The sequence below is a fragment of the Tsukamurella sp. DT100 genome, from assembly GCF_049844855.1.
Classification (GTDB): domain Bacteria; phylum Actinomycetota; class Actinomycetes; order Mycobacteriales; family Mycobacteriaceae; genus Tsukamurella.
On sequence record NZ_JBNCLV010000006.1, the window covers coordinates 216,386 to 270,060 of the forward strand.

65 protein-coding genes and 1 tRNA gene (2 of these 66 running past the window's edge) are annotated in these 53,675 nt (G+C 69.8%); 31 read left to right on the top strand and 35 right to left on the bottom strand.

Going from position 1 to position 53,675, the window contains the following annotated elements; all coding sequences use genetic code 11:
• The 3 genes from ACLQ3K_RS16420 to ACLQ3K_RS16430 all read right to left on the bottom strand — a co-directional run.
• A protein-coding gene (locus ACLQ3K_RS16420; protein ID WP_224645660.1) for a hypothetical protein crosses the window boundary here: on the bottom strand, positions 1-250 show its start. It extends 311 nt beyond the left edge of the window; 250 of the gene's 561 nt are visible here — the first part of the coding sequence; the start codon lies at positions 248-250; its stop codon lies off the left edge, out of view.
• A gap of 227 nt (positions 251-477) precedes the next feature.
• Complete coding sequence (locus ACLQ3K_RS16425) at positions 478-774, bottom strand: hypothetical protein (protein ID WP_224645659.1); 297 nt, start codon at positions 772-774, stop codon at positions 478-480.
• Entirely contained in the window at positions 771-1,331 is a 561-nt protein-coding gene (locus ACLQ3K_RS16430) for a hypothetical protein (RefSeq protein WP_224645658.1), read from the bottom strand. The genes ACLQ3K_RS16425 and ACLQ3K_RS16430 overlap by 4 nt, the downstream gene beginning before the upstream one ends.
• Before the next feature lie 100 nt (positions 1,332-1,431).
• Here ACLQ3K_RS16430 and ACLQ3K_RS16435 point away from each other — a divergent pair, with 100 nt between their 5' ends.
• Genes ACLQ3K_RS16435 through ACLQ3K_RS16455 form a run of 5 tightly spaced genes read left to right on the top strand, consistent with a single transcriptional unit; the run spans position 1,432 to position 3,276 of the window.
• Entirely contained in the window at positions 1,432-1,719 is a 288-nt protein-coding gene (locus ACLQ3K_RS16435) for a hypothetical protein (RefSeq protein WP_224645657.1), read from the top strand.
• On the top strand, positions 1,709-2,110 hold the full coding sequence (locus ACLQ3K_RS16440) for a VOC family protein (RefSeq protein ID WP_224645656.1): 402 nt from the start codon (positions 1,709-1,711) through the stop codon (positions 2,108-2,110). The genes ACLQ3K_RS16435 and ACLQ3K_RS16440 overlap by 11 nt, the downstream gene beginning before the upstream one ends.
• On the top strand, positions 2,103-2,576 hold the full coding sequence (locus ACLQ3K_RS16445) for a hypothetical protein (RefSeq protein WP_426000795.1): 474 nt from the start codon (positions 2,103-2,105) through the stop codon (positions 2,574-2,576). Before ACLQ3K_RS16440 ends, ACLQ3K_RS16445 begins: the two co-directional genes overlap by 8 nt.
• Positions 2,573-2,779, top strand: coding sequence for a hypothetical protein (locus ACLQ3K_RS16450; RefSeq protein ID WP_224645654.1), 207 nt, complete (start codon positions 2,573-2,575; stop codon positions 2,777-2,779). Before ACLQ3K_RS16445 ends, ACLQ3K_RS16450 begins: the two co-directional genes overlap by 4 nt.
• The gene (locus ACLQ3K_RS16455) at positions 2,776-3,276 is read left to right on the top strand and encodes a hypothetical protein (protein WP_426000797.1); all 501 of its coding nucleotides are present in this window, start codon (positions 2,776-2,778) and stop codon (positions 3,274-3,276) included. The genes ACLQ3K_RS16450 and ACLQ3K_RS16455 overlap by 4 nt, the downstream gene beginning before the upstream one ends.
• Here ACLQ3K_RS16455 and ACLQ3K_RS16460 read toward each other — a convergent pair.
• Positions 3,273-3,560, bottom strand: coding sequence for a hypothetical protein (locus ACLQ3K_RS16460; RefSeq protein ID WP_224645652.1), 288 nt, complete (start codon positions 3,558-3,560; stop codon positions 3,273-3,275). The genes ACLQ3K_RS16455 and ACLQ3K_RS16460 overlap by 4 nt on opposite strands.
• Before the next feature lie 421 nt (positions 3,561-3,981).
• On the opposite strand from ACLQ3K_RS16460, the gene ACLQ3K_RS16465 reads away from it, so the two are divergent.
• Positions 3,982-4,359 (top strand): hypothetical protein, encoded by a 378-nt coding sequence (locus ACLQ3K_RS16465; protein ID WP_224645651.1) that lies wholly within the window; start codon positions 3,982-3,984, stop codon positions 4,357-4,359.
• Between the two features lie 308 nt (positions 4,360-4,667).
• On the opposite strand, the gene ACLQ3K_RS16470 is transcribed toward ACLQ3K_RS16465, so the two are convergent.
• From ACLQ3K_RS16470 to ACLQ3K_RS16485, 4 genes are all read right to left on the bottom strand, one after another.
• Positions 4,668-5,786, bottom strand: coding sequence for a N(5)-(carboxyethyl)ornithine synthase (locus ACLQ3K_RS16470; RefSeq protein ID WP_224645650.1), 1,119 nt, complete (start codon positions 5,784-5,786; stop codon positions 4,668-4,670).
• Between the two features lie 23 nt (positions 5,787-5,809).
• Positions 5,810-5,938, bottom strand: a complete 129-nt coding sequence (locus ACLQ3K_RS16475; protein WP_269451157.1) for a hypothetical protein — start codon at positions 5,936-5,938, stop codon at positions 5,810-5,812.
• Complete coding sequence (locus ACLQ3K_RS16480) at positions 5,931-7,049, bottom strand: fatty acid desaturase family protein (protein WP_308011423.1); 1,119 nt, start codon at positions 7,047-7,049, stop codon at positions 5,931-5,933. Before ACLQ3K_RS16480 ends, ACLQ3K_RS16475 begins: the two co-directional genes overlap by 8 nt.
• A gap of 387 nt (positions 7,050-7,436) precedes the next feature.
• Positions 7,437-7,883, bottom strand: coding sequence for a hypothetical protein (locus tag ACLQ3K_RS16485; RefSeq protein WP_426000886.1), 447 nt, complete (start codon positions 7,881-7,883; stop codon positions 7,437-7,439).
• Positions 7,884-8,076: 193 nt separating this feature from the next.
• On the opposite strand from ACLQ3K_RS16485, the gene ACLQ3K_RS16490 reads away from it, so the two are divergent.
• The 5 genes from ACLQ3K_RS16490 to ACLQ3K_RS16510 all read left to right on the top strand — a co-directional run bounded on the left by ACLQ3K_RS16490 (position 8,077) and on the right by ACLQ3K_RS16510 (position 10,496).
• Complete coding sequence (locus ACLQ3K_RS16490) at positions 8,077-8,610, top strand: DUF309 domain-containing protein (protein ID WP_224645649.1); 534 nt, start codon at positions 8,077-8,079, stop codon at positions 8,608-8,610.
• Between the two features lie 148 nt (positions 8,611-8,758).
• Positions 8,759-9,295, top strand: a complete 537-nt coding sequence (locus tag ACLQ3K_RS16495; protein WP_224645648.1) for a DUF5994 family protein — start codon at positions 8,759-8,761, stop codon at positions 9,293-9,295.
• Positions 9,292-9,600 (top strand): hypothetical protein, encoded by a 309-nt coding sequence (locus ACLQ3K_RS16500; RefSeq protein WP_224645647.1) that lies wholly within the window; start codon positions 9,292-9,294, stop codon positions 9,598-9,600. Before ACLQ3K_RS16495 ends, ACLQ3K_RS16500 begins: the two co-directional genes overlap by 4 nt.
• A gap of 92 nt (positions 9,601-9,692) precedes the next feature.
• Positions 9,693-10,028, top strand: a complete 336-nt coding sequence (locus tag ACLQ3K_RS16505; RefSeq protein ID WP_426000802.1) for a DUF5994 family protein — start codon at positions 9,693-9,695, stop codon at positions 10,026-10,028.
• Between the two features lie 48 nt (positions 10,029-10,076).
• Positions 10,077-10,496 carry a DUF5994 family protein gene (locus ACLQ3K_RS16510; protein WP_224645645.1) on the top strand — a complete coding sequence of 140 codons (420 nt, stop codon included), beginning with the start codon at positions 10,077-10,079 and terminating at the stop codon, positions 10,494-10,496.
• A gap of 201 nt (positions 10,497-10,697) precedes the next feature.
• Here ACLQ3K_RS16510 and ACLQ3K_RS16515 read toward each other — a convergent pair whose 3' ends face one another.
• The 7 genes from ACLQ3K_RS16515 to ACLQ3K_RS16545 all read right to left on the bottom strand — a co-directional run bounded on the left by ACLQ3K_RS16515 (position 10,698) and on the right by ACLQ3K_RS16545 (position 15,642).
• Entirely contained in the window at positions 10,698-10,907 is a 210-nt protein-coding gene (locus tag ACLQ3K_RS16515; protein ID WP_224645644.1) for a cold-shock protein, read from the bottom strand.
• A gap of 209 nt (positions 10,908-11,116) precedes the next feature.
• Entirely contained in the window at positions 11,117-11,239 is a 123-nt protein-coding gene (locus ACLQ3K_RS16520; RefSeq protein ID WP_336672177.1) for a hypothetical protein, read from the bottom strand.
• A gap of 394 nt (positions 11,240-11,633) precedes the next feature.
• Positions 11,634-11,840, bottom strand: a complete 207-nt coding sequence (locus ACLQ3K_RS16525; protein ID WP_224645643.1) for a hypothetical protein — start codon at positions 11,838-11,840, stop codon at positions 11,634-11,636.
• A 376-nt stretch (positions 11,841-12,216) separates the two neighbouring features.
• On the bottom strand, positions 12,217-13,104 hold the full coding sequence (locus tag ACLQ3K_RS16530) for a tyrosine-type recombinase/integrase (protein WP_426000887.1): 888 nt from the start codon (positions 13,102-13,104) through the stop codon (positions 12,217-12,219).
• Between the two features lie 442 nt (positions 13,105-13,546).
• A tRNA-Ser gene (locus ACLQ3K_RS16535) sits at positions 13,547-13,631 on the bottom strand.
• 40 nt (positions 13,632-13,671) lie between these two features.
• Positions 13,672-14,847, bottom strand: a complete 1,176-nt coding sequence (locus ACLQ3K_RS16540) for a thiolase family protein (RefSeq protein WP_224645641.1) — start codon at positions 14,845-14,847, stop codon at positions 13,672-13,674.
• A gap of 36 nt (positions 14,848-14,883) precedes the next feature.
• Positions 14,884-15,642 (bottom strand): 3-hydroxyacyl-CoA dehydrogenase, encoded by a 759-nt coding sequence (locus tag ACLQ3K_RS16545; RefSeq protein WP_426000806.1) that lies wholly within the window; start codon positions 15,640-15,642, stop codon positions 14,884-14,886.
• 151 nt (positions 15,643-15,793) lie between these two features.
• On the opposite strand from ACLQ3K_RS16545, the gene ACLQ3K_RS16550 reads away from it, so the two are divergent.
• Positions 15,794-16,759 (top strand): NAD(P)H-quinone oxidoreductase, encoded by a 966-nt coding sequence (locus ACLQ3K_RS16550; protein ID WP_336672179.1) that lies wholly within the window; start codon positions 15,794-15,796, stop codon positions 16,757-16,759.
• Entirely contained in the window at positions 16,756-17,745 is a 990-nt protein-coding gene (locus ACLQ3K_RS16555) for a hypothetical protein (protein ID WP_336672180.1), read from the top strand. Before ACLQ3K_RS16550 ends, ACLQ3K_RS16555 begins: the two co-directional genes overlap by 4 nt.
• A gap of 6 nt (positions 17,746-17,751) precedes the next feature.
• Here ACLQ3K_RS16555 and ACLQ3K_RS16560 read toward each other — a convergent pair whose 3' ends face one another.
• Positions 17,752-18,393: a LysE family transporter gene (locus tag ACLQ3K_RS16560; RefSeq protein ID WP_426000808.1), complete on the bottom strand. Its 642-nt coding sequence runs from the start codon at positions 18,391-18,393 to the stop codon at positions 17,752-17,754.
• Between the two features lie 3 nt (positions 18,394-18,396).
• Complete coding sequence (locus ACLQ3K_RS16565; protein ID WP_224645636.1) at positions 18,397-19,653, bottom strand: cysteine desulfurase-like protein; 1,257 nt, start codon at positions 19,651-19,653, stop codon at positions 18,397-18,399.
• Positions 19,654-19,723: 70 nt separating this feature from the next.
• Between ACLQ3K_RS16565 and ACLQ3K_RS16570 the strand changes: the two genes are divergently transcribed.
• The 5 genes from ACLQ3K_RS16570 to ACLQ3K_RS16590 all read left to right on the top strand — a co-directional run bounded on the left by ACLQ3K_RS16570 (position 19,724) and on the right by ACLQ3K_RS16590 (position 24,601).
• Entirely contained in the window at positions 19,724-20,233 is a 510-nt protein-coding gene (locus tag ACLQ3K_RS16570) for a bacterial proteasome activator family protein (protein WP_374201274.1), read from the top strand.
• A gap of 102 nt (positions 20,234-20,335) precedes the next feature.
• Positions 20,336-21,193: a galactan export ABC transporter permease subunit Wzm/RfbD gene (locus tag ACLQ3K_RS16575; protein WP_224645635.1), complete on the top strand. Its 858-nt coding sequence runs from the start codon at positions 20,336-20,338 to the stop codon at positions 21,191-21,193.
• Between the two features lies 1 nt (position 21,194).
• Positions 21,195-21,992 (top strand): galactan export ABC transporter ATP-binding subunit Wzt/RfbE, encoded by a 798-nt coding sequence (locus ACLQ3K_RS16580; protein WP_224645634.1) that lies wholly within the window; start codon positions 21,195-21,197, stop codon positions 21,990-21,992.
• Positions 21,985-22,896, top strand: a complete 912-nt coding sequence (locus ACLQ3K_RS16585) for a glycosyltransferase (protein ID WP_426000812.1) — start codon at positions 21,985-21,987, stop codon at positions 22,894-22,896. Before ACLQ3K_RS16580 ends, ACLQ3K_RS16585 begins: the two co-directional genes overlap by 8 nt.
• Positions 22,897-22,966: 70 nt before the next feature.
• Entirely contained in the window at positions 22,967-24,601 is a 1,635-nt protein-coding gene (locus tag ACLQ3K_RS16590) for an acyl-CoA synthetase (protein WP_224645632.1), read from the top strand.
• Positions 24,602-24,669: 68 nt separating this feature from the next.
• On the opposite strand, the gene ACLQ3K_RS16595 is transcribed toward ACLQ3K_RS16590, so the two are convergent.
• The 7 genes from ACLQ3K_RS16595 to ACLQ3K_RS16625 all read right to left on the bottom strand — a co-directional run bounded on the left by ACLQ3K_RS16595 (position 24,670) and on the right by ACLQ3K_RS16625 (position 30,884).
• Complete coding sequence (locus tag ACLQ3K_RS16595) at positions 24,670-25,086, bottom strand: DoxX family membrane protein (RefSeq protein ID WP_336672186.1); 417 nt, start codon at positions 25,084-25,086, stop codon at positions 24,670-24,672.
• A gap of 98 nt (positions 25,087-25,184) precedes the next feature.
• Positions 25,185-26,396: an MFS transporter gene (locus ACLQ3K_RS16600; protein WP_336672187.1), complete on the bottom strand. Its 1,212-nt coding sequence runs from the start codon at positions 26,394-26,396 to the stop codon at positions 25,185-25,187.
• The gene (locus tag ACLQ3K_RS16605) at positions 26,389-27,903 is read right to left on the bottom strand and encodes an FAD/NAD(P)-binding protein (protein ID WP_426000815.1); all 1,515 of its coding nucleotides are present in this window, start codon (positions 27,901-27,903) and stop codon (positions 26,389-26,391) included. Before ACLQ3K_RS16605 ends, ACLQ3K_RS16600 begins: the two co-directional genes overlap by 8 nt.
• A gap of 144 nt (positions 27,904-28,047) precedes the next feature.
• Positions 28,048-29,718: a glycosyltransferase family 39 protein gene (locus tag ACLQ3K_RS16610; protein WP_336672189.1), complete on the bottom strand. Its 1,671-nt coding sequence runs from the start codon at positions 29,716-29,718 to the stop codon at positions 28,048-28,050.
• Positions 29,718-30,155, bottom strand: a complete 438-nt coding sequence (locus ACLQ3K_RS16615) for a GtrA family protein (protein WP_336672190.1) — start codon at positions 30,153-30,155, stop codon at positions 29,718-29,720. Before ACLQ3K_RS16615 ends, ACLQ3K_RS16610 begins: the two co-directional genes overlap by 1 nt.
• A 29-nt stretch (positions 30,156-30,184) precedes the next feature.
• Positions 30,185-30,676, bottom strand: a complete 492-nt coding sequence (locus ACLQ3K_RS16620; protein WP_224645627.1) for a hypothetical protein — start codon at positions 30,674-30,676, stop codon at positions 30,185-30,187.
• Positions 30,666-30,884, bottom strand: coding sequence for a helix-turn-helix transcriptional regulator (locus ACLQ3K_RS16625; RefSeq protein ID WP_336672191.1), 219 nt, complete (start codon positions 30,882-30,884; stop codon positions 30,666-30,668). Before ACLQ3K_RS16625 ends, ACLQ3K_RS16620 begins: the two co-directional genes overlap by 11 nt.
• A 149-nt stretch (positions 30,885-31,033) precedes the next feature.
• Here ACLQ3K_RS16625 and ACLQ3K_RS16630 point away from each other — a divergent pair, with 149 nt between their 5' ends.
• Positions 31,034-31,294 carry a hypothetical protein gene (locus ACLQ3K_RS16630; protein WP_224645625.1) on the top strand — a complete coding sequence of 87 codons (261 nt, stop codon included), beginning with the start codon at positions 31,034-31,036 and terminating at the stop codon, positions 31,292-31,294.
• Between the two features lie 13 nt (positions 31,295-31,307).
• Entirely contained in the window at positions 31,308-33,143 is a 1,836-nt protein-coding gene (gene glmS / locus ACLQ3K_RS16635) for a glutamine--fructose-6-phosphate transaminase (isomerizing) (protein WP_224645624.1), read from the top strand.
• Here glmS and ACLQ3K_RS16640 read toward each other — a convergent pair.
• From ACLQ3K_RS16640 to doeB2, 6 genes are all read right to left on the bottom strand, one after another.
• A complete protein-coding gene (locus ACLQ3K_RS16640) occupies positions 33,060-33,857 on the bottom strand; it encodes a nitroreductase family protein (protein ID WP_426000819.1) in 798 nt (265 codons plus the stop codon). The two genes, glmS and ACLQ3K_RS16640, sit on opposite strands and share 84 nt — an antisense overlap.
• A gap of 81 nt (positions 33,858-33,938) precedes the next feature.
• Positions 33,939-34,388 carry a winged helix-turn-helix transcriptional regulator gene (locus tag ACLQ3K_RS16645; RefSeq protein ID WP_224645622.1) on the bottom strand — a complete coding sequence of 150 codons (450 nt, stop codon included), beginning with the start codon at positions 34,386-34,388 and terminating at the stop codon, positions 33,939-33,941.
• Between the two features lie 50 nt (positions 34,389-34,438).
• On the bottom strand, positions 34,439-35,818 hold the full coding sequence (locus ACLQ3K_RS16650; RefSeq protein ID WP_224645621.1) for an NAD-dependent succinate-semialdehyde dehydrogenase: 1,380 nt from the start codon (positions 35,816-35,818) through the stop codon (positions 34,439-34,441).
• Positions 35,815-37,062, bottom strand: coding sequence for an ectoine hydrolase (gene doeA / locus ACLQ3K_RS16655; protein ID WP_336672195.1), 1,248 nt, complete (start codon positions 37,060-37,062; stop codon positions 35,815-35,817). The genes ACLQ3K_RS16650 and doeA overlap by 4 nt, the downstream gene beginning before the upstream one ends.
• A complete protein-coding gene (locus ACLQ3K_RS16660) occupies positions 37,059-38,312 on the bottom strand; it encodes an aspartate aminotransferase family protein (RefSeq protein ID WP_426000822.1) in 1,254 nt (417 codons plus the stop codon). Before ACLQ3K_RS16660 ends, doeA begins: the two co-directional genes overlap by 4 nt.
• 34 nt (positions 38,313-38,346) lie before the next feature.
• Complete coding sequence (gene doeB2, locus ACLQ3K_RS16665; RefSeq protein ID WP_426000824.1) at positions 38,347-39,495, bottom strand: N(2)-acetyl-L-2,4-diaminobutanoate deacetylase DoeB2; 1,149 nt, start codon at positions 39,493-39,495, stop codon at positions 38,347-38,349.
• Between the two features lie 124 nt (positions 39,496-39,619).
• Here doeB2 and ACLQ3K_RS16670 point away from each other — a divergent pair, with 124 nt between their 5' ends.
• On the top strand, positions 39,620-39,805 hold the full coding sequence (locus ACLQ3K_RS16670) for a sigma factor-like helix-turn-helix DNA-binding protein (RefSeq protein WP_426000826.1): 186 nt from the start codon (positions 39,620-39,622) through the stop codon (positions 39,803-39,805).
• Here the strand turns inward: ACLQ3K_RS16670 and ACLQ3K_RS16675 are convergent.
• Positions 39,802-40,962 (bottom strand): acyl-CoA dehydrogenase family protein, encoded by a 1,161-nt coding sequence (locus ACLQ3K_RS16675; RefSeq protein ID WP_224645616.1) that lies wholly within the window; start codon positions 40,960-40,962, stop codon positions 39,802-39,804. The genes ACLQ3K_RS16670 and ACLQ3K_RS16675 overlap by 4 nt on opposite strands.
• A gap of 98 nt (positions 40,963-41,060) precedes the next feature.
• Here ACLQ3K_RS16675 and ACLQ3K_RS16680 point away from each other — a divergent pair, with 98 nt between their 5' ends.
• The 9 genes from ACLQ3K_RS16680 to ACLQ3K_RS16720 all read left to right on the top strand — a co-directional run bounded on the left by ACLQ3K_RS16680 (position 41,061) and on the right by ACLQ3K_RS16720 (position 51,095).
• Positions 41,061-41,687: a TetR/AcrR family transcriptional regulator gene (locus ACLQ3K_RS16680; protein ID WP_224645615.1), complete on the top strand. Its 627-nt coding sequence runs from the start codon at positions 41,061-41,063 to the stop codon at positions 41,685-41,687.
• Between the two features lie 68 nt (positions 41,688-41,755).
• On the top strand, positions 41,756-43,180 hold the full coding sequence (locus ACLQ3K_RS16685; RefSeq protein WP_426000829.1) for an FAD-binding protein: 1,425 nt from the start codon (positions 41,756-41,758) through the stop codon (positions 43,178-43,180).
• A 28-nt stretch (positions 43,181-43,208) separates the two neighbouring features.
• Positions 43,209-43,970 (top strand): decaprenylphospho-beta-D-erythro-pentofuranosid-2-ulose 2-reductase, encoded by a 762-nt coding sequence (locus ACLQ3K_RS16690; RefSeq protein WP_426000831.1) that lies wholly within the window; start codon positions 43,209-43,211, stop codon positions 43,968-43,970.
• 43 nt (positions 43,971-44,013) lie between these two features.
• Positions 44,014-45,900 (top strand): galactan 5-O-arabinofuranosyltransferase, encoded by a 1,887-nt coding sequence (locus tag ACLQ3K_RS16695; RefSeq protein WP_426000833.1) that lies wholly within the window; start codon positions 44,014-44,016, stop codon positions 45,898-45,900.
• Between the two features lie 2 nt (positions 45,901-45,902).
• Positions 45,903-46,730 (top strand): SDR family NAD(P)-dependent oxidoreductase, encoded by an 828-nt coding sequence (locus tag ACLQ3K_RS16700; RefSeq protein WP_224645611.1) that lies wholly within the window; start codon positions 45,903-45,905, stop codon positions 46,728-46,730.
• Between the two features lie 84 nt (positions 46,731-46,814).
• Entirely contained in the window at positions 46,815-47,837 is a 1,023-nt protein-coding gene (locus ACLQ3K_RS16705; RefSeq protein WP_426000888.1) for an ABC transporter substrate-binding protein, read from the top strand.
• 195 nt (positions 47,838-48,032) lie between these two features.
• Positions 48,033-49,697, top strand: a complete 1,665-nt coding sequence (locus tag ACLQ3K_RS16710) for a TIGR03767 family metallophosphoesterase (RefSeq protein ID WP_426000835.1) — start codon at positions 48,033-48,035, stop codon at positions 49,695-49,697.
• Positions 49,698-49,827: 130 nt separating this feature from the next.
• On the top strand, positions 49,828-49,959 hold the full coding sequence (locus ACLQ3K_RS16715; protein ID WP_426000837.1) for a hypothetical protein: 132 nt from the start codon (positions 49,828-49,830) through the stop codon (positions 49,957-49,959).
• A complete protein-coding gene (locus ACLQ3K_RS16720) occupies positions 49,956-51,095 on the top strand; it encodes a N(5)-(carboxyethyl)ornithine synthase (protein WP_426000839.1) in 1,140 nt (379 codons plus the stop codon). Before ACLQ3K_RS16715 ends, ACLQ3K_RS16720 begins: the two co-directional genes overlap by 4 nt.
• A gap of 9 nt (positions 51,096-51,104) precedes the next feature.
• Here the strand turns inward: ACLQ3K_RS16720 and ACLQ3K_RS16725 are convergent, their stop codons facing one another.
• Genes ACLQ3K_RS16725 through ACLQ3K_RS16735 form a run of 3 tightly spaced genes read right to left on the bottom strand, consistent with a single transcriptional unit; the run spans position 51,105 to position 52,973 of the window.
• Positions 51,105-51,680 carry an energy-coupling factor transporter transmembrane component T family protein gene (locus ACLQ3K_RS16725; protein ID WP_426000841.1) on the bottom strand — a complete coding sequence of 192 codons (576 nt, stop codon included), beginning with the start codon at positions 51,678-51,680 and terminating at the stop codon, positions 51,105-51,107.
• Positions 51,680-52,363: an energy-coupling factor ABC transporter ATP-binding protein gene (locus tag ACLQ3K_RS16730; RefSeq protein ID WP_426000843.1), complete on the bottom strand. Its 684-nt coding sequence runs from the start codon at positions 52,361-52,363 to the stop codon at positions 51,680-51,682. Before ACLQ3K_RS16730 ends, ACLQ3K_RS16725 begins: the two co-directional genes overlap by 1 nt.
• A gap of 43 nt (positions 52,364-52,406) precedes the next feature.
• Positions 52,407-52,973, bottom strand: coding sequence for a biotin transporter BioY (locus ACLQ3K_RS16735; protein ID WP_426000845.1), 567 nt, complete (start codon positions 52,971-52,973; stop codon positions 52,407-52,409).
• Positions 52,974-53,013: 40 nt separating this feature from the next.
• Between ACLQ3K_RS16735 and ACLQ3K_RS16740 the strand changes: the two genes are divergently transcribed.
• The gene (locus ACLQ3K_RS16740) at positions 53,014-53,595 is read left to right on the top strand and encodes a TetR/AcrR family transcriptional regulator C-terminal domain-containing protein (protein WP_426000847.1); all 582 of its coding nucleotides are present in this window, start codon (positions 53,014-53,016) and stop codon (positions 53,593-53,595) included.
• Positions 53,596-53,671: 76 nt separating this feature from the next.
• Here the strand turns inward: ACLQ3K_RS16740 and aroQ are convergent, their stop codons facing one another.
• Positions 53,672-53,675, bottom strand: the end of a protein-coding gene (aroQ, locus tag ACLQ3K_RS16745) for a type II 3-dehydroquinate dehydratase (protein WP_426000849.1). 443 nt of this gene lie beyond the right edge of the window; only the last 4 of its 447 coding nucleotides appear in the window; the start codon falls outside the window, past its right edge; it ends in the stop codon at positions 53,672-53,674.

The following is a 53,675-nucleotide window of genomic DNA, read 5'->3' on the forward strand; positions in this document are numbered from 1 at the left end:
CCAGCTCACCGCGCTCATCGGTGCTGGTCACGGGCTCGGCGTTCAGCGCCGCGCCGTAGGCCTCGGCGACATGGCGCAGCACAGGCACCGGGGTGTACAGCGTGATCCTGCTCAGCCGCAGAGGCGCTGCGGGTCCCAGCTCGACGGGGCCCACCGCGGTGTACCCGCCACGCTCGACCGACCTGCTCAGGCCCGTCCAGTAGGCGCCGTCGCGCACCACCGCGGCGTGCTCCTCGCAGCGCGTCTTCACCCACCCGCTCGGCAGCGGGACCTCGCGGCCGGGCTGGCCGCATTCCTCGCAGATCCCGCCGCTGCGCCGCTCCGCCGCGTCGAGCAGTTCCTGCGCGGTAGGGCTCCATGGCTAGACATCGGCTGCGAGCAGGCCGTACTTCTCGTAGGCGAGGGACAGCTCCGCACCGACCGCGGCGAGGTCCCGCCGCAGCTCCTCCACCAGCGGCTGCCAACCGCGACCGACGCTCATCGTCCCTCCCGACTCAGAACCACGGCCGTGATGGGCTCGCCGACCAACCGCGGTGGAGTGCCGCCGACCATGTGCGTCCAGTCCGCGCCGCGCCCGTCGATGTCCTCGGCGGCGTCGGCTGGCGTCGCGAACCGGCCCATGTTCTCGCCGCCGGCGCCACGATCCAGCTCCTGCATCCCGACCACGCCCCCGTACGCCACCGTGGCGAAGCCGCCCCCGTACCCGCTCACCAGCACCGGCACGTCTCCGGGCAGGCCGGCGAGCAGTGCCCGCAGCTCATCGACGGTGTTCACAGGCGTACCTCCAGGTGAATGGTTGCGTCGGTCGCGTTGACGTCAACCGCCTGCGTCCCGTCTTCCGCGACCTCGAATCCGGCCTCCCGCAGTCGATCCGCGGCATCGGCATCGGTCTGCACGACCATGTCCACCGTCGTGATCAGATGCGCTACGATCGCCTCCACGAGCAGCAGCGCCGGACCGACCGGCGGTGCGATCCGGAGCTCGCCGCCGACGCGTTCCACGACGGCGGCAGGGTAGATCGCGCGCCAGAACTGCTCGCTGGTGTCGAGCGAGTTCGTGACCAGCCGCAGCTCGGTGATCCCCTCCGCTGCGCCGCCCCGGGCCCGCGCGACCACCTGCTTCGCGTACTCATAGCGCCCCTGCTGGTACAGGTCCGCAGTGGAGGACCACAGCATCCGCGAGGCCAGTTGGGAGATCGTGTCCTTCTCGCCGCCGGTGACGCGCCGCGCGGCGTCAGGCGGCAGCGAGGTCAGGAGCCTATGCAGCGCCGCCGCCTGCTGAGCGACGCAGTCGAGGCTGGCGCGAGTATCGAGGTCATCATCGGCGTCCATGCCGCTGATCCTCTCTCCAGGGACCGACATCCGCATCCGAATAGCTTGAGCCTCAAGCCCGCCCGTGCAAATAACAGCCCCTCAAGAGAAGATCCACTGCATGGACCCTGACGCACCGATCGACACCGAAGAGGGCCTGCGCGCCGCAGCGACAACCGCGCTCGCCCAGACCGAGCCTCATACCGCGGAGTGGATGTACCTGCGCCGCGCGATCATCGACCTGGACCTGATCCGGGCGACCGTCGACCTCGCCTCGGCGCAGCTGCGCACCCTGATCCCGCCGTCACCACGCGGTGCCAGCAACCACCACGCCGTGCGCCTCGGCGTGAAGAGGCTCAACGCAGAGATCGAAGCCGAAATCGAACAGGCGGTCAGCCGTGCCCTCTGATCAGCAAGAACAGTGGCGGGCACGACTCGACGGTGCCGTGATCGAAGCACGCAGCTGGGCCCGGCGAGCACTGGCTGCGCGACACGCGCCGCAGGTACAGACGCTGGTGCTCTACGTGAACGACGTCGACGTCTCAGCTGCGTGGTACCGGGATGCGCTGGGCGTGACCTGGACTCGCGAGAAGCACGCTGCCGGCCCCGAGCATGTCTCGGCACAGGTCGGCGGACTGCTGATCGAGCTGTATCCGCGTGGCGATCGGCCGGCGAGCAGGGTCAGGATCGAACTGTCCGTCGGCGACCGATTCGGCAACGCCGACCAGGCATCCGAACAGTTTCCGCGCCGCCTCACCGACCGCGACGGCAACACCGTGGTGATGACGGTCCGTGGCTGAGCCCGACCGCAACCGCCGCCAACGCGAGCTGCTCGACGCGGTCGACGCCGAGATGATGCGGATACACGAGACCGTGCTGGGCTTGATGAGGAACGGGCTGCCCGAGGACTCATACGCGGTGCAGTTGGCCATGTCCGGCTCGCTCGACCAGCTCGTGGAGGCGGTCGACACCGTCCTGGGCTATCACGAACGGCCCCGCGCCGACGGCGACCGCGTCGTTCTCGTCGACCGCAGCCGAACAGAGCCGATCGAATCGACCTATCCGATCGCCGACTGGAGGATCGCCGGGCCGCGCATCCTCGCCGCAGCACTCGACCGCTGGGCCGTCGAGGGCGGAAGAGTCCAGATCAGCGGGTCGTGGACCAGCGGGCGTGGTCACGTGGTCACGGACATCGGCGCGGGTCGGCAGGCCGGGTACGAAGCCTTCGCCTGGTACACACCAGAGCCCGAGGATAACGACCAGTGACCGCCACAGCGGAACGCACCGCCCTCCTCGCCGCCGCAGTTGCCATCTTCCTGCTCCTGGTCGCCGGCCTCGGCGGCGCGTTCCTCCGCGCGGAGTGGCTTCACCTCTACCTGCCGGCCCTCGCATTGCCCGTCCTCGCGCAGGGACTGGCAACCGGACTGCGCTCGAGTACGGCTGATCCCCAGAATAAGGAGCAGCCGTGACCGGGACCCGAACTCTGACCGATCTGATCCCCGGAGGCAGCGCCGTCGAGTTCACCATTACCGCGGACACGAACAGCCTCAACATCGAGAGCATGGTGCTCGACGCGCAGCGGGAGCAGGCCACCCTCGTACACGCCCGCCTCGCCAAGCAGGTCGCAACTTGGCGCCGGGAGCTGTACGCGATGCGAGCCGAACTCGGCGGCAAGCCCGCGCCCGAGACGGGCGCGAGCAGCCAGCCGACCTGCCCGATGCCGGGACGGATGCGCTGCTGGGGGACGGCCGACGCGGTCTGGCTGCAGTGGATCCCCGCCGGCCAGCCGCTCGACCTTGACCACGCCGTCGCGCAGCGGATCCAGGTGCACGGGACCGACACCGACGAGTACCTTGCCGCGGCGGCCGAGCGGTGGCTGACCGGCTACGGTGCGCCACCGGCAGGCACCGTGGACTGGATCCTGCCGCAGCTGATCGCGTGGAGAGACCGGTTGGCCGAGAGCTAGTAGCGGTCGAGACTGCGATTGTTTTCCCAGTCGCACGTGAGCTGATCTCCCGCCTGGACGCAATCGACGATGAAGGTCACCTTCGGCTTACCGTTCTTCATGACCGACGGATCGGTAGAGGTCACGGTGATGTGCCGCGCCTCAGGGGCATCGGACCAGGGATGCCAAGCCATCAGTCCCGCGAGCAGCAACGAAATCGACACAAGTGCCGCCGCCAGGACCAGCGGGGACCGAAGGGGCGACCGCGACGGGTCGTGCGCGGGAGACTGCAGAGAAGCCGACATGTCGGTAGCGTATCAACCCTACGCGATCGCGAATAGTGGTGTCGGTCCAGCGGCCCGGTGCCGCGTGACCACCTCGTCCGTGTGGAGATAGGGCTCATCGTCGTCGCGTCTTCGTGCCGGGCTGGGCGCCGCACTTTGCCAATGAGGATGTAGTGTTTGCCACCTCGTGGGTGCGGCGATGCGGACCCAGCCACGACGTGTCACAGATTAGACGGGGGCAGGTACGACATGTTGACGAGAACTATCGAACTCCGACGGCTCGTCGCCGGTGCAACACTGACCGCCGTCACGGTGATCGCGGGGGGCGAGTACGGCGTCCGCAGATCCTGGCCTCGTCGGGGCACCGTTGGCTATCCCACGCGCAACCCTTGAGGGCTGGAAGTTCTACCGATACCAGGGGGATGCGCTCGCGACAGCGCAGATGTCGAACGTCGACCGGAAGTCGGCGATTGACCTCGGCCGGGTGCGCGGCCACGCGAGCATCCCTGAGCGATCGTCGATTCAGGACTTGGCTCGGAACATCGCCGCTGAGACGGCCAACCCGCGCTCCTCGGGTATCGCCTCGCGGGTGGGCGACATCTCCGTCTCCCCAACGATCACCGATGGGGTACCCGCTGCTCGAGCGCTCGCGACCATCACTGTGCAGAACCAGCCCGTCCGCACGATGCAACTGCACGTCATCGTCGTGGACACCACGCCGCGAACCTACTACCGCTCCCGAATCTCCGACGAAGCCGTTGAGCACACAGTGCAGGCAAATGCCGCAGAAGCACGGCTCACTGTCGTTGCAGGCCCGTAGGCGCCATCACCGCCTTCCCCTGGGGCTTGCTGGGCGAGGTCGCCCGATCTGTGGTCGCGGTCGACCACCGCCGACCTCCATCACCTGCTGGATTTGGTTTCCTGAAGTGCTAGATTGCTGGGATTAGAACGGTCGTTGCGTTGGCGCGGCACATCCTGGGCTACGAGGACGGGGAGTTTTCGGCTCGCGGTGAGCCGAAGTCAGCTCGCCCGGTTGGCCGAACAGGTCAGGTCGCGCTGCTGGCGCACGTGCCGTCTTCGCAGACGCTCGTAGCGACTTGTTCCGGTACACCTGGCAGACTCGTCCTTTCAGTGCGGGTACGTAGCAGTGCGACCTTGGAACGACAGAATGCTCGGGTTCACGATGTTTCCGTTGCGGATCTCGATAGCGCGGCGGATTGTTTCGTGGCTTTCGTAGGTGGCTGGGCCCGCCATGACCGTGTCTATGAAGGGGAGGAGAGCTTCGCTGTTCTCCCACGTTGCGGACTTCCAGAGGTATGACGGGCTGTGGTCGACCGCGTAGTACGCGATGCGGTCGCCTACCTCAAACATCGGCGATTCGAAGCTCGTCGGACGAGCCCAGCTAAATCCCATGGCGAGGTCGCAAGAGACGTCAACGATGAGGGTGCCTGGTTGAAAGGCGCTGAGGTCAGATTCGTTCAGGTACACGAGGGGGTGGTTTGCGTCCTGGAGGGTGCAGTTGACGATGATGTCGCGCTCGGCGAGGAACGGGGCGAGTGGAATTCGGCCACGATCGGTTATTACATGGCTTAGGTGGGGAGTCTGGTCGTCGTGGTCAAACTGTGTGATCTGAACTGAGTGGATGGGAGATCCGACGGCGGCAACTGAGCGGTTTGTGAGCACGTGTACGTCGTGCACGCCGTGGGCGTTGAGCGCGGTCACCGCGCCCCGCGCTGTCGCCCCGAACCCGATCACGACGGCGGTGAGGCGCCGGCCGTAGTCGCCGGTGGATCCCGTCAGTTGCAAGGCGTGCAGTACGGAGCAGTAGCCAGCGAGCTCGTTGTTCTTGTGGAAGACGTGCACGCCCATGCTGCCGTCGAGTGCCCAGTGGTTCATGGCTTCGAACGCGATGAGCGTGAGGCTGCGGTCGATGGCGAGCTGCGTGATGACTGGATCTTGCACGCAGTGGGGCCAGCCCCAAAGAGTCGCGCCTTCGTGGAGGGTTGCGACGTCGCTGTGCTGGGGCTTCGGGAGTATTACTACGTCGGATTCAGCGATCAGTGTCTGACGGTCGCTGAACCCTCCGACGATCGGCTCGAGGTATGCGTCGGAGAAGCCGAAGCGTTCGCCGTAGCCACGCTCGAGTGTGGTGCGGGCGCGTATCTCGGGTGCGATTCGGGCCAGATGGGCGGGGTGGACGGGCAAGCGGTACTCGCTCTCCTTCGCCGACGTGCCGACGATACCCAAGGTCGAGGATGCACGAACAGCTGTCACTTCCGCTTCAGTTCCGCGTGGTCACTGAACGCACGGTCTGCTTTCGCACGCTTGTCGGCGCGTTTCTGCTTGATCGACTTGTCGGAGGTCTTGGACATGTGTTGCCGGGGCGACTTATCACTCATGGTCTCGTCCTTTGAAGAAGGTGCTGCGGGGTGGTCGGGCCAGTGCGATGACAGGGCGATGGGAGTCGACGACCTGGTGCAGGAACGAACTGGTCGGTAGTGGGACGCTGTGGTTGTTGCAGATCTGTTCGATGGCCTTCTTCGCTTCGTCGAGCCGGCTACTGGGCAACGTTGGGAAGAGGTGATGTTCGATTTGGTGGCTGAGGTGCCCGGTGAGGAACCCGAGGATGGGGCCTGCTCGAAAGTCGCTGGACCCTGCCATCTGCCGTGCGTACCATTCGCCGCGCGTCTCGCTGCGGGCTGCTGATGCGGTGAAGCGGGCGGCGTCGCTGGGGATGTGACCGCACATGATCACGATGTAGGCCCAGATGTTCCGAAGGACGTTGGCGGTGGCGTTGGCGGTGAGCGTGCGTCGCCACCGTGTCGTGCTCAGAAGCGGGTACCAGAGGTAGTCTTTCGTGCACTGGTTGCGGATCTTGCGGAGTAGTTTCCGTTTGGCCTCTGCTCTGAGTTCTGGGGTGGGGGCGCTGTCGCGTGCTGCGTAGTAGCCCTGCAGTGCGATGCCCCATTCGAAGAGCACCGCTAGCAGTGCGGCGCGGGCCGGCTGGGCAAGGTCGAGTGGCCGCCAGGGACGGTCAGTGGTTACGTGCATCACGCCGAATCCGAGGTCGTCGTCGACGCCTGCGATGTTGGTGTTGACGTGATGCAGGTAGTTGTGTGAGTGACGCCAGTGCTGCGACACCGACACCATGTCCCATTCCCACGTTGTGGAGTGGATTTCCGGATCGTTCATCCAGTCCCATTGCCCATGCATCACGTTGTGGCCGATCTCCATGTTCTCGATGATCTTGGCCAGCGCGAGCCCGGCGGTGCCGAGTAGCCACCCGACTCGTGTCCGCGTCATACCGATTGTGATCCGCGCGATAACGTCGAGCGCTCGCTGCGCGGCGATCGCTCGGCGGATGTAGGTAGCGTCTCGGGTACCTAGTGAGTGGGCCAATGCTCGGTGCAGGTTGTCGAGTTCAGCGCCGAGGCGTTCGACATCGTCGGCCTGCAAACCAAACAGGTCGCGGGATGCTCTCGGTCGGAGTTGTGTGCTCATCTGCGTCATCTGTTGCTCCCAGACATTTCCTTGCCACGAGCGGTCGCCCACGTCGTAGCATCGGTTCGCGCAACGGCTCCCGGCACCTGGCCTGGGCCGGATCAGGGCCTTGCGTGGTTTCGCCTTAGTCGAGAAGGTCCTCGCCTGCTCGACGGCTGGGAGGGCTAGCCGGGCTTGATTCCCAGGGGCTCGGGTGCCACCGTAGAGACGAGTCTGCGTGCCGGGAACGAGTGTTGATGATCAGGTCGTTCTCGAGTTCGGCTAAGGCGTTGAGGAACAGGGTGCTCAGCGTTCTGATCGCTGACGCGGTGGCAGGGTCGAAGTTGTCAAGGTCGAGCGCGCTGGCGATCTGAGTGTTGAATTTCCTTGTCACTGGTGGCAGGTCGGCGCGGTACGTCATGGGATTCGGTGCGGCTTGTCGGCTTCGACGAGGACGTCGGACAGGGTCCCGCCGGATTCGACCGCGTGCAGGACCTTCCGCCAGATCGCGCTGATCTCGCTGCGCGGAACATCCGTCGCCAGCAGGATCACCGGGTGTGTGTCACTGTCGACGACCTCGGTCCGCGAGTGACGTGCACGCCTCACCGTGCGCCGTGCGAGGACGTCGCCGCGCACGCCTGGTTGTTCGTCGTCGGCGGCTGGGTAGAAGAGTAGGTCCCACTCGGCGAGGAGGTCTCCGAGCACGAACCGTGCGTCTTGCTCCTGGATGCCGGCGACGATGCTCTCTGCAGAAGCGGTATGCCCGGGCCGGGAGCGAAGATAGTCACGCATATGCCCGTAGAGGCGGCTTCGTGGAAGCTCTTCAAGTGCGTGGGAGTGGGGAGTACTGCGAGTAGTGGGCATCTCGGCCACCTGACTGACCATACGGTGGTCGTCGTCTCACCGGAGACGCTGAACAGAAACCTGTCAGATATGGATCCGGCTATCCCTAGCCTACGCCCTCGCCACAGCCAAGAGAGGTCCTGCGAGACCGAGACCACACAGGAGCGATGCACGCTGTCGACGAGCTCCGCTGTCTTGCGGCACGATAGAGTCCGTGAGTAGTTCAGGCGGTCGGGAGCGCGATCGCGACTCCGATGGACGGGCACGAAATGCCCGCCCACGCGATCGTCTCGGTCGCCCTCTCCCCATCGGGCGCGTCGGGATCGACCGTGTACCCGACGACTTGGACCTTCCGCCGGAGGTTGCGTTGTCCTGGGCGCAAGACTTGCTGAACCGCGGGTACGCCTTCACCGCGCACGAGGTCCTCGAGAGTGCGTGGAAGAGCCGCCCAGGCGAGGAGAGCCAGCTCTGGCAAGGGCTCGCGCAACTCGCGGTCGGCATCACCCATGTACAGCGGCGTAATCCGAAGGGAGCGATCGTCTTGCTCGAACGTGCGGCAGTTCGGATCGGGCACAGCCGCAGCGCCGCCCCTCACCGCATCGACTCGACCGGCCTTGTCCGATACGCCGAGGAGCTCATGGATCTGCTGCGGCGCGAGGTGGAGCCGACGCCAGGTCGGCTAGTCCCTCGCCTCACTCACGCACAAGCCGGAGAGGCAACCGGCGAACCGCGCTCCAACGGGCACTGAATCCTGTTCGTCGGACGAACGATAAGACTCGCCGGTGCCCGACATGTCGATCACAGGCGTACGCTTAAGAGGAGTTGATTTCCCACCGGGATTCCCTTGGTGCTCTCGACTTGCTCAGCGGAATTCTGTTCCGGATCGGAGCGTCCTCATGACGCATCCACTTCACCTATTGCCCCTCGAATCGGCGCGGTTCGAACTGAAACCGCTCGGATCGATCGTCGGTGTGGTCGACGGCGTCTGGTGGCCGCGGTCACGCAACCTGCGCGACGAGCTGCTGCAGGTCTATCCGCTCCTCCGCGATCGGGTCTGCCATCTCGAGAGGGTGTGCTACCGCTACTCGAACTGGGACTCGATCCCTCGCAAGGTATCGATCGACGGCGACGTCGTTCGGCTAGACGGCTACGCCACCCAGGAACTCGACACCGTTCGGTTCGTCGGCATCCGAACGTCATTGGTATGCGCTCTGATCCCACCCGGCACCGAACGCGAGGTCGCGGAGCTGGCATCCATGCTCGCGATGACCGGCGCGGTGACCCAATCCGCGCACGCACTCAACGAGGAAGCCGCCGACACCACTGCCAGGATTCATCAACGTCGGGTCGCTGAACGCGTGTGGGACGACGAGGGCGGTCACGCCCCATCGCCTTCCCGAACCGCCCTGCGCCCTGCTGAGGTGACGCCATGAACGCCCCACTGCGCATGTCCGTGGATCCCATCACGACGTACCGCAATCTCGACGGCTCCGTCGAACGGTGGTGGTCCGCCCGCACGCTCACGCATCGGCAGGTCACCATCGAGACCACGATCAAGACCCTCAACAACAGTGCTGGCGAGATCTCTGCCGCTGACGTCGAGCTACTGGTCACCGACCAGAAGTCACCGCGCCGAATCGGGATCCCAGTGGCGGTGCTCGACAGCGTCATCGCTGCCCTGACCACCGCGCGGGACGACGCGCGGACCGTCATCGCCACGGACGCGGGCACCGAGTGAGTTCACGCGCTCACCCCGGGCCCGAGGCTCTGCGACGGCTCCTCGATCGAGGGCCAGCTCGGGACGGAGTCCCGACGCCGATACCGGGCCGAGTGCTGCTGCCGCCCCGCTCCTCGCTCGCCCGCGGGATCGACGGGGTGTGGTGGCCCCGCAGCCGTGACCTCCAGACAGAGCTCCCCACCGTGCTCCCATCCGTCGGCTTGAAACTGCAGACCCTAGAGTGCATCCACTTCTGCCCCGCGGACTGGACCACCCGAGTCCGACAGCTTCCAGCACGTGACGGCACCGTCATCGAGACCCGTCACCTCGTCACCGCGGGCCTAGTGGTATTCACCGGCCCCCGGGTCGCGGTGATCTACGCACTCATCGCTCCCGACGCCTCGACATCAGCAGCAGAAGAGATCGCCGCGCGTCACCTCCCCGCTTGAGCGCGCCTACTTCATTACACCTCACTAGAAGATGAAGCGGTGTCGTCAATGCCCATCGGATCCCACCGACAGTCGACGCTCACACCGGCGTTGAACTCTCCTCACGCGAAGCATCGGTTGGACACCGGCACCGAGCGCGTGCGCCTGGACCTCGACGACGAGCTAAGAGCGGGCCTATGGTGGCCCCGCTCGACCGACTACGCCGCTGAGATCCACGATCTCGCATACAGCTGCGGGTTGGCACTCGGACAGCGCGTCGAGCGAATCACATTCGCATGGAACCACGAGACCATCGAGCGCCTTCGGACGATGAGACTCAGTAGTGGCCTCCTGCTCGGCGACCCGGGGGATGGTCAGCCGCGTGAGGAGATGCACGTGTACGTGGACGGCGGGCACATGGTTCCGCTCACCGTTGTTCCACCGGCAGCCCACGGTGTCGGCAGCCACGCCGCGCCGAGGGCAGAGTGACCCCGCGTCATGAGCTGATGGGCCGTCGCAGACGAAACTGGCCCCCGCCGATAGGCGGAGGCCAGTTCCCCGGTAGGCCGAAGATCAGCCGTTAGGGGTAGAGCTTCGTTCCCTGCTCACCGCGGAGGAAGAAGTCGTCTACGGAGCGTCGCACCTTGCCCCACCAGGTGGAGGGCTCATCGCTATCAGCGCCGCAATCGGTCACGGCAGGACCTGGACCGCGACCGCCTGCGGCCCTCGGTCGCCCGCCTCCGCGTCGTAGGAGACGCGGTTGTTCTCCTCGAGGTTGCGGAAGCCGCCGTTGGCCACGATGCCCGTGAAGTGGACGAACAGATCCTTGCCACCGTCGTCGGGGGTGATGAAGCCGAATCCCTTCTCGCTGTTGAACCATTTGACGGTACCTTGAGCCATGGAGATCTCCTGAGAAAGTGAATTGGCAGGGCGAACGATTTCGCGTCTGGGCCTGCGGAGTTCTACGAAGTTGAAGTACTGACATACAGGATTTCGGTGATTACCTGCCGCGTGAAGTTCTCGCGAGCGTATCACCAAGAAAGTCAACCAATTTCACAGTAGCACACATCGCTATGCCGAGGACGGTGGGGCTCAGAAGTGGGCTCCATTCATAGGCGCTCAATCCCGGGCAACCTCCGCCACTCGCCCTCCTCGTTCATCCGCTCAATCCCGGCTTCGAGTTCGCGCCGCTGGATCGCCACACGGATGCGCGCCTTCTCCGCTTCGCTCACGATCGCGGAGTCGCTGCACGCGACGCCCAGGCAGACCACGCCGCGTGATCGCCCGGACCTATCAGGCGCACAGAGTTGCTCGCGGCGATGTCCCACCGCCCGCCGAACAAGTGACGCTGGACATAGCCCGTCAGCATGCATCCGCTCGGCGGCAGCCTTCGCCCCCGGACCTCACGCGGAACATGGGGTTGTCGACCAAACAGACCCTCCAGAGGACATACCTGCCCAGGATTCGAGTCATTCACACGGCGTCGACCGGCGGCTGCGGTGTGGACTCGGGGTTTGCCTGCTCGACATCGGCTCCATCGGCCGGCCGCGCGAGCAGCGTCATCTCCGCGATGTTCGTGTCGAACGCAACAACGCCGAACGGCGGCAGCGCATTGGTGTGACGCGTCTAGGCCTCGTGGCCGAGAATCGTTTCCTCCGGGTTGTGCACAGGGCAGAGCGCCTTGAACGCGGCGCCGGCTTCGACGGCGGACTCTAGGTTTGATAGCCGGAGGTTCGCCTTGACCTTGCAGACCGCTGATACTCCCTCGACGAAGAAGTCCTCCGCCTTCTCAGGGTTCAGCGAATTGAATGCGTGGTTGGCGTTAGTGATCACCACATCTGCCTACTTGGACTCGTAGCCGTGGGAGTCGTTGACTGCGCCACGCCCCACGCGGATCGCCCGCGGTGGTAGCGCCGACGACCCTCTGCGTTGGGCCGGGTGGACGCGCCGCAACCCAGCGCCATCACCCCGGCGATGACGATCTCGGCCACGAGCAGCGACGCCGACATGGACCAGCTTCTGCTCGGGTTCACGAGGCACATGAGCGGCGACCTCGATGCTCTGCGTACCGCTGCCGTCACCCTCCGCGACACGCTGCGGCAGGTCCACCTCGCCTCTGCCGACCCGAGCCGCTGGACCCGACCGTCCGGGTGCAGCATCCGCCACCGCGGTGGTGTCGCGCCCCGATCGTCGCGTCAGCGGAACGGCGTCAGGTCTCATGGCTAAGCAGTGCGGCAGTATCCGTGAGCGCAGCACCCGGCGTGTGCACATAGGTGCGCATCGCCAGCACGCCACCATCGGCATGCCCGAGCCACGCAGCGATCATCGGCACCGGCGCACCCCGCAGAGCCAGCAACGAAGCAGCCGTGTGCCTCGACGCATGCAGCCGGCGGTGCGGCAGGTTGGCGTCCTCCAAACTCTTCTTCCACCACGCGTTCAAGGTTCTCGGCGAGAGCGGCGCTCCGAGGTCCAGTGCGAACACGTACGGATCGTCGCCGCCCTCCCACCGCTCCCCGAGTCTTCCGCGGTTGGCATGCATCTCCGCGTGCGCACGGCGGAGGATAGGGAGGAGGTGTGGAGGGATCGGGAGTGTGCGCGACGAGGAGGCGGTCTTTGCGTCATCCTGCTCGATAACCTTCCCTGTGACGGTCACGCGGGTCGCGGCGACTGCGATCGAGGGCGCACCCCCTTCGAGAACGACGGCGCTCCAGCGCAACCCGCTGAGCTCTCCGCGGCGGAGTCCAAGCAGCGCCAAGTGCACGAACGGTTCACGCCGTCGGGCGTAACCGTTCGCGCCGTCGCTGTGTGCCTTGATCAGCAGCTCCACCTCAGCCTCCGAGAGGCTGTCGTCGACCTTCATCGCGGGCTCACCACTCGGCTTGCGCAGCGGCTCTACCAATGCCACGACGTTCCGCGCTACGACTCCCTCCGCATGCAGGTCGGCCCAGACCTTCCGCCACCGAGCGAGCATCGGATTGATCGAGGTGCGCCTCCACAATCCGCGGTCGCCCGCGCCGGTGCGGAGGTCGGTGACGAGTCGCTCAACATCCGCCTTCGAGAGCTTCTGCACCTTCGTGTTGCCGTACGCGGCGACCACGGGTGCCAAGGAGAATTTGTACGCGGCGGCCGTGCTTTCGTCCGTGCAGCCTTCGCAGTGAGCCACGCCTCTACCGCCTCGTGCACCGTCAGGTCGCTGGGCGGCGTATGGGTACCGGATTCGAGTTCGGTGAGCGTCTTCGCGTGCCATGCCTTCGCCTCGTCGAACGACCGGAACCGCTTCCGGTGCTGGAGTCGCTTCCCAGTGGAAAGCGTGGCGTTGATCCGCGCCTCGTATCGGGGTCCACGCGAACCGTCGATGCGCGTGATGTAGCTGGGTAGTCGAGCCATGTGTACATCCCATCGGTGATTTCTATGATCACCAGCCAGCCGGGACGACACGCCGAAACTAGCGCCGAGAATTCCTTCGGCGATAGTGGCAAGGTGTGGCAAGTCTCGAGGGGCCCGATGCCGTGTCCGGCACCGGGACCCTGTTCTACCTGCGGAAGCGGAGGGATTTGAACCCCCGGTGGTTTCACCCACGCTCGCTTTCAAGGCGAGTGCATTCGGCCGCTCTGCCACGCTTCCCTAGCGCCGTACGATACCGGACCCACCAGAGGCTCACCGCTCAGAGACGCTCGATGATGGTGCCGTTCGCCATGCCGTTGCCCTCGCACATCGTCTGCAGGCCGTAGCGGCCACCGGTCTGCTCGAGGTGGTTGACCAACGTCGCGAGCAGGCGAGTGCCGGACGCACCGAGCGGGTGGCCGAGCGCGATCGCGCCACCGCGCGGGTTCAGGCGGGCGGGGTCGACGTCGAACTCGGCGGCCCACGCCATCGGCACCGAGGCGAAGGCCTCGTTGACCTCGAAGGCGTCGATGTCGTCGGCGCGCAGGCCGGCGCGGGCGAGCACCTTGTGCGTCACGGGGATCGGGCCGCTCAGCATGACCTCGGGGTCGGAGCCGACCACGGAGAAGGCGTGGAACCGCGCCCGCGGGGTCAGGCCCAGGGCCTCGGCCTTCTCCGCGCTCATGATCAGCGCGGCGGAGGCACCGTCGGTCAGCGGCGACGAGTTGCCTGGCGTGATCGACCAATCGATCTCGGGGTACCGCTCCGCGAACCTGGGATCGGCGAAGGCGGGCTTGAGACCACCCAGTCCCTCCGCGGTGGTCGAGCCGCGCACGGTCTCGTCGACGGCGTGCACTCCGCCGTCGGGGAGCGCGACGGGCACGATCTCCCGGTCGAAGCCGCCGGCGGCCTGCGTCGCCGCGGCCCGACGGTGCGACTCGGCGGCGAAGGCGTCGAGCGCCTCGCGGTCGAACTTGCCTCGTGCGGCGAGCAACTCGGCGCCGATGCCCTGGTGCGGCAGGCTCGGGAAGCGGGCGGCGAGCGGCGCGAAGGGCGCGCCTCCGGTGGGGCTGGTGCCCATGGGCACGCGGCTCATGGACTCGACGCCGCCGGCGATCACCACGTCGTACGCGCCGGCGATCACGCCCTGCGCCGCGAAATGCGCTGCCTGCTGCGACGATCCGCACTGCCGGTCGATCGTGGTGCCGGGCACCTCGATCGGGAGGCCGGCGGTGAGCGCGGCGACGCGCGCGATGTTGAGCGCCTGATCCCCCACCTGCTGGACGCACCCGCCGATCACGTCCTCGACGAGGGCGGGATCGAGGTCGTTGCGCTCGATGAGGGCGGAGATGACGCCCGCGAACAGGTCGACGGGGTGGACGGGGTGCAGGGCGCCGCCGGGCTTGCCCTTGCCGGACGGGGTGCGGACGATGTCGACGATGACGGCGTCGGTCATGGCAGTGTTTCCTTCGATCTCAGATGACTAGGGGGTTCAGCGCGGGGCCATGCGGATGGCGCCGTCGAGGCGGATGGTCTCGCCGTTGAGCATCGGGTTGCCGACGATGGCGGCGACGAGGTCGGCGTACTCCGACGGGTCGCCGAGCCGCGCGGGGTGCGGCACCTGCGCGCCGAGGGAGGCGCGGGCCTCCTCGGGCAGCGTGCCGAGCAGCGGCGTGAGGAACAGGCCCGGCGCGATGGTGACCACGCGGATCGCGAGCGACGCCAGGTCGCGGGCGATCGGCAACGTCATGCCCACGACGCCGCCCTTCGACGCCGAGTACGCCGCCTGGCCGATCTGGCCGTCGAAGGCCGCGACGGACGCGGTGTTGACGATGACGCCGCGCTCCTCGCCGTCGAGCGCCTTCTCGGCGATCGCGGTGGCGGCCAGCCGGATCACGTTGAACGTGCCGATGAGGTTCACCGAGATCACCTTCGAGAAGGCGTCGAGCGGGAACGCGCCCTTCTTGCCCGTGGTCTTGATCGCGTTGCCGATGCCGGCGCAGTTCACGACGATCGCGAGGGTGCCCTCGTCATTGGCGAGGTCGACGGCCGCCTGTACCGCGGCCTCGTCGGTCACGTCGGCGGGGGCGAAGCGCACGGCGTCGCCGAGACCGGCGAGCGCTGAGGTGTCGGCGCTCGGCAGGTCGATCGCGACGACCCGGGCGCCGCCGGCGACGAGGCGGGTCACCGTCGCCAGACCCAGGCCGGAGGCGCCGCCGGTGACGAGTGCGGTCTTGTTCTTCAGGTCCATCGCGGTCTCCTCGCCGTCGTGCCACCGTTTCAAGTGACAGAATGTTCATTCACTTCTAACACATGGCGGCCCTCGCTACCGCATTCCCGCGAAGCCGGGACCCACACCACAGCCCGCGCGACGGCCGCGCCCGGTGTGCTACCCATGAACCATGAGGGCCATCGACGTCGACGAAACCACGAAGGACCTGCGCATCATCGACCTCCCGATCCCCGAACCCGGCCCCGGCGAGGTGCGGATCGCCGTCGCGGCGACGGCGGTCAATCGGGCCGACCTGATGCAGCGTTGCGGCCTCTACCCGCCGCCGCCCGGGGCAAGCCCGATCCTGGGCCTCGAGGTCTCTGGCACCGTCGACGCCGTCGGCCCGGAGGTCGAGGGGCTCGCCGTCGGCGACGAGGTGTGCGCGCTCCTGTCCGGCGGCGGCTACGCCGAGTACGCGATCGCGCCCGCCACCCAGTGCCTGCCCGTCCCCGCCGGGGTCTCCCTCGTCGACGCGGCGGCGCTCCCCGAGGTCGCCTGCACCGTCCACTCCAACGTCGTCACCGAGGCGGGGCTCCGCGCCGGCGAGACGCTCCTGCTCCACGGCGGCGGCAGCGGCATCGGCACGCACGCGATCCAGCTCGGTAAGGCCCTCGGGGCGACGGTGGCCGTCACCGTCGGCTCGGAGTTCAAGGCGCAGCGCTGCCGCGAGCTGGGCGCCGACATCGTGATCGACTACCACGACGAGGATTTCGCGGAGATCCTGCGCGACCGGGCCGACGTGATCCTCGACATCATGGGCGCGAAGTACCTGCCCCGCAACGTGAGCGCCCTCGCCCCGCACGGCCGGCTCGTGATCATCGGCCTGCAGGGCGGCGTGAAGGGCGAGCTGAACATCGGTGCGCTGCTGGGCAAGCGGGGCCGGGTCAGCGCCACCAACCTGCGGGGCCGCCCCGCCGTCGGGCCGCACAGCAAGGCCGAGGTCGTGGCCGCGGTCCGCGCACAGGTCTGGCCGCTCATCGCCGACGGTGCCGTGCGCCCCGTCGTCTCCGCGCGCCTCCCGCTCGACGACGCGGCCGCCGCCCACGACCTCCTGGACTCCCCCGAGTCCGTCGGAAAGGTGCTCCTGACCCCATGATCGACGACCTCGCCGCCCGCCTCCTCGAGGCGCAGATCGCCTTCGCGCGCAAGCAGCTCCGCGATACCGCCTACCACTCGCTGGTCATCGACGAGGTGGACCACGCGCTCGCCGTCGCCTCCGAGCTGACGCTCGCGGAGGCGGTGACGCCCGACATGATCAAGGCCGTCGCCGCGAAGTACGCCGTGCAGGTCCCGGTCGAGGGCGCGATCCCCGAGCTCGTCGGGGAGATCGCCGGCCGCCTGTACCGCCACACCGTCAACGACACCACGCGGCTCGACGAGGTCATCGACAGCCACAGCTTCGAGAAGCTGGTGAGCACCGTGACGGAGATGGACCTCACCGGGCGGGTCCTGCAGGCCCTGTCCGAGAGCCCCGCCACCGAGGACGCGGTGGCCTCGGTACTGCATGCCGCCGCCTCGTCCGCGGCCGACGACGCGAACCGCGCCCTCGCCCGGAACGCGGTGACGCGCACCGTCGCCGGGGCCGCGGCACGGGCCCTGCGCCCGGCCCTCCCCGCGCTCGGCCAGCGCGCCGACGCCGCCGCACGGCAGGGCGTGCGCTTCGCCCTGCGCCGGGTCGCGGCCGACGGTGACGAGACCCTCGCCGAGGCCGTCCGGGACTTCTGGCGCCAGCACCGCGGCAGCGCGGTCGCGGAGTACCGCGGCGTGCTCACCGACGCCGACGTCGAGGACGTGGTGGTGCTGATCTTCGAGTTCTGGCGCACCTTCCGCGACACCGACTACTTCCGCGCGCTGCTCGACGAGGGCATCGACCACGTCTTCGACAAGTACGGCGACGCCTCGCTGTACGAGCTGCTCGCCGAGCTGGGCGTGGGCCGCGAGGACATGATCGAGGAGGCGCTGCGGTTCGGCCCGCCGGTGATCGCGACGCTGGACAAGCGCGGCGTCATCGAGGACCTGCTGCGACGCCGCCTCACCCCGTTCTTCGAGTCCGAGGAGTACCGCGCCGCGATCGACGGTTGAGCGGAATCAGGCGAACGCGGTCACCAGGATCACGACGGCGCACACCGCGACGATCGCACCGCCCGCGGCGGTGACGATCCGCCGCATCCGCGCGGTCGACCGCGCCCGGAGCACCGCACCCAATCCGATGAGCACGAGATTCCAGCCGAACGAGGCGATCCCGACGCCGATCGCGAAGGCCGTCGCCACGGGCGGGCGGTGCAGCCCCTCCCCCAGCCCGACGGCGATGGCGCCGAAGTAGACGAGCGGGAACGGGTTGACGGCGGTGAGCCCGAAGAACATCGCGTACCGCGCCCATCCCCCGCTCCCGCCGGCGGGCTCGGCACCGTCGGGCTCGGCGGGCTCGGGACGGAAGGCCTTGCGCACCATGAGGACCGCGACCACGAGCAGCAGCAGGCCGCCGACGGCGGCGGGCCACCGCCCCCACTGCGAGACCAGCGGCGCCAGCACCGAACCGGCGGCCAGCGCCAGCACGGCGAAGATCAGGTCCGCGGTGCCGACGCCGGCGGCGGCGGGGACGGCGCGGCGCCAGCCGCGGGAGGCGCCCTCGTGCAACAGCATCACGCCGATGGCGCCGAGCGGGAGGACGGCGCCGAGGCCAGCGAGGATCCCCGCGCCGAAGGCGGCCGCCAGCGCCGACGGTCCCACCGGCTAACCCAGGGAGGCGAGGGCGCGGACCAGCTGGTCCACGTCGTACGGGGTCGAATAGGGCGCCAGGCCGACGGTGACCGCGCCCCCGTACTCCGGCACGCCCAGCCCGGCGAAGTACCGGCTCGGCACGTTCGACAGGGCGCACACGCCGTTGTCGGCGAGGCGCTTGGCGGCCTTGGCCGCCGGCACGCCCGGCATCGTGAAGGAGACCGTGGGCACCCGGCGCTCGGCGCGGCCGATGATCGCCACCTGCGGAGCCGAGGCCAGGGAGTTGAGCAAGTAGAACAGGAGCCGCTGCTGGTACTGGCGCAGGCCGAACATCGACTGCTCCAGCCGGTCCCGGCGCGTGCCGACCGACGACTCGTCGAGGCCGGCGAGGTGGTCGATCGAGGCGATGAGCCCCGCCAGCATCGCGTACTGATGCTCGCCCAGCTCGAACCGCTCCGGCCCCGTCAGGCTGCGATCGGGGTTCACGGCGCGCAACCGGCCGAACAGCGACGGATCGCGGAAGGCCATCGCGGCCACCTGCGGGCCGCCCCAGCGGTTCGCACTCACGAGCAGCACGTCGGCGCCGAGGCGCTCGATGTCGAGCAGCTCGTACGGCGCGGCGCTCGTCGCGTCCACCACGAGGAGCGCGCCCACGCGGTGCGCCGCCTGCGCCGCCGCGGCCACGTCGATGACGGTGCCGATGGTCGACGAGGCGTACGGCACCGCGATCACCGAGGTGCTCGGACCGGCCAGCTCCTCGAACTGCCACGCCGGGACCTCACCGGTCTCGATGTCGGCCTCGACCCACCGGACCCGGCCGCCGCCGCGATCCGCGACGCGGAGCCACGGCGACTGATTCGCATCGTCGTCCAGGCGACAGAGCACGATCTCCGAGCCGAGCCCGAGGCGCGCGCTCAGCGACTCCGCGAGGGAGGTGAGCAACTGCTCGCGGCTGGGCCCCAGCACCACGCCCTCCGGCTTGCCGTTGACGAGGTCCGCGACCGCCACCCGGGCGGCCTGCACGATCGAGCGCGTGTGCGCGGCCCCGGCGTAGACGCCGTAGGGATTGCTGACGAATCCGCGGAAGGCGTTCGCCACCGCCGAGGACACCGCCCCGGGGATCTGCGCGCCGGCCTGCGGATCGAAGTGGATCCACCCGTCCCCCAGGGCAGGATAAAGCCCCCGGACGCGGGCAACGTCGAATGCGGATACCGCAACCGCAGTCGATGCCCGGCCGGGTTCACCCTGGCCTTCTGAGAACGTGTTCACTGGGACGCAGATTACACCGCCGCACCGACGACACCGTGGTCCGCCCGCGGGGAGCTGCCAGAATGGTGGTATGAGCGATCGCAACGAGGTGGAGATCATTCCCGCGGGTGCCGGCGCCGGCGCGCACGCCGAAGCGGATGAACCGGACAATGCCGCGGAGGAGCTGCACGGCATGGTCGAGCAGCCCGCGAAGGTGATGCGGATCGGCACGATGATCAAGCAACTCCTCGAGGAGGTACGCGCCGCACCGCTCGACGAGGCCAGCCGCGCCCGGCTCAAGGACATCCACCGGACGTCGATCAAGGAGCTCGAGGACGGGCTCTCCCCCGACCTGCAGGACGAGCTGGAGCGTCTCGCGCTGCCCTTCACGGACGAGTCGACCCCGTCGGACGCCGAGCTGCGGATCGCGCAGGCGCAGCTCGTCGGCTGGCTGGAGGGCCTGTTCCACGGCATCCAGACCGCCCTCTTCGCGCAGCAGATGGCCGCCCGGGCCCAGCTCGAGCAGATGCGCCAGGGCGCCCTGCCCCCGGCGATGAGCCCCGGCCCGGAGTCGCAGACCGGTCACGGGCAGTACCTGTGACGGTGCCGCCCGCGGGCGGCGGGCGCACCGCCGGAAAGCGGCCGGGGCGCTCCCGCTCGACGTGCGCCGGGCGGACCGTCGGGACGGGTACCCTGGCCTACCGTGCCCGTCGATAGCCCCCACGCCGCCCCTTCGGCGCCCCTCGTCTCGGACTCGCGCACCTTCTCGCGCGCGATCCGCGACCTGGTAGACGGCGCCACCGTGCATCGCGAGCTCTGGCTCGAACTGGGCTGGCAGGACATCAAGCAGCGCTACCGCCGATCGGTGATCGGCCCCTTCTGGATCACGATCGCCACCGGCGTCACCGCCAGCGCGCTCGCGCTGCTGTGGTCGGTGCTGCTCGGCGCCAACGTCAAGGACCTGCTGCCGCAGCTCACCGTCGGCTTCGTGCTGTGGGCCTTCATCCAGAGCTCGATCATCGACGGCGCCGAGGTGTTCATCGCCAACGAGGGTCTGATCAAACAGCTCCCCGCGCCACTGTCGGTGCACGTCTACCGCCTGGTGTGGCGGCACATGCTCTTCCTCGCCCACAACATGATCATCGTGGTCGTCGTGCTGGCGATCTTCCCGCCGAAGCAGTGGTCGTGGACGCAGCTCAGCGTGATCCCCGGGTTCGCCATGCTGGCCATCACCGGCGTCTGGGTCTCGATGTTCTTCGGCATCCTCGCCACCCGGTTCCGCGACATCGCGCCGCTGCTCACCGCCCTGACGCAGCTGCTCTTCTACATCACCCCCGTGGTGTGGACGCTCGACACCGTGCCCGGCGGCAACAGCGAGCGCGCGCAGCTGGTGAAGCTGAACCCGCTCTACCACTACCTGGAGATGGTGCGCGGGCCGCTCACGGGCAAGCCCTTCGATCCCCAGCACTGGTACGTGGTGATCGGCTGCACGATCGTCGGCATGGGGCTGACCCTCGTGCTCATGAAGCAGTTCCGTTCCCGAGTCGCGTATTGGGTGTGAGATGAGCGTTTCCATTCGGACGCAGGACGCCTGCGTCGACTTCCCGGTGTTCGACGCGAAATCGCGCTCGATCAAGCGCGCGGTCATGGGCTCCGCCGGAGGCAAGGTGATGGCCGACGACAACGTGGTCGTCGTCGAGGCGCTGCGCAACATCACCATGAGCCTCGACGAGGGCGACCGCGTCGGGCTCGTCGGCCACAACGGCGCCGGCAAGTCGACGCTGCTGCGGCTCCTCGCCGGGATCTACGAGCCGACCCGCGGCTCCGCGCTCGTGAAGGGCCGCGTGGCCCCCGTCTTCGACCTCGGCGTGGGCATGGATCCCGAGATCTCCGGCATGGAGAACATCATCATCCGCGGGCTGTTCCTGGGGCAGACCCGTAAGTCGATGCTGCGCAAGGCCGACGAGATCGCCGAGTTCACCGAGCTGGGCGACTACCTGTCGATGCCGCTGCGCACCTACTCCACCGGCATGCGGGTGCGCATCGCCCTGGGCGTGGTCACGTCGATCGACCCCGAGATCCTGCTCCTCGACGAGGGCATCGGCGCCGTCGACGCCGAGTTCATGCGCAAGGCCCGCAAGCGGCTCTCCGCGCTGGTGGAGCGCTCCGGCATCCTCGTCTTCGCGTCGCACTCGAACGAATTCCTCGCGCAGCTCTGCGACCGGGCGATGTGGATCGATCACGGCGAGATCCGGCAGGAGGGCGGCATCGAGGAGGTCGTGACCGCCTACGAGGGCCTCGACGCCGGCGCCCAGGTCCGCAAGGTGCTCGACATGCTCGAGGCCGAGAAGAATGAGTGACGGTCGGGGCACCGTCGTCGCGGTCGTCGTCACCCACGACCGGGCGGCCCTGCTCGCGAAGTCCCTCGAGGTGCTCAGCTCGCAGGAGCGCCCCGTCGACCACCTGATCGTGGTCGACAACGCGGCCCAGGACGAGGTGCGCGCGCTGGTCGAGTCCCAGCCCGTCGCCACCACGTACCTGCCCTCGCAGTTCAACCTGGGCGGCGCCGGCGGCTTCGCCCTCGGCATGCTGCACGCGCTCGCGCTGGGCGCCGACTGGATCTGGCTCGCCGACGACGACGGCCGCCCCGAGGGGCCGCAGGTGCTCGGCACGCTGCTGGACTGCGCCGAGCGGCACGGGCTGGCGGAGGTCTCGCCCGTGGTCTCGACGATCGACGACCCCGAGACGCTGGCCTTCCCGCTGCGCCGCGGCCTCGTCTGGCGGCGCAAGCGGTCCGAGCTGATCGACCCCGAGGCACCGTCGGACGACGTGCTGATGGGGATCGCCTCCCTGTTCAACGGCGCGCTGTTCCGCAAGGACACCGTCGCGGCGGTGGGCGTGCCGGACCTGCGGCTGTTCATCCGCGGCGACGAGGTGGAGGTGCACCGCCGGCTGGTGCGCTCGGGCCTGCCCTTCGGCACCTGCCTGACCACCGCCTACCTGCACCCCAACGGCGCCGACGAGTTCCGGCCGATCCTGGGCGGGCGCATGCACACCCAGTACCCGGACAACGAGACCAAGCGCTTCTTCACCTACCGCAACCGCGGCTACCTGCAGTCCCAGCCCGGGATGCGGAAGCTGATCCCGCAGGAGTGGGCCCGTTTCGGCTGGTTCTTCCTGGTGCAGCAGCGCGACGTCGCAGGGTTCCGCGAGTGGCTGCGGCTGCGCAAGCTGGGCCGCGACGAGCGGTTCACGCGGCCCTGATCCCGGTGGCGCACACCTCTTATTGAAGGGGGCTCAACAGAGCTCCCGCGATGCCTCTATCATCGTCGTCATGGGAACGAGCCTGGTCTCCGATCTTCTTCCGCAGGGCCACGCCCTGCTGCGCATGCTCCAGCGCCGGGTCGTCGACCCGGCACGCCCCGACGTCGCGCTCCGCGCGCTCGGCTACAACCGGCAGTACGGCCCGCAGGCCGCGCTGGTGATCAAGGGCGCCGCGGAGAACCCCGACCGCATCGCGATCGTCGACGAGCGCGGCACCCTCACCTACGCGCAGTACGAGGCGCAGTCGAACGCCCTGGCCCGCGGCCTACGCGCATCCGGCCTCAAGTCCGGCGACGTGATCGCCGTGCTCGCCCGCGACCACCGCGGCCTCCTGCTCATCATCAGCGCCGCCGCCCGCGCGGGCATGCGCCTGGCCATGATGAACACCGGCTTCGCCAAGCCCCAGTTCGCCGAGGTCTGCGCCCGCGAGAAGGTGCAGGCCGTCTTCCACGACAGCGAGTTCACCTCCCTGCTGGACGCCCTGCCCGAGGACATGCCGCAGTACCTGACCTGGGTCGACGAGGCCGACGCCGTGCCCGCGGGCGCGAAGACCATCGACCAGCTGATCGCCGGCCGCGACGCCAAGCGCGTCCCGCCGCCGGAGAAGCAGGGCGGCTTCATCATCCTGACCTCGGGCACCACCGGCCTGCCCAAGGGCGCGACCCGCAGCAAGGTGCCCTCGCTGGCGACCGCGATGCTCGTCGACCGCATCCCCTTCAAGCGCCGCGGCACCGTCGTCATCGCCTCGCCGATCTTCCATTCCACGGGATTCGCCATGTGGTCCGCCGGGATGTCGGTGGGCTGCACCACCGTGACGATGCGCCGGTTCGACCCGGAGAACACCCTCAAGCTGATCGCGGACAACCGCGCCGACATGCTGGTCGCGGTGCCCACGATGCTCACCCGCATGCTGAGCCTGCCCGCGGAGACGCTCGCGAAGTACGACACCAGCTGCCTCAAGTCCGTGGTCGTGGCCGGGTCCGCGGTCTCCCCCGAGCTCTCGGAGAAGTTCCAGGACGTCTTCGGCGACGTGCTCTACAACGTCTACGGCTCGACCGAGGTCGCCGTCGCCACCGTCGCGACGCCGCGCAACCTGCGCACCGCGCCCGGCACCGTCGGCAAGCCGCCGGTGCTGACGACGGTGCGCCTGTACGACGAGAACGACGCGCTCGTCGAGGGCGTCGGCAAGCGCGGCCGGGTCTTCGTGCGCGCCGGCGCGCCCTTCGAGGGCTACAGCGACGGCCGCACGAAGCAGATCATCGACGGCCACCTCTCGTCGGGCGACATGGGCCACTGGGACGAGCACGGCCTGCTGCACATCGACGGCCGCGACGACGACATGATCGTCTCCGGCGGCGAGAACGTCTACCCGCTCGAGGTGGAGAACCTGCTGGTCACCCGCGACGACGTGGTGGAGGCCGCGGTGATCGGCGTGCCCGATCCCGAGTTCGGCCAGCGCCTGCGCGCCTTCGTCGTGATCGACGGCGGCGCGCCCTCCGACGAGGAGGCGCTCGTGAAGGACCTCAAGGACTACGTGCGCGGCAACCTCGCCCGCTTCAAGGTCCCGCGCGACGTCGTCTTCCTCGACACGCTGCCCCGCAACCCCACCGGCAAGATCGTCCGCCGGGAGCTCCCGAAGGACTGACGCGACGACGAGTTCGGCCCCGGATCCGCAGCACGCGGACCGGGGCCGAACCCGTTATCGGGGAGCGATCACCAGGCGGGGAACAGCGGGCCGGTGAGGCCCAGGGGCACCGACTGGGTGACGTTGACGAAGTAGAACAGGATCAGCGCGCCGCCGATGAGCGCGAGGTTCTTGTTGAAGGAGATCATCTCGGTCTGCTTGGCCTGCGGATCCACGGCCTTCCAGAAGTCGTGCATCATCACGGTGACGGGCAGCAGGAACAGCACGAGCAGCAGCGCGCCCAGGTCGATCCACACGCCCAGGATCAGCGACAGGCCGCCGAGTAGGGCGATCACGCCGCTGCCGACCACGGCGAGCTTCGCGGCGGGGACCTTCTTGGCGGCGGCGTACTGCGCCATGCCGTCCGCGGCGGTGAAGTGGCCGACGGCCGACATCACGAACAGGACCGCGAGCAGGATGCGGCCGATCAGGAATACGACGTCCATGGTGGAGCTCCTCGTTCGAGGCGGCGCACCGTGCGCCGCGATACGGGAACTATAACCGGACCTCGGTCCGTATCATTCCCGAACCGCCGTGTTCCGCGTCACGGCTTCGCGCGCGTGGTCCCCCAGACGACGGCGGCGAGGGCGAGCAGCGGCAGGCCGATCGCCACCGAGGTACTGACCGCGGACCGCAGGTGCAGCGCCTCGATGACCACGGAGTACACCGCGCCGGCCCCCATCTGGAGGAAGAAGAACAGCCCGGCGCCGACGCCCTGGGCCTTCAGGTCCAGCTCCAGCAGCCCGGCCTGGGCGAACGGGATCGCCGCGCCCACGCCGAGGAAGCCGACGGCGAGCGGGATGACGACCGCGGCGGCCGTCGGGACCCCCAGGGCCGCCAGCGCGACCAGGGCGGCGCCTCCGAGCGCCGAGCCGATCGTGCACAGCCGCACCGCGGTCCGCGCGACGGCCGCCCGCCGGATCACCACACTGCCCGCGATGTACCCGAGCGCGGGCACGATGAGCAGCAGCCCGTACTGGATCTCCGTCGCGCCGTGCAGCCCCTGCAGGATGAACGCGGACTGCTCGATGAACAGGAAGTACCCCATCCAAGCCAGCGAGATCACCAGCGCGTGCCGGTGGAAGCCCTTGCGCGCAAAGGCCTCCGCAACGCCCCGCCCGATGGCGCGCGGGGTCGGCGCGACGGGCGTGGCCGGCGCGGCCGTGGGTACCAGGCGCAGGAACGCGAGGGCCAGAACGAGACCGACCGCGGCCAGGCCGAGGAAGAGGGCGCGCCACGGCGCGACCTGGACCAGCGCCGAGCCGAAGAAGGGTGAGATCGCGGGCGTCGCCGCGATGACGATCGACAGCGACGTGAGCAGGTGCATCCGCGCATCCGTCGGATACCGGCGCTGGATCACCAAGCGGCACAGCACCGTCGCCGAGGTGCCACCGACCGCCTGCACGAACCGCGCCACGCCGAGCACCGCCACCGTCGGGGCGGCGGCCGCGAGCACCCCGCCCAACGCGAACAGCACGAGGCCCAACGCCTGGAGGGCCCGCGCGTCGAAGCGGTCCGCGAGCACGCCCGCCGCGAACATCGACACCGCGTAACCGGCCATGTAGCAGGACAGCGTGAGTTGCACCGCGGAGACGGAGGTGTGCAGGTCGATCGCCATCTGCGGCGTCGACGGGTTGAGCAGGCTCAGGCCCAGCTGCGGTGCGGTGACCGCGACGAGCAGCATGATCGTGGACCACCGGCCCGGCGTGCCCACCGCGGCCTCCGTCCGGTCGGCGACCGCGCTCGCCTCAGCCACCGGTCACCGCCACCGACGCGGGCACCGGGTCCGACTGCGGCACCGCCGGATTCACCCGCTCGGCGATGGACCGCGCCACAGCGCGGGCGCGCCGGCGGATCTTGGCGATGCTGCTGATGTAGTAGAGGTCGCCCGAGGCGATCTCGCCGAGCGCGTACAGCCCCGGCACCGACGTGCCGTCGCGGCCGACGATCGCGTTGTCGGCGACGTTGATCCGCAGCCCGCCGTAGGGATTGCGGCGGGCGGTGCCGCCGTAGACGAGCGAGGAGACCAGGCTCGCCGCGGCACCCGAGGGCGCACCGGCCGGCGTCCGCGTCGCGTTGACCACGTGCTGGACGGCCTCGTCACCGTCGGCGCTGCTCACCACCAGCCCCGAGGCCGACGGGGCCACGTCGCGGACGCCGTGCCGGACGGTCAGCGCACCGTCGACCACCATGTCCCCCAGCACCTGCGCGCTCCGGGCGGGCAGCGGGTTGGCGAGCGCCTGGAAGGGCGCGTGCACCGACGCGACCATCGCCGACCGCGCCGAACGGGTCATCGCGGACCACAGGTCGTTCGCGTAGTACTGGGCCACGCAGATCACGAGCCGCTGCACCTCGGGCGCGATGGAGACGGGGCGGCCGGCGAAGCCCGCGAGCCGGGGCCCGGCGGGCTCGGTGATCGCGCGGAAGGCGGCGCGCACCTCGGAGCGGCGCAGGCCCTCGCCCACGGCGAGGTAGTCGACGATGTTCACGACGTCCTCCCATTCGAGGCCTCCGTGCTTGAGCTGCACGCGCCGAATGAGCGCGCCCACATCGGGATCGAAGTCGAGCGGCTCGAGGTCGCTGCGCACGTCGGGCAGGATGCCCTGGCGCGAGGCCATCAGCAGGCGGCCGTCCCAGCTTCGCGAGCGCACGGCCAGCGCGACGTCGATCGCGCTGAGGCCCGTGCCGATCACCGCGGCGGACTCCCCGGCGAGGACCGTCGGCAGCCACTCGTCGACGGGGTACGGGTCCTGCGTGTAGTGCTCCGTCCCCTCGAGCCGGTACGGGTCGGCGGGCGGGCTCGAACCCAGCGCGAGCACGACCACGTCGTGCCGGTACGTCTCCGGCGCGAAGCCGGGGCGGTGCACGACGAGCCGCCACACATCGCCCTCGCGCGCCGCGTCGGTGACGCGGCCGGTGATCCGCGTGAGCGAGTCGCCGAAGTCCACCGCGCGGGCCTGCGTGCACTGCCGCAGGTAGCGGCCGTACGCCCAGCGCGGGACGAAGCTGTGCCCGCCCTCGACGAGGAGCTCCGGCTCGTTCGCCCGGCACCAGTCGACGAACTCGTCGGGCTCCTCCGCGGAGATGGACATCGCGAAGGCCTGCCGGTTGAGCAGGGCGGAATCGGACTCCTCCGCATAGGCCCGGCCGGGGCCGATGACCCGGTCGGCGTAGACGGAGACGGACAGATCGTCGCTCACGGGCAGCTGCCGCAGCAGGCTCACGGCCGCGGCACCCCCTCCGACGATCCCGACTGACACCACGACGCTCTCCCCTCGATCGTTACCTGTGCGTAACGATCGTCGCGAAGGTCCGCGCGGCGGACAACCCCGCATATGTCACATCGGACAAGGGTGGACACGACGGACAAAGTCGTATATACGTCTAACGAACCGCTTTGCAACCGTTCACCAGTAGGTATGGCGGGTCTGCGGCAGTGGTTGCGGGTCCGGCCCCTCCGCGGGTGGCGGCTGCACCAGGTGCACCACCTGGAGGATGTGGAACTGCTCCTGGTGCACCACCGCGAGCCCGCCGTAGTCGAGCGAGACCTGCATGTCGGTGCCCATGAACCGGAACGGGCGGAAGGTCCACCACAGGTTGCCGTTCTCCTGCCGGAAGTCGTCCTCGGACCGGTCGGCGTCGGCGAGCACCCAGGCGGCGGTGCATTCGTCGGCCGCCCACGACGCCCACTGGTTGACGCCCTTCTCCTTGTCCCAGAGCTTCCCGTCGGAGCGGCGGTCCCCGTCGTTCCCCATGTCCCGCAGGCCGTCGAACATGCCCGGCAGGCCGTCGTGCGCGATGCGCAGCGAGGGCCACGCCCAGCTCGGCTGCACCTGGAAGAACACGCAGTCGCCGGGCCGCGCGTTGTCGCGGATGTAGCGCGCCGCGTAGCTGAAGTCGCTGCCGCCCGGCTTCGACAGCGGGCTGTGCTGCCACAGGTAGCCCGGGATCGCGGCCACCGTCAGCACGGCGAGCAGCGCCGCGCCGGCGACCCGCGGACGCGGCAGGGCCCGCGCCACCGTCGTGACCGCGGCCGCGAGCACGAGCACCACGCCGGGCACCGTGAAGCTCACGTACCGCCCCACGTACGACGGGACGATCGGCGAGACCAGCAGGATCGCCGCGAGCGGCACCAGGGCGCCGGCCAGGCCGTAGCGCAGCGCCCAGGTCAGGTCCATGGGGGACTCGCCCGACGGTGCCGCATCCGCCGGTCCAGCGTCCCTCGCCCGCGCGGATCCGGCGACGCCGCGCCGCCACCACAGCAGCGCGGCGACGGCGATCACGAGCCACGCCGCGATCGCGAACGCGTACGAGTGGTCGAACCACTGGTCGACCAGCACGTTCTGGAAGATGCGCCACCCCGGCCACTGGAGCCAGGACACCTGGTCGCGCTGGGTGGCCGCGAGGATCACCACGGGGCTCGCCAGCACGATCGCGGCCGCCGAGGCGATCGCCGCCGGCTTCAGGACGGCGCGGGTCCGGGTCCTCTCGTCCGCGGCGAACACCGCCGCGACCGCGAGCACGAGGGTCGCGGAGTAGAGGAAGAGCACCGTCGCGAGGAGCAGCGCCGCGCCGTAGGCGAGCCAGGCCCGACGGGCACCGGGCTTCCCCGTCGACGATGTCGCCCGGTGCGCCGCGATCAGCACGAGCGCCGCGGAGGCGATCACCCACGAGTAGGAGCGGGCCTCGACGCCCGACCAGGTGAGCCGCGGCAGGATCAGCGCGATCACGCCCGCGACCAGCGCGAAGGTCTCCCCGCCGAGCCGCCGCGCGAGGCAGTAGCAGGCCGCGACGGCCGCGCCGACGCCGAGCGCGGAGAAGGCCCGCAGCGCGGTCTCGTCGAGCCCGAACACGAGGGAGAAGGTGCGGACGCCCCAGTAGTAGAGGCCGTGCACGGCGTCGATGTTGGTCAGCAGGTGCCACAGCTCGCCGGGCGAGCGGTCGATGGCGGAGGCGGTGGCGAGCTCGTCGAACCAGACGGACGGACGCCCGCCGTGCCAGAGCGACAGCAGGACGCCGAGGAGCGCGAGGGCCCCGGGGACGAGCAGTGTTCGCCGCGGCCGAATTGCCCGGGCCATCACATCAGCTTGAAGATCACCGTGCGCTGGACGATGAAGTTGACGACCGTCGCGGTGCCCTGGGCGACGACGAAGGCGACGAGGCGGTTCACGTAGCTGCCGATGCCGTCCTCGGGCGGCGGGAACAGCGTGTAGAAGGCCATGTAGATGCCCAGCTGCACGCCGTACATGGCGATGTACAGCGCCCACACCGCGATCAACCGCTTGGCGGAGGGCTCGGCCTGGAAGGTCCAGCGGCGGTTGAGCAGGTACGCGGTGGTGGTGCCGAGGATGAAGCCGATGGTCTTGGCCAGGGCCTCGTCGACCCCGAATCCCTTGGTGAGGATCAAGAGCGTTCCGAAGTCGACCACCGCCGAGAAGCCGCCGGTCAGCACGAAGCGCACGAGCTGGGTCTTGAGATCGAGGGGTACCCGATCAGCGGCTTCGGAGGCGGTCACGAGGTCACAGCGTACCGATGGATCCTTCGTTATTCGAATACGTCGTCGTCGGCGGCCGCCGCGGCCTCCCGGCGACGCTCGGTCCGGGCCGCCAGGAACACGGCGCCGGCGGCGATCCCCGCACCCACGAGCCCGCCGACCGCGGCGCCCGCGATCGTGCTCGGGTCGCGGTCCAGCTGCAGCGAGCACCACACCGCGAGGTACGGGATCAGGATCGCCGCCATCACGGCCTTGCGCTTCGGGGTCATGAAGGCGCGGGAGATGGACGCCAACGGCACGTCGTGCCGGGTGCAGTACCGGTAGGTGGCGAGCTGCGTCGCCAGCAGCAGCAGGAGCACCGCCATCGCGGTGATCCGGGCGCCCTCCGCCGCCGCGATCAGGGAGGCCACGAGCGCCGCCGGGGCCGCCCAGTAGTAGCCCACCGCCATCGCCCGGTAGTACTCCTCGCGGTTGCGCTCGTCGCCCCACGCGGGGTCCGACGGCGCGAGGATGAAGTCCTCGATACGACTCTCAGCCGACATGATCGTCCTCCTTCAGGGGAAACAGCTCTTCGACGGTGGCGCCGAGGGCCCGGGCCACCTTCAGCGCGAGGTACACGCTGGGCGCGTAGTCGCCCTTCTCGACCGAGACCACCGTCTGCCGGCTCACGCCGACGGCGGCGGCCAGTTCGGCCTGGGTGATGCGCTGGACGCGTCGCCGCGCCCGCACCGGGTTCTCGTCGTCGTCCACACCATCGAGTCAAGCAGCCTTGACATTTGGTGTCAAGCATTCTTGTCATTCTTGGCTCGGTTGGCTTCGCCCGACCGAATCGATCTCATTTCTGCCCGATTACGGGCAGATAATTGACACGACACCGTCGGGCACGGAAGATCGAAGCCGTGCCGGATAGCGATCTCGTGGATCACATCGCGCGGACCACGGGGCTCTCCGCCACCGAGGCCGTGCGTGTCATCGACGACGTCACCGCCTACTACCGGGAACCGGTCGAGGAGTTCGTCCGCCGCCGGCATCGCGACCTGCAGGGTCGCGGCGCCAAGAACGCGGAGATCTTCGCGACCCTCGCCGACGAGTTGAGCAGCCGGCTCGTCGCCGCACCCGATCTCACCGAGCGGCAGCTGCGCCGCCTCATCTACAGCTAGGAGCCGCCTCAGCATGTGCGGAATCGTCGGATACATCGGTGGCCAGACGGCCGTGGACATCCTCGTCGACGGACTCACCCAGCTCGAGTACCGCGGGTACGACTCGGCGGGCATCGCGGTGCTCGGCCCGTCCGGCGCGAAGCGGGTCCGCAGCGTGGGCCGCGTGCGCGACCTGGAGGCCGCGCTGCCGAAGCGGCTCGCGGGCAAGACCGGCATCGGCCACACCCGCTGGGCCACGCACGGCGCCCCGTCGGAGGCCAACGCGCACCCGCACACCTCCGCCCCCGACGCCGACGGCCACGAGCGGATCTTCGTCGTGCACAACGGCATCATCGACAACGCACGGGACCTGCGCCTCGAGCTCGAGGCGGACGGCGTGGAGCTGACCTCCGACACCGACACCGAGGCCGTCGCCCACCTCATCGCCCGCAGCGGCGCCGAGACCCTTGAGGACGCCGTGCGCCAGACGCTGCACCGCCTCAGCGGCACCTACGCCCTGGCCGTCATCGACACCGAGCACCCCGACCGGATCGTCGTGGCCCGCAACGGCTCCCCGCTCATCATCGGCGTCGGCGACAAGGAGATGTTCGTCGCCTCCGACATCTCCGCCGTGGTGCGGCACACCAGCCAGGTCGTGCACCTCGACGACGGCGAGTGCGCCACCGTCACCGCCTCCGGCTTCCGCATGTTCAGCGCCGACGACAACCGCGCCGTCGCGAAGTCCGCCACCACCGTGGATATCTCGCCCGACGACCTGGAGCTGGGCAACCACAGCCACTTCATGCTCAAGGAGATCGCGGAGCAGCCGAGCTCGCTCGAGCGCATGCTCTCCGGCCGGCTCGACGAGCGCTTCGCCACCGCCCGCCTCGACGGCCTGAACCTGGACGCGCAGGCCATGCGCCGCTTCAAGCGCGTCAAGATCCTCGGCTGCGGCAGCGCCTACTACATGGGCCAGCTGGGCGCCTCCGTCATCGAGGAGCTCGCCCGCATCCCCGCGGACGCCGAGCCCGCCAGCGAGTTCCGCTACCGCAACCCCATCGTCGAGCCCGACACCCTGTACGTCGCGGTGAGCCAGTCGGGCGAGACCGCCGACACCGCGTTCGCCGTGCAGGAGGTCAAGCGCAAGGGCGGCACCATCGTCGGCCTGGTCAACGTGGTCGGCTCGACCATCGCGCGCGAGGTCTCCGGCGGCATCTACCTGCACGCCGGCCCCGAGGTCTCGGTGGCCTCCACCAAGGCCAACACCCACATGGCGGTCGGCTTCGCGCTGCTCGCGCTCGCCCTGGGCCGGGTGCGCGACCTCTCGATCACCGACGGGACGCGGATCGTCAAGGGCCTCAAGGCCCTGCCCGCGCAGATCGGCGAGATCATCGACTCCCCCGGCGACGTCGAGGACGCCGCGAAGCTGCTGGCCGAGGCGCCGAGCCTCTTCTACATCGGCCGCGTGCGGGGCTACCCGACCGCCCGCGAGGGCGCGCAGAAGTTCAAGGAGATCAGCTACCGCCACGCCGAGGCGTACCAGGCCTCCGAGCTCAAGCACGGCCCGCTCGCGCTGATCAGCCCCGAGATGCCGACCGTCGCGATCGTCCCGGACGACGAGCTGCTGGACCGCAACATCGGTGCGCTGCACGAGATCGCGGCCCGCGGCGGCGACATCGTGGCCATCACCAACCCGGGGGTCGAGCTGCCCGAGGCGAAGGTGACCCTCACGGTGCCGAAGAACGAGCCCGAGCTGGACCCGATCCTGCTGATGATCCCCACCCAGCTACTCGCCTACTACGCGGCGCTGAGCCTGGGGCTCAACATCGACCGGCCCCGCAACCTGGCGAAGTCGGTCACCGTCGAGTAGGCGAACCGGTGCCGCATCGTGCGGCCGATCGCTGACGAGCACCACGTTCTCGGTCAGCGCGGCGCGCGCGGTGCGGAACCGATTGGCCGGGTCGTCGAGGTCGGGGTAGCCGAAGCCGATCGTCGCCACCACGTGGCGCGAGTCGTCGATCCCGAAGTGCCGGTGGAGGAACGGGGAGTACGCAGCCGGGGCCGCCTGCGGCGCGGCGGCCAGGCCGCGGTCCTGCGCCGCGAGCAGGAACGTGGCGATGTAGAGCCCGCAGTCGAGCACCCCGTACGTTCCGAGTTCGACGGGGCTGGTGATCACCGCGACGTGCGGGGCGTCGAACAATGTGAAGTTACGGAGGAACTGCTCCGCGCGACCGGCGTGGTCGTCCCGCTCGACACCGAGGCTCGCGTAGAGCGCGTGCCCGCAATCCCGCCGGCGCTCCCGGTGCCGCCCGGTGTACGCGACGGGGAAGTCGATGTCCGGCTTCACCTCTCCGCCCGCGGCCACATGCGCGCCCAGTTCCGCCCGGAACCGGCCCGTCGCCGCCGCGGTGGTCACCCACAACCCCCACGGCTGGGTGTTCGACCACGACGGTGTCCGCTGCGCCGCCGCCAGGAGCTCCTCGATGGTCTCGAATGGGACCTCGCGGTCGGGGATGAACTGCCGACACGTCCACCGGTCGGCCAGGAGGTCGTCGAGACGGGGAGCGTGCGCGATGCCCGGCATGAGCACTCCGATCAGTTGGTCTTATTTTGAGACCAAAAGCTAGCAGGGATCAGCGCCGAGGGGAACCCTTCGCGCACCGACCTATGCCGTCATGCCCGGCCCGGCCTCCGGCACCACGTCGCGCGCTGTCAGCCGCTCGCCGCAATCGCCGCAGGTAAGAACCGCGTGAGCCTCGCCGCCGCAGTCCGCGTGGCGGTAGTGCACCGGAGGGCCGTCCGGCGCCATGTACTCGTCGCCCCAATCCTTGATCGCCATGAGGATCGGATAGAGGTCCATGCCCTTCGGCGTGAGCCGGTACTCGTCGTGGGCGCCTTCTGCACTGGGCTGCTTCACGAGGATCCCGTGCTCGACGAGGCGCGTCAGCCGGTCCTGGAGACGGCTCTTCGAGATCGACAGGGACTCCTGGAAGGCGCTGAACCTGCGCACCCCGGCGAACGCCGTCTTGAGGACCAGCAGCGTCCACCGATCACCGAGCACCACCAGCGGCCGGGTGATCGAACAGGGAAGATCGCCGAGCTCCTCGTACCTCACCGCACCGACTCTACGACGCGGTCTCGGGCCCGCGCACCGTCGAACTCCCGTCAGTCCCGCTTCGGCCCCACCCAGACCTGCTGGGCGTTGACGAACTCGTGGATGCCGGCGCGGCCCAGCTCCCGGCCGTAGCCGGACCGCTTGACGCCGCCGCTCGGCAGCCGCGGGTCCGTCTTGACGATGCCGTTGACGCTGACCTGCCCGGCCTCGAGCTCCCGCGCGATGGCCTCGCCGCGGGCGGCGTCGGTCCACACGCTCGCGGCGAGGCCGTACGGGGTGGCGTTCGCGAGGTCGACGGCGTGGTCGGCGTCGACGGCCGTCATCACCGCGGCGACGGGACCGAAGGTCTCCTCGGAGCACGCCGCCATCCCCGGCCGCACGCCCGTCAGCAGCGTGGGCGGGTAGAAGAACCCCGGTCCGTCGGGCACCGTCCCGCCCAGGAGGCAGGTGGCACCGGCGGTCACGGTCTCCGCGACCTGGCGGTGCAGGTTGTCCCGCAGATCGGCGCGCGCGATCGGCCCGACCTGGGTGTCGTCCTCCCGGGGGTCGCCCATCCGCAGCGCGGCGAGCCGGGTGCGCAGGGCCTCGACGAGCTCGTCGTGCACGGACCGCTCGACGATGATCCGCTTCGCCGCGATGCAGGACTGGCCGGCGTTGATGATCCGGGACAGGGCGAGCACCTCGGCGGCGGCCTCGATGTCGGCGTCCGCCAGGACGATCGACGGGTCCGAGCCGCCCAGCTCCAGCACCGCGGGCTTGATCTCCGAGGCCGCGACCGACGCCACGGCGGAACCCGCGCGGTCGGAGCCGGTGAAGGAGACGGCGCGGATCCGGCGGTCGCGGATCACCCCCGCCACGTCGGGCGTCGCCACCGGGAGCGAGGCGAAGACGCCGTCCGGAGCACCGACGGCCCGGAAGGCGCCGGCGATGGCGGCGGCGCAGCCCGGGACGTGCGGGTCGTGCTTCATGACGGCGGTGTTCCCCGCCATGAGCGCGGGCGCGCAGAACCGGAAGGCCAACCAGAACGGGGCGTTCCACGGCAACACGCCGAGGACCGGGCCGATCGGCAGGTACTGCACGTAGCTGGAGGTGGCGTCGGATTCGACGGACTCGGACGCGAGGTACTGCTCGCCGTGCTCGGCGTAGTGCTCGGCGGCCCACGCCGCCTTGACCACCTCGCCCCGCGCCTCGGTGATGGGCTTGCCCATCTCCTCGGTCATCACGTAGGCGTAATCCTCGACGCCCCGGCGCAGTTCGGCGCCCACCGCGCGCAGGAGGTGCGCCCGCTCGGCGAAGCCCGCCCGCCGCCAGTCGTGGTACGCCGTCTCGGCGCGCTCGAGCGTCGTCTCGATCTCGACGGGGCCCGCGGCCGGCACCTCCCGGATCGGTTCGCCGGTCGACGGGTCGATCGCGGTCAGCATCGTGGTCATGGCAGCACCTCCGCCTCGGTCGTCTCCTGCTGTGGCCCTGGATCGATCGCGGCGCCGTTCACCGCGGAACCCGAACCGGCGCCGTCGTGCACGGCGAAATCCTCGTCGAGCGTGAAGAAGGACTCGCAGCCGTCGTCGGTGATCCGGATGGTGTCCGAGATGCCGACGGTCTTGTCCCCGTCGACGCCCCACATCCACGGGATCACGTGGAAGGTCATGCCCGGCTCCAGTGCGGTGAAGTCGCCCGGGTTGAGGCTGAGGATGTAGCCCTCGTCCCATGACGGCGGGAAGGCGATCCCGATGGAGTAGCCCGACCGGGTGATCAGCCGCGCGCCGACGGTGTTGTCCGAGATGATCCGCCGGACCAGCGAGTCGGCGTCGGACACCGTCATCCCCGGCCGCATCAGCGATTTCAGCTCGGAGAGGGCCAGCTTCATCTTCTCCTGCGCCTCGTACATGGTGGGCGAGAGCTCGCCGTTGACCGCGGTGCGCATGAGCGCGGCGTGGTACCGGCGGTAACAGCCGCCCACCTCGAGGAAGACGTGCTCGCCCGGCTCGATGGTGCGGCCCTCCCACGTCGCGTGGCCGATCATCGACCTCGGTCCCGAGGCGACGTAGGGCATGACGGCGGGGAACTCGCCGCCGGCCCGGAACATCGCGGCACTGATCGCCGCCGCCACGTCGTTCTCCGTGTTCCCGGGGACCGCCGCCTCCAGCCCGGCTGCCATGCCGGCCTCCGCGGCGCGGGCGGCCTTGCGCATCACCGCGATCTCGGCGTCGGACTTGGTGGCCCGCCCCGCCTCGACGATCCCGAAGCAGTCCATGAGCACACCCTGCTGGAAGGAGGTGTGCACCCGGTCCTGTTGGTACGCGGGGAAGAAGTAGCTGTTGCGCTCGTAGCCCACCCGCTTGGTCCCGAGGCCGCCCTCCTTGAGCGTGAGCACCAGCTCCTGGATGGCGTCGCCGGTGTCGGGATAGGGGCGGGTGCGCTCCACCCAGGTCCGCGCGATCACGTTGGACTCCTCCATCGCGCGGGTGATCATCACCGGCTCCTCGTCGAGCGGCACCACGAGCGCCTGGAAGAAGGAGTAGCCGGTGGTCTGGTAGTCGGTGAGGTACATCAGGTTCTCGGGATCGGTGATCACCACGGCGTCGAGCCCGCGCTTGTCCATCCGCTCCCGCAGCTCGGTCAGCCGCCGCTCGTACTCCTCCGGCGGGAAGGTCATGTCGTCGCGCCGCTTCATCGCGCCACCTCCGTCACGGCCGCCTCCAGGATGTCCAGGCCCGCGGCGAGGTCCTCGTCGGGGATCGTCAGCGGCGGGATGAGTTTCAGGACGCGGCCGCCGCTGCCGCACGGCCCGACGAGGAGCCCGGCGTCGAAACAGGCGGCCTGGACGGCCTTGGCGAAGGCCCCGTCGCCGGTGTCCAGGGCCTGCATCATGCCCTTGCCCCGCACCTCCCAATCGCGGTCCGGGTGCGCGGCGGCGAGCGCGGCGAGGCGCTCGCGCATCGTCTCCCCCTTCGCGGCGACGGCGGTCATCAGCTCGTCGTCGGCGAAGTAGTCCAGGGCGACGGTGCCGGCCACCATCGACAGGCCCTGGCCGCGGAAGGTGCCGGTGTGCGCCCCGGGCGACCAGTGCGCGTCGACGGCCGGCTTGTTGAGGTTCATGGCGATCGGCGTCCCGTAGCCGCCGAGCCCCTTGGCGAGAGTGATCACGTCGGGGTCGAGGCCGTAGCCGTCGAAGCTGAAGTAGCTTCCAGTGCGCCCGCATCCGGCCTGGATGTCGTCGATGATGAACAGCGCACCAGTCTCCCGCGCGAGGTCCTGCACGGCGTGCAGCCAGTCAGCGCTCGCGACGTTGACGCCGCCCTCGGCCTGCACGGCCTCCACCAGGAAGGCGGCCGGCGGGGTGTGGCCGCTGGACGGATCCGCCAGGGCCGCGGCGTAGTCCGACAGGGCGGTCTTGCCGCCGGGGGCCGTCTCGAAGGGCAGCCGCACCACGTCGCGCAACGGCACTCCGGCCCACTGCCGGAAGGCGTGGTTGGCGGTGGCGGCGAGCGCCCCGAGCGTCATGCCGTGGAAGCCGTGGCTGAAGGCCACCACCTCGCGGCGACCTGTGGCGAGGCGGGCGAGCTTGAGCGCCGCCTCCACCGCGTTCGTGCCCGTCGGTCCCGTGAACTGCATGCGGTGATCCATGCCGCGCGGCGCGAGGATCACGTCGTGGAAGCGGGTGAGGAAGTCGCGCTTGGTGGTCGTGTAGGTGTCGAGGCTGTGGGCCACGCCGTCGGCCTCGAGGAAATCGATCATGGCGCGCTTCATGTTCGGGTTGTTGTGCCCGAAGTTGAGCACGCCGGCGCCCGCGAAGAAGTCGATGTAGCTCTTCCCGGCCTCGTCCACCTGCCGCGCGTTGGACGCGGAGGCGAAGACGGTCGGGAAGTTCCTGCAGTACCCACGGACTTCCGATTCCCAGTTCTCGAACGCAGCAGTGTCCATGCGAATTCCTTTCGTTCCGTGCGACTCTCTTCTGTCAGGGCGGCTCCGGCGCCCCCGCGAGCCCCACCAGCAGGCGCGCGGCGGGGTCGAGCAGGGCATCGTCGAAGTCGTATTCGGCGCTGTGCAGCGGCGCCGCGGTGCCGGAGCCGAGGAGCGCGAAGGCCCCCGGGATCCGCTGCAGGTAGTAGCTGAAGTCCTCCGAGGCGAGCACGGGCGTCGCGGCGGCGGGCTCGGGCCAGTTCGGGCCGAGCACCGTCGACAGGCGCTCCCGCAGGTCGGCCGCCGGGCGAGGATGATTGACGGTGGCCCCGTAGCGCACCGTCGTCACGGTCGCGGCGCGCACGCCGTGCGCCGCCGCGGTGGCGCCCGCGATCTCGTCGATGAGTGCGAAGACCCCGGTGCGGGCTTCGTCGTCGGCGGCGCGCACGCTTCCCGCGAGGCGGGCCGTATCGGGGGTGACGGTGGCGGCACTCTCCGCGTGCAGGGAGGTCACGGCCACCACGGCGGCCTGCTGCGGCGACGTGCGGCGCGCGACGATCTGCTGCAGCGCGACCACGACCGCGGCCGCGGCGAGGACGGGATCGCGGGTGGCCTCGGGCTGCGAGGCGTGGCCGCCGCGGCCGATCAGCTCTATCTCGAAGGTGCCGTTGGCGGACATGACGGGCCCGTCGGGGCAGAGGGCGCGGCCGAGGGGCAGTCCGGGCCAGTTGTGCCAGCCGAAGACGACTTCCACGCCGTCGAGGGCACCGTCGGCGATCATGCCGCGTGCGCCGTGCCCGCCCTCCTCGGCGGGCTGGAAAAGCAGCGTGACCGGGCCGGGGAGGCTCGATTCGTGGGAGTGGAGCCAGCGGGCCGCGGCGAGCAGGGCGACGGTGTGGCCGTCGTGCCCGCACGCGTGCATGACGCCATCGGCCGCGGAGGCGTACGGCAGGCCCGTGGCCTCGCGGATCGGCATGGCGTCGAGGTCGGCGCGCAGCGCGACGTGCCGGCCGGTCGCGGTCGGGGCGAGGCGGACGACGGTGCCCGTGTCCGCGCAGGGCCGCCACGCGAGGCCGATCGCGTCGAGTTCGGCGCGCACGGCCGCGGCGGTGGCGTGCTCCGCCCAGGCGAGCTCGGGGCGGCGATGAAGTTCGCGTCGGAGTTCGGTGGCCCGGGCAACGGTCTCGGCCCAAGAATCGTTCATCGGACCTCCTCGGATGGGTGTCCGTTTCGGTCCAGACCAACGTACCGCGATCCGACGTAAGGCGCGCGGACATCACCCGAACGGCGGATGTGCCCGGGCCCCGCGATGCCTAGCGTGAATCCGCATGGGGCACGGGGCGCACGACGCGCGGATCCGGGCGGCGCTGCCGCCCGAGCTGTACCGCGTGCTGCACCTGCGCGTGGTGCAGTGCCGCACCGTCGACGAGACCGCAGCACTGCTGCGGATCGCCCCGTCGACGGTGCGGCTGCGCCAACACCGTGCGCTGCAACGGATCCGCGGCGGCCTCTAGAGGCTGCGCGCGATCAGCTCCTTCATGATCTCGTTGGTGCCGCCGTAGATCTTCTGGACGCGCGCGCCGGCGTAGAGCTGGGCGATGGGGTACTCCATCATGTAGCCGTAGCCGCCGAAGAGCTGCAGCACGTTGTCGATGACGCGGCACTGCATGTCGGACGCCCAGAGCTTGGCCATCGACGCGGTCGCGGCGTCGAGCGTGCCGTCGATGGCGCGGCCGATGCAGTGGTCGATGAGCGTGCGGCCGGCGAAGACTTCGGTCTTGGCGTCGGCGAGCACGAACTTGGTGTTCTGGAAGTCGGCGATCGGACGGCCGAAGGCCTTGCGCTCCTTGGTGTACGCGATGGCCTCGACCACCGCCTTCTCCGCCGCGTCGACGCCGCCGATGGCGATGCTCAGGCGCTCGCGGGGGAGCTGGCGCATCAGCTGGTAGAAGCCCTGGCCCTCGACGCCGCCGAGCAGGTTCTCCACGGGGACGCGCATGTCGGTGAAGGAGAGCTCGCGGGTGTCCTGCCCGTGCTGTCCGATCTTCTTGAGCACCCGCCCCCGCTCGAAACCGGGGAGGTCCTTCGTCTCCGCGACGATGAGGGAGATACCCTTGGCGCCCTGGCTCGGATCGGTCTTCGCCACGATGATCAGCAGGTCGCAGTGGCTGCCGTTGGAGATGAAGGTCTTCGAGCCGTTGATCACGTACTCGTCGCCCTCGCGGACCGCGGTGGTGCGCACGGCCTGGAGGTCCGAGCCGGTGCCGGGCTCGGTCATCGCGACGGCCAGCACGGCCTCGCCCGACGCGGCCTTGGGCAGCCACCGGGCCTTCTGCTCCTCGGTGCCGCAGTCGTCGATGTAGTGCGCGCAGATGGTGGAGTGCACGCCGTAGCCGAAGGCACCGTCGCCCGAGAAGACCAGCTCCTCGAGCACGACGGTGTCGTGCCCGAAGTCGCCGCCCGCGCCGCCCAGGGACTCGGGCAACTCGGTGCAGAGCAGCCCCGCGGCGCCCGCCTTGTTCCAGAACTCGCGGTCCACCTGGTGCTGCTCGGCCCACCGCTCCTGGTTCGGGGTGGCCTCCCGGCGGAAGAACTCGGCGGCGTGCTTGCGCAGTTCCGTGTGCTCGGGGGTCTCCCAGGCGGGGCGGTAGTCGGGGAACAGTGCGGTCATGGGCGGTCTCTTCTCTTCGGCGCACGATCGGGCAATACATTCGTATAGTCCACGATGCGTGTGTACAGCGCAAGGCCCGGGCCGCTAGGATCACGCAGGTGGAAGGGACACCAGCGGCCGGCCTCCCCGCGTCGAACGATGACCTGACCGCGAAGGCCCGGATCCGGAACGCCGCGCTCGAGCTGTTCGCCGCGCACGGGACGAGCGCCGTCTCGCTGCGCGCCGTCGCCGCGCGGGCCGGGGTCACCGTCGGCCTGGTGCAACACCACTTCACGACCAAGGACGGCCTCCGGACCGCCGTCGAAGAGCAGATCGTCGAGTACCACGCGCAGGCGATCGCCCGCGTCCCCGACGAGGGTCCGCCCGCCGACGTCGCGGCCGCCCGGGACGCCTCCGTCCGCGAGATGCTCGCCCGGCACCCCGCGGTCGTCGACTACCTGCGGCGCTCCTTCCTCGACCCGGCGGGCTCACAGCTCCTGATCCGGCTCACCGAACTGGGCCGCAGCGAGGTCGTCCGCCTGCGCGCCGCGCATCTCGCCTCCACCGACCGGGCGGAGTCCGACCAGGTGATCGCCATGATGGTCCGCCAGATGGGCACCCTGTTCCTGCAGCCGCTCGTCGACGCGATGTGGGAGCACCTGCGCGAGCCGGGCGCACCGTCGGACGACAAACCGCGACTGTCGGTGAGCACCGAGCCCGCGGGGTCGCACGGCCCCGACGTGTGACCAAGACGAGGTCACAGCAGCTTCAACCTCAGCATCGACTCAGGTTGGGCGCGGTAATCTGATGGGCGATGTCCGAGACAACTCTTCCCTATCTGCCCATCTCGACGCGCAAGCTGGTGGGCTGGTCGCGCACCACGCCGATCGAGGGCCATGTGCTGTCCACGCCCGACGTGGACCAGATCGCCAAGGCCGTCGCCGTCGTGGCCGACGCCGAGGCCGACAAGCCCGCCTACCTGCGACGCGGCGTGATCGCGCGCGGGCTGGGCCGCTCGTACAACGAGTCGGCGCAGAACACCGGCGGCCTCACCATCGACATGACGCCGCTCAGCGCGATCCACGACATCGACGCCGAGAACGCTCTCGTCGATGTCGACGCCGGTGTCGACCTCGACACCCTGATGAAGGCGGCCCTGCCGTACGGCCTGTGGGTGCCTGTGCTGCCCGGCACCCGACAGGTCACCGTCGGCGGTGCGATCGCGCACGACATCCACGGCAAGAGCCATCACTCGACCGGCAGCTTCGGCAACCAGGTCGCCGAGATCAGCCTGCTCGTGGCCGACGGCCGCGTCCTGACGCTGGCCCCGAAGGGCACGCCGGACGACCCGAAGGGCGAGCTCTTCTGGGCCACCGTCGGCGGCATCGGCCTCACCGGCATCATCCTGCGCGCGAAGCTGAACATGCAGCACACCGAGACCGCGTACTTCAAGGCCGACGGCTGCGTCACGAACTCGCTGGATGAGACCGTCGACTTGCATCTGGGCGGCTGGGAGGACGGAGCCGACTTCTCGTCGGGCTGGTTCGACTCGATCTCCAAGAAGAAGTTGGGTCGCGGTACGTTCTCGCGCGGCAGCCTCGCCAAGCTCGAGGACCTGCCGGACAACCTCGCCAAGGACCCGCTGAAGTTCAACGCCCCGCAGCTCATCACGCTGCCGGACGTGTTCCCGCACGGCCTCGCGAACAAGTTCGACTTCGCCCTCCTCAGCGAGGTGTACTACCGCGCAACGGGAAGCACCTACGAGGGCAAGATCGCGAATCTGACGCAGTTCTACCACCCGCTCGATCTGTTCGGTGAGTGGAACCGCGCCTACGGCCCCAAGGGCTTCCTGCAGTACCAGTTCGTGGTGCCGCCCGGGAACGAGGACGAGTTCAAGTCGATCATCCGCGACATCCAGGCCTCTGGAAACGTGAGCTTCCTCAACGTGATCAAGCTGTTCGGGGACGGGAACGACGCGCCGCTGAGCTTCCCGATGCGCGGCTGGAACGTGTGCCTGGACTTCCCCATCAAGAAGGGCCTGCACGAGTTCGTGACCGAGCTCGACAAGCGCGTCTTCGCGATGGGCGGCCGGCTGTACACCGCGAAGGACTCGCGCACGACTGCGGCAATGTTCCACGCCATGTACCCGCGGGTCGACGAGTGGATCGCCACCCGTCGCCGGATCGACCCGACGGGCGTCTTCATGTCCGACATGGGCCGCCGCCTCGAGCTCGCCTAAGCCTCACGACCGCAAGGAACCAAGACATATGAAGAACGCCGTAGGCGTCCCCCAGTCCCTGCTGCTGCTCGGCGGCACCTCCGAGATCGGCCTGTCGATCGTCGAGGAGTACCTCGCCAAGGGCCCGATGCGCGTCGTGCTCGCCGCGCTGCCGAACGACCCGCTGCGCGAGCAGGCCGTCGCCCAGGTCGAGGCCGCCGGCGCCACGTCGGTCGAGGTCATCGACTTCGACGCGACCGACTTCGACGGCCACCAGAAGACCATCGACGCCGCCTTCTCGGGCGGCGACATCGACGTGGCGATCGTGGCCTTCGCCCTCGACTTCGACGCCGAGGAGCTGTGGCAGAACCAGCGCAAGGCCGTGCTCCTCGCGCAGGTCAACTACACCGGCGCCGTGTCCGTCGGCGTGCTCCTGGGCCAGAAGATCAAGGAGCAGGGCCACGGCCAGATCATCGCCATGAGCTCCGTCGCCGGCCTGCGCCCGCGCCGCAGCAACTTCGTCTACGGCTCCTCCAAGGCCGGCTTCGACGGCTTCTACCTCAACCTGGGTCAGGCCCTGGAGCCCTTCGGCGGCTCCGTCCTCGTGGTCCGGCCGGGCATGGTGCGCACCAAGTTCTCCGCGCACGTCAAGGAGGCCCCGCTGACGATCGACAAGGACGTCATCGCCACCCTCGCCGTCGACGCCGCGATCAAGGGCAAGTCGCTGATCTACGCGCCCGCGCCGTGGGGCTTCGTCAGCTTCGGCCTGAAGAACATCCCGCAGCCGATCTTCAAGAAGCTCCCGATCTAGGGGGCGCGTCCGATTCTCGGAACCACCCTTTAGGCTGGCCCGCGTGACTGACACGCGCACCGTCGACGCCCCCGAGGCCCCCGCCCGGGGGCGGGACCTGGCCCTCGACCTCGCCGCCGCCGCGATCCTCGCGGCGGCGGTCGGCGTCGTCGGGTGGTTCGCCATCAGCTCCGTCGAGTGGCCCGCGTACAGCAGCTCCAACGTCACCCGCGCGTTCTCGACCGTCTTCCAGGTGATCGCGATCGTCGTGCTCGCCGCGTGCGCCGTACTGCTGTCGCGGTCCGTCCCGGCCTGGCAGGCGCGCCTCGCCCGGCTGCTCTCCTTCGCGACGGTGGCCGGGTTCGTCACCGTCACCCTCGCCCTGCCGCTCGGCGGCACCAAGCTCTACCTCGGCGGCATCTCCGTCGACCAGCAGTTCCGCACCGAGTACCTGACCCGGTTCACCTCGTCGCCGCGGCTGGCCGACATGACCTACATCGACATGCCGCCGCTGTACTCCCCCGGCTGGTTCTGGCTCGGCGGGCGCTTCGCGAAGCTCTTCGGGCTCGAGGGCTGGGCGGCGTTCCAGCCCTGGTCGATCATCTCCCTGGCCGTCGCGGCCGCAGTCGCGCTGGCCCTGTGGCTCACCGTCGTCGGTCCCGCGCGCGCGATCGCCGCGACGCTCGCCACCACGGTCGCGATGCTGCTCTACGGCTCCGCCGAGCCCTACGGCGCCGCGGTCGCGATCCTGCTGCCGCCCGCGCTGATCGTCGCCTGGTCCGCCATCCTCCGCGGCCGCCGCGGGGCGATCGTCCTGGTGGGCGTGTACCTCGGCGTCGCGGTGTGGTTCTACACGCTGTACCTGGGCGTCGCGGCGTTCACCATCGTGCTGATGGGCGTGGTCGCGCTGATCGCCGCCTGGATCCGCGAGCGCCGGTTCGAGTGGCGCTACCCGGCGCGGGTCGCGGCAATGGGCGTCATCGCCATCGCGATCGGACTCCCCGCGTACGGGCCGTTCCTGCTGCGCGTGGTTCGCGACGGCACCGACTCCAAGGGCTCCGCGTTCCACTACCTGCCCGAGCAGGGTTCCGTTCTCTCGCTGCCGATGCTGCACTTCACGCTGCTCGGTGCGCTCGGCATGATCGGCGTGATCTGGGTCCTGGTGAAGGCCCGCTCCAGCCTGCCCGCGCAGGCGCTCGGCCTCGGCATCGCCGGCTCGTACCTGTGGGCGATCCTCTCCATGGCCGCCTCCCCCGCCGGCACGACGCTCCTCGGCTTCCGCACCGAGCCGGTGCTGCACATCCTGCTCGCCGCCGCGGGCGCGCTCGGTGCGGTGACGATGGTCGGCGCGCTCGGCGACGGCTACCCGCGCTACCGCGACGCCGGCGTCGTGCTCGGCGTGCTCGCCGCGATCGGTGTGGCGCAGACGATCCCGGCGCAGCTGGCCGGGGAGATCGCCGTCGCCTACTCCGATACCGACGGCCACGGCGAGCGCGGCGACCGCCGTCCCGCGGGCGCGGAATCGTCGTACAAGGACGTGGACGCCGCCATCCTGGCCGCGACGGGCAGGCCGCGGACCGACACCGTCGTGCTGACCGCCGACTACGGCTTCCTCGCGATCTACCCGTACTGGGGCTTCCAGAACCTCACGTCGAACTACGCGAACCCCCTGGCGCACTTCACCGCCCGGTCCGCGGCGATCGAGGAGTGGGCGAAGCTGGAGACGCCGGACGAGCTGGTCAAGGCGCTCGACGAGACGCCGTGGCGCGCCCCGGACGCCTTCGTCTTCCGACGGTCCGCCGACGGCCTCTCCCTGCGCCTCGCCGAGGACGTCTACCCCAACGACCCGAACGTGCGCCGGTACACCGTCGTCTTCCCCGAGAAGCTCTTCGAGGACCCGAGATTCGCCGTCACCGAGACGGGCCCGTTCGTCGTGATCGTGAGGAAGTGACCATGTCCCTGTCCCGTTCCGTGCGCGACCTCATGCAGCGCCGCAGCCTGCTGCCCGACTCCGTCGACGCGGCCCTCGCCGGGAAGGGCCGGACGCTGCGCGGCCTGCGGATCGTCGTGACCGGGGCGTCGGCGGGCATCGGCCGCGAGGCCGCCCTGCAGCTCGCCGAGCGCGGCGCCCACGTCATCGCGGTGGCGCGGCGCGAGCAGGAGCTCGAGGAACTGTGCGCGCTCACCGGCGGCGAGTACCGCGTCTGCGACCTGACGGACACCGACTCGATCGACGGGCTGCTCACCGACCTCGGCGAGGTCGACGTGCTGGTCAACAACGCCGGCCACTCCATCCGGCGGACCATCGCCGACTCCACCGAGCGCTTCCACGACTACCAGCGCACGATGAACCTCAACTACTTCTCCGCCGTGCAGCTCTCGCTGGGCGTGCTGCCGGGGATGATCGAGCGCGGCCGCGGGCAGATCGTCAACGTCTGCACCTGGGGCCTGCTCGCGAACACCTTCCCCAAGTTCTCCGCGTACGCGGCGTCGAAGAGCGCGCTCGCGATCTTCGGCCGCAGCCTGAACGCCGAGCGCCCGCACCCCGGCGTGCACGCGACCAACGTCTACTTCCCGCTGGTCCGCACCGAGATGATCGCGCCGACCGCCGAGTACTCCGGGGCCTCCGCCCTCGAGCCCGACGAGGCGGGCCGGTGGATCGTCCGCGCGATCACGCACCAGCCGGTCGAGGTCTCGCCCGCGGCGCTGCGCGCCGTCCTGCCGGTGATGGACCTCCTGTCGCCGGGAACCGCCGACCGCACGATCTCGTCGCTGACCTGAGCCGGGACTCCGGACCGCCGCACCCCTTACCCGACGTAACTTTGATTTGCCTCACCTAATGTGCGCGGTACGCTTCGGCGCGTGATGAAACGATCCTTCGCCCGCCGGCTCGCGCCCGCGGTCATCCTGCTGGCCGCCACCGTCGGCATCAGCGCCTGCTCGAACTCGAACGACGACGCCAAGACCCCGGGCAACACCGATGTCGCCACCGGCGGCGAGCGCTTCGGCACCGCCGACGCCGAGACGGCCAAGCTCGGCACCGACGCGGCGCCCGGCGTCTTCCCGCGCACCATCAAGCACGCGCGCGGCGTGACCGAGATCCCGAAGAAGCCGGAGCGCGTGGTCGTGCTCGACAGCGGCGAGCTGGACTCCGTCCTCAGCCTCGGCATCAAGCCCGTCGGCCTGGTGGTCACCGACGGCGCCAGCCCGATCCCGACCTACCTCGCCGACAAGGTGCAGGGCGTCGAGACCGTCGGCAAGAACACGAGCCTGAACCTCGAGGCCATCGCCAAGCTCAAGCCCGACCTGATCCTCGGCAGCCAGCTGCGCGTGGACAAGCAGTACGACCAGCTCTCCGCGATCGCGCCGACCGTCTTCTCCATCCGCCCCGGCTTCCCGTGGAAGGAGAACTTCCGACTGATCGGCGCGGCCCTCGGCGAGGAGACGAAGGCCGTCGACGGGCTCAACACCTATGCGGACAACGCGAAGGCGCTCAGCGCGAAGTTCACCGGCCAGAAGCCGACCATCTCCCTCGTCCGATTCATGCCGAACCGGCTGCGGCTGTACGGCAACAAGTCGCTCATCGGCGTGATCCTGCAGGACGCGGGCCTGCCGCGCGCCGGCAACCAGGGCGTCGACGAGCTGGCCACCGAGATCTCGCTGGAGAACATCTCGCAGGCCGACGGCGATTACATCTTCTACTCCAGCTACGGCAAGCCCGAGAACACCGGCGAGACCGCGGCGCTGGCGAACCCGGCGTGGTCGCAGCTCAGCGGCGTGCAGAAGGGCAAGGCCTTCCGCGTGGACGACGACGTCTGGTACCTGGGCCTCGGCCCGACCGGCGCCAACCTCATCGTCAAGCAGCTGGGCGAGTACCTGGCGAAGTAGGCGGCGCACCCGCTGAAATGTGCGTCCCAGCGGCGCGAAGTCGGCATCACTGCAGGTAGTGAACCGCTCGCGCCGTCCTGGCGCACATTTCAGCGCACACCGCTCTGCCCCGACGCGCAGCCGCCGCCGAGCGGTTACCAATGTTACGCGTGTTGTTCATGTGTCTCATGTGATTCGTGTCTAGGGTCTCTACCCATGACCACACGCCGGGGATTCCTGCGCGCGGGCGCCGTCGCTGCGCTCGCCACCGCCAGCGCGGCCGCCACCGGCCGCATCGCCCACGCGCTGCCCGGCAGCACCGTCGCCGGGAACATCACCGGCACCACCCTGGAGCGGGTCAGCGTGCCCGGTCAGGCCCGCGCCGGCGGCTACCGTCCGCTGGTCGACGGTGCCGGCTGGCCCCTGTACGTCCGGCAGGAGCTCGCCACTGCCGGCGGCACCCGCGAGGCCGTGCGCGCCCCGCTCGCCTCCTTCGTGCAACTCACCGACATGCACATCGTCGACGCGCAGAGCCCCGCCCGGTTCGAGTTCGTCCACCCGTTCCAGGCGCCGGCGTTCCGCCCGCAGGAGACCCTGACCACGCAGGGCGCGGTCTCGCTCGTCGAGCGGATCAACGCGATCGCCGCGGGCCCGTTCACCGGCCGCGCCTTCGACTGCGTCATCACCACCGGCGACAACACCGACAACCGCGAGTTCGCCGAGCTCAACTGGTTCCAGACGGTGCTCTCCGGCGGCACCGTCGTGCCCAACACCGGCGCCCCCGACCGCTTCGAGGGCCTGCAGGCGCACGGCGCCGCGCTCTACTGGCAGCCCGAGTCGCCGTACTGGGACATGTACAAGGACAAGGGCTTCCAGCAGATCCCCGGCTTCCTCCGCGCCGCCATCGGCGCGCACACCAGCCCCGGGCTGCGCATGCCCTGGTACGCCGTGGTCGGCAACCACGACGACAGCCTGCTCGGCACCCTGCCCAACGGCATCGCCGACTGGCTCTACCTCTCGCCCGTGAAGCTCGACATCCCGCACACCGACCCCGCGGCGCTCGCCATCGCCCGCGCGCTCACGACGGATCCGTCGCAGGTCGGGCCGATGCTCACCAGGCTCAAGCTCTCCGGGCCGGTCATCCCGGTCACCGTCGACGCCAAGCGGGCCCCGTTCAGCCCCCGCGACTTCGTGCGCCGCCACTTCGACCCGGCGGTCACGGGCCCCGGCCCCGTCGGGCACGGCTTCTCCAGCCCGGACGGCCCCACCTGGTACACCTTCCAGATCGCCCCCGGCGTGCTGGGCATCGCCCTCGACACCACCAACAACCTGGGCATCGCCGAGGGCACCATCGGCGAGAAGCAGCTCGCCTGGCTGACCGCCCAGCTGAAGGCCCACCCCGACCAGCTGGTCATCGTCTTCAGCCACCACACGTCGACGTCGATGACCGCCAAACTCCCCGACCTCGAGGAGCCCGGCGAGAAGCAGTACGACGGCGGGGTGGTCGTGAGGACGCTCACCGAGCACCCGAACGTGATCGCCTGGGTGAACGGCCACACCCACAAGAACGAGATGATCCCGCACACCGGTCCCACGCCGAAGCAGAGCTTCTGGGAGATCAACACCGCCAGCCACGTGGACTTCCCGCAACTGGCCCGGATCATCGAGGTCGCCGACAACCGCGACGGCACGCTCAGCCTGTTCACGCCGCTCATCGAGGCCGCGAGCCCCGCGACGGCGAACCCGTCGGACCTCAGCGCGCAGGGCCTCGCCAGCCTCTACCGCGAGCTCTCCTACAACGACATCCACCGCGACGACGCGCTCCTCGGCGCCGCCGCCGACCGCAACTGCGAGCTGCTCCTCACCCACCCGCTGCGCTGACGGGGACCCGCATCGTGCGCTGCGACCGCACGTCGGCGTGGTCGGACCCACCGACGATCGGGCGGGTCCCCACGCGACAGGCGTACGGTCGAGGGTGGAGCCATTCGCAGCTCCCGATCGAGGGAACACCATGAGCGACAAGTCGCCACGGCAACACATGTCCAAGTCCTCCGGCAAGTCGGTCAAGGAGAAGCGCGCGGCCAAGCGGGCCAAGGCCGGGGAACGGACTCTCCACGACAAGCTCGGACCCACCACGAAGTGACCGGCGCGAGCACCATCGGCGTCGTCGGGACCTCGGCCAAGGAGAACGAGTACCGGCTCCCCCTGCACCCCGCGCACCTGCCGCGCATCGCGCCCGCGATCCGGCGGCGCATGATCCTCGAGCGCGACTACGGTCACCGCTTCGGATTCGCCGACGACGACCTCGCACCCCTGGTCGGCGGCTTCGCGGACCGGGACCGCCTCATCGCGGAGGCGCACCTGGTGATCCTCCCCAAGCCGCAGCACACCGACGTCGCCGCGCTGCGGGAGGGTGCCGTGCTGTGGGGGTGGCCGCACTGCGTCCAAGACCCGGTGCTGACCCAGATCGCGATCGACCGGCGGCTCACCGTGATCGCCTTCGAGGCGATGAACCACTGGGCCGTCGACGGCGGCGTGGGCGTCCACGTCTTCCACAAGAACAACGAGCTCGCCGGGTACTGCTCGGTGCTGCAGGCGCTGCAGCTCACCGGCTCGACGGGCGACTACGGCCGCCGGCTCAGCGCCGTGGTGATCGGCTTCGGCGCGACGGCCCGCGGCGCCGTGACGGCCCTCAACGCCCACGGCGTGCACGACGTGACGGTGCTGACCACCCGCGGGGTCGCCGCGGTCGGCTCGCCGATCCACTCCGTGCGGATCGCTCAGTTCGACCACGACGCGGCCGCGCCGTACCTGAGCCACGTGATCACCGACCGCGGGCGGGTTCCCCTGGCGCCCTTCCTCGCCCAGCGCGACATCATCGTCAACTGCACGCTCCAGGACACCGATCACCCGCTCGTCTACCTCGACACCGCGGACCTCGCCGAGTTCCGGCGCGGGACGCTGATCGTCGACGTGTCGTGCGACCTCGGGATGGGGTTCAGCTGGGCGCGGCCCACGTCGTTCGACGCACCGATGTTCGTCGTCGGCGACCGTGTGGACTACTACGCGGTCGACCACAGCCCGTCGTACCTGTGGAACTCCGCGACGTGGGAGAACAGCGAGGCGCTGCTGCCCTTCCTCGACATCGTGGCGGCGGGGCCCGCGGCGTGGGACGCGAACGAGACGGTCCGCCGCGCGATCGAGGTCCGCGACGGGCAGGTCGTGAACCCCGCGATCCTGTCCTTCCAGGGGCGCGCGGCCGCGTACCCGCACCCGTAGGCGCCCCGCTCAGACACCGCGGGCGGCGAGGGCCTCGCCGAGCAGGTCCGCGTCGCGGATCAGCCGGACCAGCACAGTCGGGAGGACGCGGACCAGGGAGGCGCGCTGCCCCCGCGCCCACGCCGCCTCCCGGGTCTCCCGGACGACGGCGATCACCGTCGGGATGGAACGGATCGTCAGCGCGACCAGCAGCTCCACGCGCCAGCCGAGGACCCGCCCGGCCAGCGCCGCGAGGTCCGTCGCGCGGGTGGTGAAGACGAGGAGGTTGCCCGCGAGCACGCCCACCACGAGCTGCCCGACGGGGCCGACGGCCGCGCGGGCACCGTCGGAAACACCCTGACTGAGCAGGTAGAACACGGTGAGCACCAGCGCGAAGAGCAGCGCCGGGCGCAGGGCCCGCCACAGGTGCACCGGGCGCAGCCGGGCCACCGGGAACAGCGCGGCCACCGCCAGCGCCGACACCGCGAGCGGCACCGGGCGCGGGAGGATCGCCAGGAACGTGACGAGCGCCAGCATCGCCAGTAGCTTCACCGCGGCGGAGGCGCGATGCAGGGGGGACGCGCGCGGGACGTAGCGGCCCAGCATCAGCGGGCCGCCAGCTCGCGGTAGAAGGCGATCGACTCCGCCGGCGTACCGTCGTGCACGAGGGCACCGTCGTCCATGACCAGCACCCGGTCGAAGTCGTCGAGCATGTCGAGGTGATGCGTCAGCAGGATGACCTGCTGCTCCAGCGCGGCGAGCCGATCCCGGACCTTGAGCACGTTGCGCAGGTCGAGGAGGGTCGTAGGCTCGTCGCAGACGAGGATCTCCGGGTCCGTGACAAGCACGGACGCGAAGGCCAGCATCTGCTTCTGCCCCGAGCTCAGCAACTGCGCGGGGGCGTCCGCGTGGTCGGCGAGGCCGAACTCGGCGAGCACCGCCATCACCCGATCGGTGTCGACGGGCCGCCGTCGGCCGCGGCCCGGCGGGCGCAGCGACAGCGCGACGTCCTCCGCGGGTGTGGGCATGACGATCTGCGCGGCCGCGTCGGCGAACATGAAGCCCACCTTCCGGCGCACCTCGGACCGCTTCTTCCGGACGTCCAGCCCCAGGGTCTCGACGGTGCCGCCGTCCGGGACGACCAGGCCGTTGAAGGTGCGCGCGAGCGTCGACTTGCCGGAGCCGTTGGCGCCGATGATCCCGATCCGCCGCTCCGACAGCTCCGCCGTGATGCCCCGCAGGACGGGGCGTTCGTCGTAGGCGTGCTGGACGTCGTCGAGACGGATCATGCCCGCGCCCTCGCGGGAGCGCGGCGGGCGACCCCGCGCCCGGTCATGCCCTCTTCTTCGCGATCGCGGGGTACGCCCGCGCCACGGTCACCACCACGAGCGACGTGATGACCACCTTGATCAGGTCGCCGGGGACGAACTGGAAACCGAGCGTGAGCTTGGCGAACAGTCCCGAGCCGGTGCGCCAGCCCAGCCACGGCAGGCCGATGGCGTAGACGATGAGCACCAGCCCGATGATGTTGGCGAGGCCCACCGCGAAGGGATTGGTGCGGCCCCACTTGTCGACGAGCCAGCCGGTCACCAGTGCGCCGACGATACCGCCGAGGAGGAAGCCGCCCGTCGGGCCGGTGAGCACCGCCAGGCCGCCGCGGCCGCCCGCGCCGATCGGCAGCCCCACGACGATGAGCAGCACGTAGAGCGCCACCGAGGCCCCGCCCCACGGGAAGCCGAGCAGCGACGCGGCCAGCATGAAGCCCAGGGTCTGCAGGGTGATGGGCGCGATGCCGCTGATCGTGATGGTGGGCATCGCCAGCACCGTGGTGAGGGCGGTGAAGACGGCGACGAGGGCGAGGTCGCGCGGAGTGGCGCGGTACGTGGCGGCGTTGAACACGGTTCAAGAAGTATCGGGGCGCTCGGCTAGAGTCAAGTCCGTGGCCATCAACCGCTCCGACGTGCTGACCTCCGCGATCGGCGTCCTCGACCGGTCGGGCCTCCCGGACCTGACGATGCGTCGCGTGGCGGCGGACCTGGGCGTCGCTCCGGGGGCGCTGTACTGGCACATCCCGAACAAGCAGTCGCTGCTCGCGGCGATCGCCGACACCATCCTCGCCGATCCGGCGTTGGCCGCGGCGGCGTCGAAGTCGCGGATGCGCTGGGACCGACAGCTCACTGGCTACGCGCACGCCCTGCGCGCGGTGCTGCGCAGGCACCGCGACGGGGCGGAGGTGGTCTCCGCGTCGCTCGCCTCACAGCTCGGCACCAGCAACCTGCAGTCGCAGATCGCCGAGATCGCGGCCTCGGCCGGCGCCCGGCCCGCCGACGCGAGCGCCGTCGCCCTCACGCTGACGCACTTCGTCGTGGGCTTCACCTTCGAGGAGCAGACCCGGGAGGCGATGGCGCGGGCCGGGGCCGCCGCGGGTGAGCTCGACCAGACCGCCACCGACCGCGCCTTCGCAGGCGGCGTCGACCTCATCGTCGACGGGCTGCGCGCCCGCACGACCGCCCCGGCCTGAGCCGGCACGGGCTCGAGCGGACCTTCGAACGACCTGCCCCGGCCGGGGCGCGCCCTCGGTCCGGAGGCGCCCCCGGTCAG

Excerpts from the sequence above, each read along its gene's own strand:
- ACLQ3K_RS16430 (WP_224645658.1), bottom strand. The coding sequence starts at position 1,331 with ATGGACGCCGATGATGACCTCGATACTCGCGCCAGCCTCGACTGCGTC.
- ACLQ3K_RS16435 (WP_224645657.1), top strand. The coding sequence starts at position 1,432 with ATGGACCCTGACGCACCGATCGACACCGAAGAGGGCCTGCGCGCCGCA.
- ACLQ3K_RS16460 (WP_224645652.1), bottom strand. The coding sequence starts at position 3,560 with ATGTCGGCTTCTCTGCAGTCTCCCGCGCACGACCCGTCGCGGTCGCCC.
- ACLQ3K_RS16465 (WP_224645651.1), top strand. The coding sequence starts at position 3,982 with ATGTCGAACGTCGACCGGAAGTCGGCGATTGACCTCGGCCGGGTGCGC.
- ACLQ3K_RS16475 (WP_269451157.1), bottom strand. The coding sequence starts at position 5,938 with ATGAGTGATAAGTCGCCCCGGCAACACATGTCCAAGACCTCCGACAAG.
- ACLQ3K_RS16480 (WP_308011423.1), bottom strand. The coding sequence starts at position 7,049 with ATGACGCAGATGAGCACACAACTCCGACCGAGAGCATCCCGCGACCTG.
- ACLQ3K_RS16485 (WP_426000886.1), bottom strand. The coding sequence starts at position 7,883 with ATGCCCACTACTCGCAGTACTCCCCACTCCCACGCACTTGAAGAGCTT.
- ACLQ3K_RS16495 (WP_224645648.1), top strand. The coding sequence starts at position 8,759 with ATGACGCATCCACTTCACCTATTGCCCCTCGAATCGGCGCGGTTCGAA.
- ACLQ3K_RS16500 (WP_224645647.1), top strand. The coding sequence starts at position 9,292 with ATGAACGCCCCACTGCGCATGTCCGTGGATCCCATCACGACGTACCGC.
- ACLQ3K_RS16510 (WP_224645645.1), top strand. The coding sequence starts at position 10,077 with ATGCCCATCGGATCCCACCGACAGTCGACGCTCACACCGGCGTTGAAC.
- ACLQ3K_RS16515 (WP_224645644.1), bottom strand. The coding sequence starts at position 10,907 with ATGGCTCAAGGTACCGTCAAATGGTTCAACAGCGAGAAGGGATTCGGC.
- ACLQ3K_RS16540 (WP_224645641.1), bottom strand. The coding sequence starts at position 14,847 with ATGACCGACGCCGTCATCGTCGACATCGTCCGCACCCCGTCCGGCAAG.
- ACLQ3K_RS16545 (WP_426000806.1), bottom strand. The coding sequence starts at position 15,642 with ATGGACCTGAAGAACAAGACCGCACTCGTCACCGGCGGCGCCTCCGGC.
- ACLQ3K_RS16550 (WP_336672179.1), top strand. The coding sequence starts at position 15,794 with ATGAGGGCCATCGACGTCGACGAAACCACGAAGGACCTGCGCATCATC.
- ACLQ3K_RS16555 (WP_336672180.1), top strand. The coding sequence starts at position 16,756 with ATGATCGACGACCTCGCCGCCCGCCTCCTCGAGGCGCAGATCGCCTTC.
- ACLQ3K_RS16570 (WP_374201274.1), top strand. The coding sequence starts at position 19,724 with ATGAGCGATCGCAACGAGGTGGAGATCATTCCCGCGGGTGCCGGCGCC.
- ACLQ3K_RS16580 (WP_224645634.1), top strand. The coding sequence starts at position 21,195 with ATGAGCGTTTCCATTCGGACGCAGGACGCCTGCGTCGACTTCCCGGTG.
- ACLQ3K_RS16585 (WP_426000812.1), top strand. The coding sequence starts at position 21,985 with ATGAGTGACGGTCGGGGCACCGTCGTCGCGGTCGTCGTCACCCACGAC.
- ACLQ3K_RS16590 (WP_224645632.1), top strand. The coding sequence starts at position 22,967 with ATGGGAACGAGCCTGGTCTCCGATCTTCTTCCGCAGGGCCACGCCCTG.
- ACLQ3K_RS16595 (WP_336672186.1), bottom strand. The coding sequence starts at position 25,086 with ATGGACGTCGTATTCCTGATCGGCCGCATCCTGCTCGCGGTCCTGTTC.
- ACLQ3K_RS16610 (WP_336672189.1), bottom strand. The coding sequence starts at position 29,718 with ATGGCCCGGGCAATTCGGCCGCGGCGAACACTGCTCGTCCCCGGGGCC.
- ACLQ3K_RS16620 (WP_224645627.1), bottom strand. The coding sequence starts at position 30,676 with ATGTCGGCTGAGAGTCGTATCGAGGACTTCATCCTCGCGCCGTCGGAC.
- glmS (WP_224645624.1), top strand. The coding sequence starts at position 31,308 with ATGTGCGGAATCGTCGGATACATCGGTGGCCAGACGGCCGTGGACATC.
- ACLQ3K_RS16640 (WP_426000819.1), bottom strand. The coding sequence starts at position 33,857 with ATGCCGGGCATCGCGCACGCTCCCCGTCTCGACGACCTCCTGGCCGAC.
- ACLQ3K_RS16650 (WP_224645621.1), bottom strand. The coding sequence starts at position 35,818 with ATGACCACGATGCTGACCGCGATCGACCCGTCGACCGGCGAACCGATC.
- doeA (WP_336672195.1), bottom strand. The coding sequence starts at position 37,062 with ATGAAGCGGCGCGACGACATGACCTTCCCGCCGGAGGAGTACGAGCGG.
- ACLQ3K_RS16660 (WP_426000822.1), bottom strand. The coding sequence starts at position 38,312 with ATGGACACTGCTGCGTTCGAGAACTGGGAATCGGAAGTCCGTGGGTAC.
- doeB2 (WP_426000824.1), bottom strand. The coding sequence starts at position 39,495 with ATGAACGATTCTTGGGCCGAGACCGTTGCCCGGGCCACCGAACTCCGA.
- ACLQ3K_RS16670 (WP_426000826.1), top strand. The coding sequence starts at position 39,620 with ATGGGGCACGGGGCGCACGACGCGCGGATCCGGGCGGCGCTGCCGCCC.
- ACLQ3K_RS16675 (WP_224645616.1), bottom strand. The coding sequence starts at position 40,962 with ATGACCGCACTGTTCCCCGACTACCGCCCCGCCTGGGAGACCCCCGAG.
- ACLQ3K_RS16685 (WP_426000829.1), top strand. The coding sequence starts at position 41,756 with ATGTCCGAGACAACTCTTCCCTATCTGCCCATCTCGACGCGCAAGCTG.
- ACLQ3K_RS16690 (WP_426000831.1), top strand. The coding sequence starts at position 43,209 with ATGAAGAACGCCGTAGGCGTCCCCCAGTCCCTGCTGCTGCTCGGCGGC.
- ACLQ3K_RS16700 (WP_224645611.1), top strand. The coding sequence starts at position 45,903 with ATGTCCCTGTCCCGTTCCGTGCGCGACCTCATGCAGCGCCGCAGCCTG.
- ACLQ3K_RS16705 (WP_426000888.1), top strand. The coding sequence starts at position 46,815 with ATGAAACGATCCTTCGCCCGCCGGCTCGCGCCCGCGGTCATCCTGCTG.
- ACLQ3K_RS16710 (WP_426000835.1), top strand. The coding sequence starts at position 48,033 with ATGACCACACGCCGGGGATTCCTGCGCGCGGGCGCCGTCGCTGCGCTC.
- ACLQ3K_RS16715 (WP_426000837.1), top strand. The coding sequence starts at position 49,828 with ATGAGCGACAAGTCGCCACGGCAACACATGTCCAAGTCCTCCGGCAAG.
- ACLQ3K_RS16725 (WP_426000841.1), bottom strand. The coding sequence starts at position 51,680 with ATGCTGGGCCGCTACGTCCCGCGCGCGTCCCCCCTGCATCGCGCCTCC.
- ACLQ3K_RS16730 (WP_426000843.1), bottom strand. The coding sequence starts at position 52,363 with ATGATCCGTCTCGACGACGTCCAGCACGCCTACGACGAACGCCCCGTC.